Below are 57,671 nucleotides of genomic sequence, written 5' to 3'. Positions count from 1 at the left end.
GTGCAACGGAATCTGATAACTTAGCGATTAAAGGTGCGGCACACTTTTATAACAAAAAAGGTAAGCACATTATTACCTGTAAAACTGAACATAAAGCGGTTCTTGACCCATGTCGTCAGCTAGAGCGTGAAGGTTTTGAGGTAACGTACCTTGAGCCTGAATCTAACGGTTTGATTGATTTCGCTAAGCTACGCGATGCTATGCGTGAAGACACAGTTCTAGTTTCAATCATGCACGTGAACAATGAAATTGGTGTGGTTCAAGATATTGCAGCAATCGGTGAACTTTGCCGTGAAAACAAAACAGTTTTTCATGTCGATGCAGCACAGTCAGCAGGTAAATTACCGATTGATGTACAAGCAATGAAAGTTGATTTAATCTCTTTCTCAGCGCATAAAATTTATGGCCCTAAAGGTATTGGCGCACTATATGTTCGTCGTAAGCCTCGTATTCGCCTAGAAGCGCAAATGCATGGTGGTGGTCATGAGCGCGGCTTCCGTTCTGGTACATTACCAACGCATCAAATCGTAGGTATGGGTGAAGCATTCCGTATCGCGAAAGAGGAAATGGATCAAGATTATCAACACGCGGTTAAATTACGCGATCGTTTGTTAATGCGTTTAGAAGGCATTGAAGAAATGTCTATTAACGGTGACTTAGAGCAACGCGTACCCCAAAACTTAAACATTAGCTTTGCTTTTGTGGAAGGCGAATCACTGTTAATGGCATTAAAAGATCTTGCTGTATCATCAGGTTCAGCGTGTACCTCTGCAAGTTTAGAACCTTCTTATGTACTTCGTGCATTAGGTCTTAATGATGAACTAGCACATAGCTCTATTCGTTTCTCATTTGGTCGTTTTACGACGGAAGAAGAAATTGATTATGCAGCAGCCCAAATTAAAGGTGCCGTAGATAAACTACGCGAAATGTCGCCACTTTGGGATATGCATAAAGAAGGTATTGATTTAAACACAGTTGAGTGGGCGCACCACTAATCTGCGGCTAGACTGTTTTCGAGGAAATTTATCATGGCATATAGTGAAAAAGTCATCGATCATTATGAAAATCCGCGTAACGTGGGTTCATTTGACAAAGATGATCAAAATGTAGGTAGCGGCATGGTGGGTGCACCAGCATGTGGCGATGTAATGAAACTTCAGATCAAAGTAACTGAAGAAGGCATTATCGAAGATGCAAAATTCAAAACCTACGGTTGTGGTTCTGCAATTGCTTCTAGCTCACTAATCACTGAGTGGGTTAAAGGCAAAACATTAGATGAAGCCGCATCAATCAAGAACTCTGCAATTGCTGAAGAACTTGAGTTACCGCCGGTTAAAGTTCACTGTTCAATTCTTGCAGAAGATGCAATTAAAGCGGCAGTTAGCGATTATAAAAAGAAACACGAGCAAAAATAACTTTCTGAGGTTTGTTGTATGGCCATTACTATCACTGAAGCGGCAGCAAGTCGCGTATCGACTTTTTTAGCCAATCGTGGCAAAGGCCTTGGTTTACGACTAGGTGTTCGCACTTCAGGATGTTCTGGAATGGCTTATATCCTTGAGTTTGTAGATGAACTCGATGAAGGGGATCAGGTCTTCGATGAAAAAGGCGTTAAAATTATCGTTGATGCAAAAAGTTTAGTTTACCTTGATGGAACTGAACTAGATTTTGCCAAAGAAGGCCTAAATGAAGGTTTTCAGTTTAACAACCCTAACGTGTCTAGCGAATGTGGTTGTGGCGAAAGCTTCAACGTATAAACGTTTTTAGTGTTTCAGTTGAACCTGACTGCTAATCGTCTTTGGCGAGTTAGTCGTCAGGTTTAATTTTTATTAATGGTCATAATATGAATCATTTCGAATTATTCGGGGTACCTTTTCAGTTTGAATTGGATAACAGCCTTCTTGCCAGTCAGTTTCGAGAATTACAGCGTCGCTTTCATCCTGATAATTATGCGACAGCGTCCGAACGTGATCGTTTGTTGTCAGTTCAAAAAGCTGCACAAATTAACGATGCATTTCAAACCTTAAAAAATCCGGTATCACGTGCCGAATACATGTTGGCTGAGCGTGATGAAGATATTCGTGGTGAACAAAAAACCTTGCAAGATATGGCTTTTTTAATGCAGCAAATGGAACTGCGCGAAGCATTAGAAGCGATTCCTGATTCATCCGATCCTGAAAGTGCGTTATTTGATTTTGAGCAGCAAGCTTCTGCGATGTATAAAGAACAATTGGCGCAACTTGCTGAGTTATTGAATAATGAACAATGGCTCGAAGCGGCTGATGGCGTACGAAAATTAAAGTTTATTGTAAAATTGCGTGATGAAGTTGAGCGCCTTGAAGAGTCGCTATTCGATTAATCATCCACATGCGTTATTTAGATAGGAATGACAATGGCACTGTTACAGATTGCTGAACCGGGTCAAAGTGCTGCACCGCATCAACACAAGTTGGCGGTGGGTATAGATCTAGGTACAACTAATTCACTTGTTGCTGCAGTACGCAGTGGCGTTGCAGAAACATTAAATGATGCAGAGGGACGTGCGATTTTACCTTCTGTTGTTCATTTCGGTGACAATGAAGTCCTAACCGGTGATGCAGCCCGCGCTTTCGCTCAACAAGATCCAACCAATACTATTTTATCAGTTAAACGTCTAATGGGACGTTCACTGGCTGATATTGAGCAACGTTACCCGCAATTACCATACCAATTTGAAGCATCGGATAATGGATTACCTCAGCTTATTACGCGTAGTGGCAATGTAAACCCTGTTCAGGTATCTGCTGAAATTCTTAAATCATTAAGTCAACGTGCGGTTGATACGCTGGGTGGTGATCTTGAAGGTGTGGTGATTACGGTCCCTGCTTATTTTGATGATGCGCAACGTGCAGGCACAAAAGATGCAGCGAAATTAGCTAACCTTAATGTGCTTCGTTTACTTAATGAGCCAACAGCTGCCGCGATTGCCTATGGCTTAGATTCAGGTCAAGAAGGTGTGATTGCTGTCTACGATTTAGGTGGTGGTACGTTTGATATTTCTATTTTACGTCTTTCTAAAGGTGTATTTGAGGTATTAGCGACGGGCGGTGATTCGGCATTAGGTGGTGATGACTTTGATCACTTGTTAGCAACGTGGATCTTAGAACAAGCGGGTTATACTGAGGTACTTACAGCGCAGCAACGTCGTGCGCTACAAGACACGGCACAAGCGGCAAAAGTGGCGTTGACTGATGCTGATAGCGTTGATCTTGATGTCTTAGGTTGGCAAGGTCAGATTAGCCGTGAGCAGTTCGATGCACTTATTCAACCATTAGTGAAAAAAACACTGATGGCGTGTCGCCGTGCATTAAAAGATGCTGATATAACCACTGATGAAGTCATTGAAACAGTGATGGTTGGTGGTTCAACACGCGTACCATTGGTTCGAAATATGGTCGGCGACTACTTCGGTAAAACACCGTTAACCTCTATCGATCCTGATAAAGTTGTTGCGATTGGTGCTGCTATTCAAGCTGACATTTTGGTGGGCAATAAGCCTGATTCTGATATGTTATTGCTTGATGTGATCCCACTGTCACTAGGTATTGAAACGATGGGAGGCATGATTGAGAAAATTATTCCTCGTAATACGACGATTCCTGTTGCTCGTGCACAAGAGTTTACCACGTTTAAAGATGGTCAAACGGCAATGTCCGTTCACGTTGTACAAGGTGAGCGTGAAATGGTCAGTGATTGTCGTTCACTAGCACGATTTACCCTACGTGGTATTCCTGCGATGGCTGCGGGTGCTGCTCATATTCGTGTCACTTACCAAGTTGATGCTGATGGTTTATTGTCAGTAACAGCAATGGAAAAGAGTAGTGGCGTACAGTCTTCTATCCAAGTTAAACCATCGTATGGCTTATCTGAAGATGAAATTGCGACTATGCTTCGTGATTCAATGACCTATGCACAAGATGATAAAGATGCACGTGCATTGGCAGAACAGCAAGTGGAAGCAGATCGTGTTTTAGAAGGGTTAATCGCAGCACTTGCCGCTGATGGTGATACCTTATTGAGCACACAAGAGCGTGCCGAATTAGAAACAGTAATGATGGAACTAGTTCAATTGCGTCAGGGATCAGATTCTCGCGCTATTGAAGCTGGAATTAAGAAAACAGATAAAGCGAGCCAAGAATTTGCTTCTCGTCGAATGGATAAGTCTATTCGTCAAGCATTGGCTGGCCAATCTATTGATGAGGTTTAAGCATGCCTAAGATTGTTGTACTTCCCCACGAAGAGCTATGCCCTGAAGGTGCAGTATTAGAAGCTGAGTCAGGTGAGACAGTGCTTGATGTTGCACTACGTAATGGTATTGGAATTGAACATGCGTGTGAAAAGTCTTGTGCATGTACTACGTGTCACGTTGTGATTCGTGAAGGTTTTGATTCATTAAATGAAAGTGATGAACTAGAAGATGACATGCTTGATAAAGCATGGGGGCTAGAGCCTGAATCACGTCTAGGTTGTCAGGCTCGAGTCGCTGATGAAGATTTAGTGGTTGAAATTCCACGCTATACGCTAAATCTTGCCTCTGAGGCTGCGCACTAATTATAAAAAAGGTTACCATTAGGTAGCCTTTTTTTTCATCTCAGCGTTGTTATTATTATATCTGTCAATATATAAGAGGGTATTTCGATGAGCTTGAAATGGATTGATTCGCTCGATATTGCTATTGAGCTATGTGAACAGCACCCTGATGTTGAACCCAAAACAATTCGCTTTACTGATCTTAGTGAATGGGTGCAAGCATTGGATGATTTTGATGATGATCCTAACCACTGCAGTGAAAGAGTGTTAGAAGCCATTCAAATGTGTTGGATTGAAGAAGCAGACGAATAAACGGTTGTAATAGAGTAAGCATCTAATTGATTGTCGAAATAATTGAATTAGGTGCTTTTTTTGTTTTTATTCGTAGATAAATATTTTAAATCTAATTGCAATCCGCGGACTTTACCCCCATAACTATTTATCTATAACGCATGTATTTGTTTAACACTGCGCAGTTGCTACATTCAAGGAGTTTTTAATGTCGACTATCATGGCTGTTTCTCTCACCCAACAAGCAGCGAATGCACAATGGGGTGCCAATGCCTTACTTAGCTTTAGTGCTGAAGGTGCTGTTATTCATTTAATGGAAAATGAGCAACTTGCTAATATCCAACGCGCAGCCCGTCGTTTAGATACCCAGGGTATCAAACAGGTAGAACTTTCAGGTGAAGGCTGGGATTTAGATCGAACGTGGGCATTTATCCAAGGACATCGTACATCTAAGCCTGGTAACAGTGTGGTTTGGTCGGCGTTAAATGAGACAGATGAAGCGGAATTACAAGCACGAATCAAAGCGACTGAGTGGGTACGTGAAATTATTAACCAGCCAGCAGATGTAGTGCGCCCGTCACAGTTAGCGACACGTGCTGGTGAATTTATTAAATCGTTAGCACCAGAACATGTAACTTATAAGATCATCAAAGGCAATGATTTATTGGATGAAGGTTGGAACGGTATCCATGCTGTAGGTCGTGGCTCTGAGCATCGTCCAGCCATGCTTCGCCTAGATTATAATCCAACAGGTGATGCTAATGCGCCAGTGTTTGCATGTTTAGTTGGTAAAGGGATCACATTTGATTCAGGTGGCTACAGTATAAAACCCTCAGCGGGTATGACGGCGATGAAAGCCGATATGGGGGGGGCAGCATTAGCGACCGGTGGTTTAGCATTAGCGATGGCGCGCGGTTTAAACAAGCGTATTAAGCTGGTGCTATGCTGTGCTGAAAATATGATCTCAGGTCGTGCATTAAAACTTGGCGATATCATTAAATATAAAAACGGTACGACAGTCGAGATTTTAAACACGGATGCCGAAGGACGTTTAGTCTTGGCTGATGGTTTAATTTACGCGAACAGTCAAAACCCTGAATTAGTGATTGATTGTGCAACATTAACAGGTGCAGCCAAAATGGCGCTTGGTAATGATTACCATGCGTTACTAAGCTTTGATGCGGAATTGTCTCATACTGCATTAACAGCAGCGGCAGAAGAAAATGAAGGTATGTGGCCGTTACCACTTGCCGATCTTCACCGTAACATGTTGCCATCAAATTATGCCGATCTTGCCAATATCTCAAGTGGTGATTTTATGCCTGGTGCAAGTACTGCAGCAGCATTCCTTTCTTACTTCGTTGATGATTATAAAAAAGGCTGGATGCACATTGATGCCAGCGGTACCTTCCGTAAAAGTGCTAATGATCAGTGGTCAGCTGGTGCAACAGGTATGGGTGTAAGAACACTTGCAAACATCCTAACTAAATAAGTTCCGTTTCAAAATTAAAAGCCTTCTTACGATAAGAAGGCTTTTTGCATTATCAGAATAAGAAAGGAAGACTTCATTATGCTCAATGTTTATTTATCAACTGAAGAGTCCAACGGTCCTTGGGGATTAAATTCGCTACTAAGCTATCAATCAGATAGCGCGACGGTTCATTATCGCAGTGATTTTCCATTACGTCGTATTCAGCAGGCTGGTCGTCAAATTCAATCACAAGGTGCACAAGCTGTACGTTTAGTGGGTGACGGTTGGAATTATGAGCGTCAATGGGCGTTTTACTGTGGTTTTGCAGCAACGATTACACCAGTAGAAATTCAATGGGCCTCCATTGATGAAGATGAATTAGAGCTGTTAAATGCTCGTCGTCATTGCTCTGACTGGCTACGTAAAACAGTTAACGCGACACCTGAAGAGATGTCACCTGAGAAGTTAGCCCATGAAGCAACTTGTTTTCTAAAAAAAATCGGTGGTGACAATATTCATGCACAACAAATTGTGGGCGATGAACTATTAGCTGATGGTTGGGTAGGAATATACAATGTTGGTCGCGGTAGTGTGCGACCACCTGTAATGCTTGAAGTGGATTACAATCCTACTGGCGATCCTGAAGCGCCAGTATCGGCTTGTTTAGTCGGTAAAGGGATCACCTTTGATTCTGGTGGCTACAGTTTAAAACCTAGCGCAGGCATGGTTGCGATGAAGTGCGATATGGGTGGGGCTGCAACGGTTACTGCGGCATTAGGTTATGCGATAGAGCAAGGGCTAGGTCAACGTGTGAAGTTGATCCTATGCTGTGCTGAAAACCTCGTATCAGGTAACGCTTATAAGCTTGGTGATGTGCTAAGTTATAAAAATGGTGTTACGGTGGAAATAGTTAACACTGATGCTGAAGGGCGCTTAGTGTTAGCTGATGGTTTAATTGCAGCTTCTGCGACAGGCGCACCACTGATTATTGATGCTGCGACGTTAACAGGCGCAGCAATGGTTGCAGTAGGTAGCGACTATAATGCAATTTTTGGTTTAGATAAGCCATTATTACAACAAGCACAGCAGTTATCCGAGCTAGTAAATGAGCCCGCATGGCCATTACCATTAGAAAAATGGCATCAGGAATATTGCCCGTCACCTTATGCTGACACCGCGAATAGCCGTGTACAAAAAGGTGGTGGTATGGGAGGCGCATCCAATGCCGCAGCGTTTTTGTCCCGCTTTGTTGACACTGAAAATAGTCGTTGGATCCATTTTGATTTAGCGGCATGTTTCCGTGATGGCGGAGATCCGCGTTGGGCTGCTGGCGCGACAGGGTTAGGTCTTGCTAATATTGCAGGTTTGTTGCTGTAACTTAAATTCATGAATTTGTTTTTGGCTCGCAGAAAGCAATAAGACTCAAAAGGAAAATATAATAATGACAATCGAAAGAACTTTCTCAATTGTAAAACCAGATGCGGTTAAACGTAATTTGATTGGTGCAATCTATCAGCGTTTTGAAAATGCAGGTTTGAATATTGTTGCGGCTAAAATGTTGCATTTAGACAGTGCGAAAGCGCAAGGTTTTTATGCAGAGCATGAAGGTAAACCTTTCTTTGATGATTTAGTGGCATTTATGACATCAGGTCCTGTCATGGTTCAAGTACTTGAAGGTGAAAATGCGATTACACGTTACCGTGAGTTGATGGGTAAAACTAACCCTGAAGAAGCGGCTTGTGGCACTATCCGTAGTGACTTTGCATTAAGTATGCGTCATAACTCAGTACATGGTTCAGATAGTCCTGAATCTGCTGCGCGTGAAATTGCATACTTCTTTGCAGAAGATGAAATTTGCCCACGAGGTGAATAAAGGTTTTAATTCTATGAGTATTCAGTGAGTGGTACTAATGCGAAGCACTGAAAAAATAGATTAATCATATTATTAACGGGAAGTATTGACTTCCCGTTGTTGTATCTAGCGTTTTGAAATTGGCAACACTAAAATAACCATAGAGTCTAGGTGTGGAAACCATGCCATAAAGTCTGTACAATTTCGCGCCTTAAACCCGAGATAACGAAGCCACCGATAGAGCTTGGTTATTAAGGCGCAGCAATAGTCATTTTTAGTGAGGCACCAACCGATGACAACTGTCAAAATCAATCTGCTGGATTTCGATCGCAAAGGTCTGCGTAAATACTTTGCCGAAGAACTTAATGAGAAGCCATTCCGTGCAGATCAGATCATGAAATGGATTTATCATTTCGGTTGTGATGACTTCGATCAAATGACCAATATTAATAAAAAATTACGTGAAAAATTAAAACGTGTCGCTGAAATTCGTGCGCCGCATGTATCTGAAGCTCAGTACTCAACGGATGGTACGATTAAATGGGCGATGCGTGTTGGCGATCAAGATGTTGAAACCGTTTATATTCCTGATGAAGATCGCGCGACTTTATGTGTTTCTTCACAAGTTGGCTGTGCATTAGAATGTAAGTTCTGTTCAACAGCACAACAAGGCTTCAACCGTAACTTACGTGTATCAGAAATTATTGGTCAGGTATGGCGTGCTGCAAAAGAAGTCGGTATTCAAAAAGACACCGGTCGTCGTCCAATCACCAACATCGTAATGATGGGAATGGGTGAGCCATTATTGAACATGAAAAACCTGATCCCTGCATTAGAAATCATGCTTGATGATTTAGGTTTTGGTTTATCTAAGCGTCGCGTTACAGTTTCAACCTCGGGTGTTGTATCAGGCCTTGAGCAAATGATTGATACAATTGATGTTGCTTTAGCTATTTCATTGCATGCACCAACGGATGAGCTGCGTTCTCAAATCATGCCAATCAATGATCGTTGGAATATTGAAACATTTTTAGATGTTGTTCGTCGTTATGTGAATTCAACGAATGCGAACCGTGGTCGAGTAACGGTAGAATACGTACTGTTAGATCGTGTTAATGATGACATGGAGCATGCTCGTCAATTAGCGAAAGTATTAAAAGATACGCCAGCAAAAATTAACTTAATTCCGTTTAACCCGTACCCTGGCTCACCATATAAAAAGCCAAGTAATTCTCGTATTGATCGTTTTATGAAAACACTGATGGAATACGATTTCACAGTAACGGTTCGTAAGACACGTGGTGATGATATTGATGCGGCTTGTGGTCAGTTAGTCGGGGATGTTATTGACCGTACTAAGCGTACCCAAGCAAAATTGAATACGGGTGAACAAATTGCAGTAAAAGCGGTCTAAAATCAGGCTACTATAAATAACTGCGCAATTTCACATGGATGTTGAGGTGAGCGAAAATGGTACGATGGAGCGTGTATCCACTGTTGTCATGCCTATTATTTACAGGCTGTGCCACAGTTGATGTGGTCGATAATGGTAAAGAATTTGATGCCAAAGCAGCCTCAGAAGCGAGATTGAACCTAGGGCTAAATTATTTAAAAGATGGTCAGTGGGAGCGTGCACGAGAAAATTTGGAAATAGCATTAAGGTATGATCCTAATTACTACCGTGCACAAATTTCAATGGCTTATTATTATCAAAAAGTTGGTGAAAAAGACGCTGCAGAGAAAATGTACCGAAAAGCATTAAAACATTCGCCTAAAAATGGCGATGTTTTGAATAACTATGGTGTATTCTTGTGTAGTGAAGGACGCTATGATGAAGCCATTGCCGCTTTTGTTAAAGCGATTGAACAACCTTATTATTATCTGATTTCGGCAAGTTATGAAAATGCAGGCTTATGTAGTCGTAAACAAGGTAATTTAGAAGCAGCGACGGGTTATTTTGAAAATGCGCTTTCCCATGACCCGTACCGACCGAGATCTATGTTGCAACTGGCGCAAGTTGAAATTGAATCTAACAATTTTAAAGATGCTCGCGTACAGTTATTCAAATTTAATAAGAGATATGGGTACACAGCAGACAGTTTGTGGTTGCTCATTCAGTTGGAAAGACAAGCTGGACGTTTAACGCAGTCAAAAAAATACGCTATTTTGCTGAAAGAGAAATACCCAGATTCTCTGCAATATCAGAATTATTTGGCCAATGAATACTGAAAATAATGAAGAACAAAAAATAACAGAAGGAACACAGCTTCCAGGTGACGTACTCCGTCAAGCTAGAGAGCAACTAGGCTATTCACAAAAGGATATTGCGAACCGTTTGAGGTTGCGACTTTCTGTTATTGATAACATAGAAAATAATCGATTTGACCAAGCCCAATTAGCCACGTTTACACGTGGCTATGTGCGTTCATATGCAAAATATGTCGGTTTGGAAGAAGAAGCTGTATTAGCCTTGCTTGACAAATGTGGACACACCAAGCCAAAAGCGCAAGAAATGCAAAGCTTTTCACGTCGAACGAAACGTGAAGCACATGATAGTCGCATTATGGGATTAACATGGATTCTTGCTGCTGTTTTTGTTGGTGTAACCGCTGTTTGGTGGTGGCAAAATATTCATTTAGAACAAGCGCCAGTTGCTACAACAACTACAGCAGATCAAACCGCGGCTCATGAAAAGCAAGAGCAGGGTTCTGATGAAACGATAGTAACGACATTAAATGGTGATGATGCATCAATTAGTGCGACTCAACCAGCAACAGTCGATACCGATGTGGATCACTCAGCATCAACTAGTACAGAACAAAAAAACGCCGCATCGACAACATCTGCTGATGCTGTGACAGATTCATCTCCAACAACCGCATCGACGGCTGCAACGGGTACTACAGCGGAAGTGTCAACAACGCCTGCTGAGAATGCTGAAACAGCCGCAACATCAGTATCAACAGCCACTGATACAACTGCTAATGCTGAAACAATAGCGAATGTAACACCTGTCGTTGATGCAACTGCACCACAGTTACAGTTAAAGTTTTCAGCTGATTGTTGGATAGATGTGCGTGATGCAACGGGTAAACAATTAGAGTCTGGTATCAAGAAAGCTGGTCAAGTATTAGATTTAGAAGGTAAAGCACCATTTCGTGTTCGACTTGGTGCACCTGGTGCCGTTAAAATTAATATTAAAGGTCAACCTTTTGATTTAAGTCGTTACTCCGCGTCTAAGCCAGTAACACTTAAGCTACCGCAGTAATGTAGAGAAAGAGCAATGCATAACGAATCACCAATTATACGCCGTCAATCGAGCCGAATTTATGTCGGTAATGTTCCTATTGGCGATGGTGCACCTATCGCCGTTCAGTCGATGACCAATACTCGTACAACAGATATCGAAGCGACTGTTGCACAGATCAAGGCATTAGAAAAAGTTGGTGCTGATATTGTACGTGTCTCTGTACCAACGATGGATGCCGCGGAAGCTTTTAAATTGATCAAGCAACAAGTGAATATTCCGCTGGTTGCTGATATTCATTTTGATTACCGCATTGCACTTAAAGTGGCAGAATACGGTGTGGATTGTTTACGTATTAACCCTGGTAATATTGGTCGTGAAGATCGTATTCGATCTGTGGTTGAATGTGCTCGTGATAAAAACATTCCTATCCGTATTGGCGTAAATGGAGGTTCTCTTGAAAAAGAAATCCAGCAAAAATACGGTGAACCGACACCAGAAGCTTTGGTCGAGTCAGCAATGCGTCATGTGGAAATATTAGACCGTTTGAACTTTGACCAATTTAAAGTCAGCGTAAAAGCGTCAGATGTTTTCCTTGCTGTTGAGTCATACCGTCAGCTTGCGAAGCAAATTATTCAACCCCTTCACCTTGGTATTACCGAAGCTGGTGGTGCTCGTGCTGGCTCGGTTAAATCAGCCGTAGGTTTAGGCATGCTTCTATCAGAAGGTATTGGTGATACGTTACGTATCTCGCTTGCAGCTGATCCTGTTGAAGAAATCAAAGTTGGTTTTGATATATTAAAATCATTACGCATTCGTTCTCGTGGCATCAACTTTATTGCTTGTCCAACATGTTCACGTCAAGAGTTCGATGTTATCGGTACGGTAAACGAGTTAGAACAACGTTTAGAAGATATCGTTGTTCCAATGGATGTTTCAGTGATTGGTTGTGTGGTTAATGGCCCTGGTGAAGCAGAAGCGTCTCACTTAGGCATTGCTGGCGGTAACCGTAAGAGTGCTTTTTATGAAGACGGTATTCGTCAAAAAGAGCGATTTGATAACGACAATGTGATTGATCAGCTTGAGAGTAAAATTCGAGCAAAGGCATCAATGTTAGATCAAAACAACCGCATTGATGTAAAACAACAAGATATATAATCAAAAAACCATGCTCATATCGGTGAGCATGGTTCACTATTTCAAAAAGAAATTATATATTCGATTCTAATACCCAGCGGTTAACGAGAATAAACGTGGCGAAACAAATTCAAGCAATTCGAGGCATGAACGATTGCCTTCCAACACAATCTCCACTTTGGCAGAAAGTCGAAGGTACAGTTAAACAAGTGATCAGTGCATACGGTTACAATGAAGTTCGTATGCCGATTGTTGAATCAACACATTTGTTTAAACGTGCTATCGGTGAAGTGACCGACGTTGTTGAAAAGGAAATGTACACTTTTGAAGACCGTAACGGTGATAGCTTAACGCTACGTCCTGAAGGGACTGCGGGATGTGTACGTGCTGGTATTCAAAATGGTTTACTATATAACCAAGAACAGCGTCTTTGGTACATTGGTCCCATGTTCCGTCATGAGCGCCCTCAAAAAGGCCGTTACCGTCAATTCCACCAAGTCGGTGTAGAAGTCTTTGGTCTTAATGGCCCTGATATTGACGCTGAATTGATCATGATGACATCACGTCTATGGCGTGAACTTGGTATTAATGAGCACGTACGTTTAGAGTTAAACTCAATAGGTTCACTCGAAGCGCGTGCAGAATACCGTAAAGCTTTAATCGCATTTTTAGAGCAACACTTAGATGTGCTTGATGAAGATGCAAAACGCCGTATGTACACCAATCCATTACGCGTTTTAGATACTAAGAATGCAGCAATTCAAGAAATTCTAGAAGATGCACCTAAACTTTCAGAGTACTTAGATCTAGAGTCTAAAGAACACTTTGCTGGTTTATGTGAACTATTAGACGCTGCTGGCATCAAATATCAAGTAAATGAACGTCTTGTACGTGGTTTAGATTATTATAACCGTACTGTATTTGAATGGATCACAGAGAGCCTTGGTTCACAAGGCACTGTTTGTGGTGGTGGTCGTTATGATGGTCTAGTTGAACAACTAGGCGGTAAAGCGACACCTTCAGTTGGTTTTGCGATGGGGCTTGAGCGTCTAGTATTACTAATGGAAGCATTAGAAAAAGATGAGGTTCGTCGTTCTGTAGATGTATACATGGTTACAGCTGGTGAAGGCACATTAGCTGCGGGTATGAAGTTAGCTGAAAAACTACGTACTGAAGTACCAGGTTTACGAGTGATGACTAACTTTGGTGGTGGTAACTTCAAGAAGCAATTTAAGCGTGCTGACAACGTTGGTGCCGCGGTTGCATTAGTTCTTGGAGAAAATGAAATAGCTGAAAACTCCGTAGTAGTAAAAGATTTACACGGCGGTGAGCAGACGACCATGGCACAGGATGAGGTTGCCGCGAAGCTGGCAGCATTGATTTAAGAGAGGACAGGAAGTGAACGACTACGCCACAGAAGAACAACAGGTTGAAGCGATTAAATCGTGGTGGCAAGAAAACGGCAAAGCCGTTGTTCTAGGTGCCGTGATTGGTTTAGGTGGTCTTTGGGGCTGGCGTTACTACCAGTCTGAAGTACATGTTGCAAAACACGTTGCATCTGACACCTATACACAAGTTGTTTCTGCGCTTGATGAAAACAGCAAAGACGCAGTCGCTGAAGCAAAAACGTTTATTGATGCGAATAAAGATAGTCAATATGCGGTACTGACAGCACTACAGCTAGCGAAAGTTCAGGTAGATAATAAAGATCTGGACGGTGCGGTTGAGCAACTTCAGTGGGTGATTAATCACACTAAAGATGACGCTATTTTGCCATTGGCAACAACACGTTTAGCTCGTATTTATGCTGAGCAACAAAAATTTGATGAAGCATTAGCTGAGCTTAAAAAAGTAACAGTGCCAAGCTGGAAGTCAAACGTTGCTGAACTGCGTGGTGATATCCTGTTACAAAAAGGTGATATCACTGGTGCACGTGAAGCATATGTAGAAGCTCAGCAGGAAGGTTCGTCACCTGCGCTGCAAATGAAACTTGATGATTTAGCGCAATAAGGCAGATGATGATGCATAAGGTGTTAAAACGTGTTTTGGCCGTTGCTGTTGCAGTAAGCGTGCTATCGGGTTGTGCAAGTGAAGTCGATTCAATTCAAATGGCACCATTGCCAAAGGTTGATAATACTTTCACACCAAAAACAGATTGGAGCCGTAGCGTAGGTAACGGTGTTTCTGGTTATTACTCAAAACTCACCCCCGTTGTTGGGCTAGATAAAGTGTACGTTGCAGATCGTAATGGTTTGATCGAAGCACTGAATCCAGCAAATGGTAAAGTTGAATGGAAAACTGATCTAGAAAAAGACAGCAGCGCGTTGTTGACTGGTGGACTTGTTTTAGGTGATGGTAAACTGTTCGTCGGTACAGCCAATGCAAAAGTCATTGCACTTGATGCAGAGACGGGTAAGGAAGTATGGCGTACCACTGTCGCTGGTGAAGTTCTGTCAAAACCACTTGTTTCTGATGGCTTAGTTGTTGTTAATACCAGCTTGGGTGTGCTGCAAGCACTTGATGCTGAAACGGGCGTTTCTAAATGGCAAGTCAGCAATGAAGTTCCAACCTTGACATTACGAGGTGATAGTTCACCGGTTGCTGTTTCTGGTGGTGTGTTCTGGGGCTTAGCGAATGGACGTATAGCTGGCGCATTAATGTCTGATGGACGTATGTTGTGGCAACAATTGATTGCGTCACCAAAAGGTTCAACAGAAATTGATCGTTTAGTTGACGTTGATGCGTCACCAGTTATTGATGGCGATCGTTTATATGCTGTTGGTTATAATGGCACATTAGTATCGATCGATCTTCGTTCTGGTCAGATCGCATGGAAACGTAACTATTCGTCAGCAACTGACTTTGTTATTGATGGTAGTGAGCTATTCTTAGTAACAGCGAAAGATCATATTGTTGCTGTTGATGCGCGTAGTGGTACAGAGCTATGGCAGAACACTGATTTACAATATCGCCAGCTAAGTGCGCCTGCTGTGATTGATGGTTATTTAGTTGTGGGTGATGCTGAAGGTTACTTACACTGGCTTGATACCCAAAGTGGCGAGTTTGTTTCTCAAGAATCAGTCGACGGTAGTGGTATTGCTGTACCGCCTGTTGCACTAGACGATAATGGCTTTATTGTTGTAACCCGAGATGGTGAAATCAACAAAATGCAAATACCGCAATAAAACGGTATAATGTCGCTAGATTAATTTGTCGGCTCCAGCTGCGATACGTAGTTGGAGCCGTTGTTGTTATATCCGTTGAATATATTATTGTCGGATGAAGGTTCTCAGAAATGTGAACTGGAGGCAAGAATGAACGGTAAAAATGTCAATAAGACTATGAAAAGTAAGAGGTAGTTATGATTCCTGTTGTTGCCCTAGTCGGGCGCCCGAACGTGGGTAAATCGACGCTATTTAATCGTCTTACTCGCACAAGGGATGCACTTGTTGCTGACTTTCCTGGCTTAACTAGGGATCGTAAATACGGTAGAGCAGAGCTAGAAGAGCATGAATTCATTGTTATCGATACCGGTGGTATTGATGGTACTGAGGAAGGCGTTGAAACAAAAATGGCTGAACAGTCATTAGCAGCGATCGAAGAAGCTGATGTTGTTCTGTTCCTAGTAGATGGTCGTGCTGGTTTAACTGCCGCAGACGAAGCAATTGCTAAGCACTTACGTAGCCGTCAAAAACCAACGTTCCTTGTGGTAAACAAGGTAGATGGTATTGATGCAGATAGTGCTTGTGCTGAATTCTGGCGTTTAGGCGTTGATGCAATGTACCAAATTGCAGCAACTCAAAACCGTGGTGTTACTGCATTGATGGAGCGCGCATTAGCACCGTTCTCTGACAAACTGAATGCAGAGCTTGCAGAAGAAGGTGAAGAGCAAGAACTTCAACTTGAAGATCTCACATCGGTTGAAGATATTGAGAAAGCAAACCTTTCTGAAGCGGATGCGGAAGCTGCCTATAAGCGTCTTCAAGAGCAGCCAATTAAGCTTGCAATTATTGGTCGTCCAAACGTAGGTAAATCAACACTAACAAACCGTATTTTAGGTGAAGAACGTGTTGTTGTTTACGATATGCCAGGAACAACGCGTGACTCTATTTACATTCCAATGGAACGTGATGGTCAAGAGTACGTATTGATCGATACTGCGGGTATCCGTCGTCGTAAGAACATGCACCAAGCGGTTGAGAAATTCTCAGTTATTCAAACGTTAAAAGCGGTTGAAGATGCTAACGTTGTATTGTTGATTATCGATGCTCGTGAAAACATTTCAGATCAAGATCTAAGCTTATTAGGTTTTGCGCTAAATGCAGGCCGTTCATTAGTGATTGCTGTGAACAAGTGGGATGGTTTAGATAACGAAGTGAAAGAGCGTGTTAAGTCTGAACTTGACCGTCGTTTAGGCTTCGTTGACTTTGCGCGTATTCACTTTATTTCAGCACTTCACGGTACCGGTGTTGGTCACTTGTATGAGTCAGTGATTGAAGCATACCAGTCTGCAACTAAGCGTATTAGTACTTCGCTACTAACGCGTATTATGCAAATGGCACAAGATGATCACCAGCCACCAATGATCCGTGGTCGTCGTGTGAAGCTTAAGTATGCGCACGCCGGTGGTTATAACCCACCGATCATTGTCGTTCACGGTAACCAAGTTAATGATCTTCCGGGTTCATATAAGCGTTACCTAATGAACTACTACCGTAAGTCATTAGAAATGATGGGGACACCGATTCGCATTCAATTCCAGAATAGCGAAAACCCATTTGAGACTAAAAAGCAGAAGCTAACTGTTTCTCAAGAACGCCAACGTAAACGTCTAACGAATGTACTGCGCGATCGTAAGAAGTAATATTTTACGATAAATAAATACGAAAAAGCCCGATACGTGAACTCTTAGAGTTAAAAGCGTATCGGGCTTTTTGCTATTTATACTTTATCGAATTAATACATCAAAGAGTAAAGCTGACGGCGGTAAGAGGCTGCAATTGGATTGCCTTGACCTAATGCTGCAAGAATATCCATCATGGTTTTCTTTGCATTACCATCTGAGAAGTTCATGTCTTTACGTAAAATTGCAATCAATAACTCTAGCGCTTCTTCATTACGGTTTACTTGGCTGTATTGCACGGCGAGTTCATAACGTAATTCAACATTGTCAGGTTCGGACGCTAGTTTCTGTTCTAGTTGTTGGATCTCTGGCGAGTTACCCGCTTGCTTGTGTAATTCTAATTTAGCGACCAAGCCTTTGTATTGTGCATCCTGATCTTGCATTGGGATTGTCGCAAGAATCGGCTCGGCCTCATCAAATAAAGCGGTTTCAATCAGGCACTCTGCAATAGCGAGTTTTACTAAGCTATCGTTAGGAAGTTGTGCTGACAGTTGACGCAGTAGCGGTAGAGCTTGAGCGTATTCTTTATTATCAACTAATACCAATGCCTGTTTTAATGCCAGCTCTTCTTGGCTTGGTAGATGACGAGTTAGCATTTCACGTAATGTTTGCTCTGTTTGTGGCCCTGCAGAGCCATCAGCAGGTTGACCATCTTTAAACAGAGCAACAGTAGGTAAACCACGGACACCGAACTGAGAAGCGACCATTTGTTGGGTTTCACAGTTTAGTGAAGCAAGAATAAATTGTCCTTGGTATTCACGAGCCAGTTTTTCTAGCGTTGCATTCACTTCTAGCGTTTCAGGCATCGATGGCGCCCAAAAACTGATCACAACAGGTGTTTGCATCGATTGCTCGATAACCTGTTGCAGATTTTGTTCATTAATTTCTAGCGCAGTATTTTGGTACATGTAATTCGATCCGTTGACTATTTGAAAGGCTATACCAAATATATGGGGATGAATCGATGTGGATCAAGTTGAGATAATGAAACAGAAATTAGTAAGTGTTTAAAAAACGAGAAAGAACAGTATTAATTACCGAATACCAGCAAAAGCACTAACGTGATACACGCGCATAGTAAGTTAATTTGGCGCAATGTCATATATACACCTTAAACGTAATGAAGAAAGAGCTAAGTTTGATAATTAGCTTAAGTTATGGGATCACATTACATTTGTTATATGACAATAATATTACGTTTTATAGAAAATGTAATATTGGGTGGTATTCTTAACTGGAGTAAGTGTTTTTTTATGTTTAGTGGTTATAAATCAGCATATTAATCATCATTGATTTTATAAATGTTGTTTTTATCACCACTTTTATAAGGTGAGAAAACTGCCTAAAAGCGATGGGTTTTAAGCAGGTTTCTTCTTTATTAATTGCTTTTTATCAGTAACTTATCAAGAAATCTTGTTGGTAGGATACGACGTAAAAAACCAAAAATATAAGTCGGTTGTGTCACGTAATAGCGTGATTTTGGGCGAGAGCTATTAATGATGTCCAATAGTGGTCGTAATACTGCATCAGGGTTTAAAGTAAATTTGTTGGTCACCTTTTCTTTACCAAGGCGAGAGAGGGTGTCTTGGTAGTTGTCATAATGGCGAGAGTTGTTCATATCAATATGACGTTCAAACATGCGTTTTGCGTTAGCGCGAAATTGGCTTTCAATTGGTCCTGGCTCGATCAAAGAAATACTAATCGGCGTATTGTCTAACTCTAAACGTAAGGTATCGGTATAGCCTTCAATTGCAAATTTACTGGCGTTATATGCGCCGCGATATTTCATGGCGACTAATCCCAGTACTGAGCTGTTTTGTACAATTTTACCGTGACCTTGGGTAAGCATCAGTGGGATGACTTGCTTGGTTAGCTCGTGCCAGCCAAAGAAATTCGCTTCAAATTGTTCACGTAGAGCTGAGGTCGGTAAATCTTCTAATGCGCCGGGTTGTCCGTAAGCGGCATTATTAAATAACACATCTAATTTTCCGCCAGTGATGGCTAGTGCTTGGCTTAAACCTTCTGTGATGGATGACTCTGAAGTGATATCCAATTGAACGCAACGAATACCTTCTTGATTGAGCCTTTCTACATCCTCTGATTTTCGACAACTAGCAACAACGTTAAGGCCTTGCTCGGTCAGTGTTTTTGCGCAGTAATAGCCAATACCAGAGCTACACCCTGTCATTAAAATAGATTGTGTCACTGTGAGCTTTCCTTGTTGAGATAAGGTTGAAGATGCTTTGCCATAAATTGAGCGATCAGCGGCTGTGCTTGTGCGGTTGGGTGAAGGCCATCTTTCATCATTAATTCTGGCTTTACAATAATATCGATAAGAAAAAACGGCAATAAAGGCACATTGGTGTCTTCACTTAATGATGGGTAAGTATTACGAAACAGTTCGTTATAACGTTTCCCATAATTGGGTGGGACTTCAATTTGCATTAATAGTGGCTGTGATCCCACTTTTTGGATCTCATTGATCATTTGGCTAAGGTTATTACGTAATATTTTAGGATGAAACCCACGTAAGCCATCATTCGCACCTAATTCGATTAAAACAAAATCAGGCTTATGTTGTTCCAATAATGCTGGTAATCGTGCCAACCCATTACCACTGGTATCGCCAGAGATACTCGCATTCACAATGGTCGTTGGTTGTTTTTGCTGTTCTAACAGTGGCGGCAGTAGTGCAGGCCAGCTTTTCTCTGCTGGCATCTGATAACCAGCACTGAGGCTATCGCCAAGAACTAACAGTGTTTGACTCAATGCGGTGGATGAAAACACCAGCATCAACAATGAAAGGATTCGTATCATGTCTGTCTCCGTAATTAAGGCACACTCTGTTTCAAAACAAGTCACGACTACCTTGTCGCCTATGACTATTTTGCAGGATGTTTCGCTTGAGGTCGAGCAAGGAGAGTCTATTGCCCTTGTCGGTGTCTCTGGCGCGGGTAAATCAACCTTGATGACATTACTGGCGGGGCTCGATGTACCAACACAAGGTGAAATAGAGTTACTTGGTCATAACCTTTCTACGTTAGATGATGAACAACGTGCTCAATTACGTAGTGAATCTATTGGTTTCGTGTTTCAAAATTTCCTGTTACTACCAACCTTAAATGCACTCGAGAACGTCACGTTACCGTGTTTGATCCAAGATAATGAGGTGGATGTTGAGCGAGCAAAAGAATTGCTTGCTGTTGTTGGTTTGAAAGGGCGAGAAACCCACTTACCGAGTCAGTTATCCGGTGGTGAACAGCAACGCGTCGCGCTAGCCCGTGCATTTATGATCAAACCTAAAATCTTGTTTGCTGATGAGCCAACAGGAAACCTCGATCAGCATACCGCAGCCATGGTTATTGAGCTGTTGTTTGAGCTTAATAAAAACAGTGGCACAACACTGGTGCTTGTCACCCATGACGATACATTAGCGGCTCGTTGCGATCGAATTATGCGATTAGATAACGGCAAACTCGCGAGGGATGAACGTCATGCAGAGTGATTCACTTTCGATGAAAAAACGTCCGTTCTTTTTACGTTGGGCGTGGCGTGAAATACGACAAGGTCAGTTGTGGCTAGTTACCTTGGCACTGAGTTTAATCATTGCTTGTGTGTTTGCGTTATCGGCATTGGTAAGCCGTGTTGAAGGGATCATAGTTTCGCAAGGTCGCTCTGCGTTAGCGGCAGATATGGTATTGAAGTCATCGCAAGCGGTAGATTTACAACCGTTATCAACCAATAAGATCACCACTTCACAGCAAACTCGCTTTGGTACCATGGCATTTAGCGATAACGGTATGCAGTTAGTCAGCGTTAAAGCGGTTGATGCGAAATTTCCATTGCGTGGCGATTTACGATTACAAGCGGCTGATAAGTCTGTGCACCATCATGTGAGCCCCGGTGAGTTGTGGTTATCAGAACGCTTATTTTCGCTGCTGGATGTCAAAGAGGGCGATACACTCATGCTGGGGGATGGGGAGCTAACCATTAGTGGGAGAATCTTAGAAGATCCTGAGCTGTCTTTTAACCCTTTTAGCCAAATGCCAGCAGTATTGATCAACAATAAAGACATTGCTGACATTGGTGGAATTCAAGAAGGTAGCAGGATCAGCTATCGCTACTATTTTTCCGGCTCCGATCCTGATCTTGCTGATATTCGTGAAACGATGAAGTTAACCCCAAGCCAACGCTGGTTAACTGAAAACGATGCAGGGCGCAGTGGTGATTTTATTGAACGAGCAAGGCAATACCTATCACTGACTTTAGTGCTGGTAGTACTCATGGCATCAGCAACCTTAGTACTTACATGTCAGCACTATGCATCGACGCGGATCACGTCAGTCGCAATGATGAAGAGCCTTGGCGCCAGTCGTCGTTTTTTATGGCGATGGTTATTACAACAAATAGCGGTTGTGTTCTCAGTCGCGATTGGTGTTGGTTTGCTATTGGGTTTTGGGCTCGAATGGTTACTGCGCTATCCACTGCAACAGTTGTTACCTGATGAATTACCGGCTATTGGGTTTGCGCCATTAGTGATCAGCTTACTGCTTGCTCTTTTCATTTCATTGCCAGCGTTGGGTATTCCGCTTTCTCGTTTAGTGAATGCTTCTGCAATGAATACGGTGCAAGCAACCCAGACTCCGACGTCTAAGTTCTCAGCTATATGGTTGTTGTTGATCTTCCCTGTTTTTTCAGCAGTATGGTGGATTGGTAGCAATGTATTTGTTTGGCTGACCTTATTGGGCATGGTGGCATTGTTAGTGTTACTGGCTTTAGTTGGCCTTGCTGCCATCGCTTTACTGAAGAAGATTAAGCTTGGCTCTGCTTATGCATTGGCGTTAAGCCGTGTCAATCGTAGTAAAGCGAAGACCGCGACGCAATTGGCGGCATTGACGTGTTCGTTAATGCTATTAGCTGTGATTGGATTATTACGTAACGAGCTACTCGCGGATTGGAAAAATACCTTACCTGCTGATGCGCCTAATGTGTTTGCAATTAATATTGCGCCAGATCAACAACAAGCCTATTTAGATTATTTAGATGCGAATCAATTAGCCCGTTCTGAAGGTTATCCTGTGACCCGTGGAAGATTGGTCGCGATTAATGAGCAACGCTTTTATTCAACGGAAGATGAAAGCCAAAGTGGCGTAGCTGCAGAGATTACTTCCGACAATAGTCCAGAACGCGATCCTGCATTAAGACGAGAGCTTAACTTCACATGGGCGGAAAGCTTACCGAGTCATAATGAGGTGATTGCAGGTAAATGGGGAAGTAGCTCAGGTGTTTCAGTGGAATCTGGCATTGCGAAACGCTTAAACATTGCATTGGGTGACAAGCTGGCTTTTACCATTGGTGGGCTAGAGTTTAACGCCACAGTAAACAGCATTCGTGATGTGGAATGGCGTAATATGAAGCCGAACTTCTACTTCATTTTCACCCCAGATGTATTGCAGTCGTTTCCTGCTACATGGTTAGTGAGTTTTAGAGTGAATGATCAGCAAAGCGATTTACTTAATACCTTAGCCAGTAATTATCCAACGGTGAGTGTGCTTGATTTACGTATGATGGCAACACGCATTCAAGCTTTATTAGCCCAAGTGAGTTGGTCACTTACGGTATTAGCTGGCTTAGGTGTTTTGAGTGGATTACTACTCATTATGACTTTGTTACGCTTGAGTATTTCAGAGCGTCAAACCGAAATTCAGCTTTATCGCACACTCGGTGCCAGCCGTAAACGCATCGCTGCTACCTTGTGGTTTGAATACGGCATTATTGCGTTATTGGCTGGCATTATCGCAGCGATTGGCGCTGAATTTGTTGTTGGTTTGCTGGTGGTGAAAGGCTTTGAACTGCCGTTTACCTTGCATCCATTAATGTGGATAGGCTTACCTGTGCTGGCAATAGGGTTGGTGTATTTAGTGTCACGATCGCAGATCAAGAAGCTGCTGTTGCCGTTAAGGTGATGGAGTGTAGACTTTAAATTAAGAAATGTTCTTCTAAGTTTAAAGAAGGAAGGTAAGTGATGATTGAGACTGTAAACTTCCTGAAGAAAAATGCTGACCATCTTTCATTAGATGAGACATTGATAATTACCAAGAATGAGAAACATTCTTATGCTGTGATTTATTATGGAGAATATGAACGACGTGAGCAAGCAATAGCTATAATGAAGATGTTAAGTTTTGCTGAATCTGACATCAAAAAAGGTCGTATATCGTCAATGCCACCATTAAAGGAAAGATTAGTTAAACGTGAAATAGGTTAGGTTTTATAGTTGAAACTGAATTGTTTGATATCAATATAGAGAGATTTTGAATTAGCTTTGATTTAAAAAAGCCACACTACTTATGATTTGGTGGCTTTTCGTAGTTAAGAATAGATGTATTTATTTAGTTTTAATTTTTTCTTTGATTGTTTTATAGCAAGTTATCCCTGTTGCTGTAAGAACTCCGAGAATAGTACATTTTATGTCAGCTGCTAATGTTGCAAATACTGCTGCATTGGATAACCAGCTATTATCAGTAGTTGAAAAATTACCTTTTCTATTAATTATTTCTGAGACTATTTCATTTATTTGTTCTTCAGTTAGAGCCTCAATTGGCAAACCTAGTTTTGATAGTTCATTTAAGCCTGCCTCATTCTTTTCTAAGTGAATACGTGGGCAGTTTCTAGCTTTAATAAATTGATTTGAAGTAGTTTTGTTATCAATTAAAACCGCATCTTCACAGTCTTCTAAATCAAACATTGGTCTAGTCATATTAAGCCTCATTCATATGGGGAGTAATTAAATATATTTAAGTACAAAAGGGTATACGAAAAGTAATATTGATAGCATTCTTTGAGAGAACTATTAAAAGGTGTTTCATTTCTTGTATGTGTACAGTTTTGTGCTTTTAAGTACCTTAATTTTTTTCCTCGTAAACCTATATCACATTTTTCAAAGTTTACCCCTTGAAGTAGAAGGTTATCTGAATTTTCAGCGTCAATACCAACACTAAAGCCAACGATTCCTACATTAATGATGGAGCAATTACTGCCATTATTTATTTTTATTGCGCAAGACATTTTAATTTCCATAAAACCTAACCATATATACATATGGTGGCTTATATGGTTTTAAACAAGAAGCTTGAAATAATTCGTTACAGTATGAGTGTATATAAACAAAAACAGGGCCCTTCAGCCCTGTTTTTGTTTCTCTTAATCACACAAAGTCTGCTTCAATGCTTGCTCAATACAAGGGAAGCTAAAGTTAAACCCTTCTTGCTGTAATTTATTTGGCAGTGCACGTTGGCTATCAAGCAATAGTTGCGCTGATTCCCCAAGCCCTAGTTTTAGAACCCAAGCAGGGGTGAATAAAATGTGTGGGCGCTTTAAAGTTGCGGCTAAGGTTTGGCTAAACACTTTATTCGTCACCGGTGTTGGCGCTGTAAAGTTAAATGCGCCATGGGCTTCTGGGTGATTAAGTAAGAATAGAATGCCTTTGATCATGTCTTGCATATGGATCCAAGGAAAGTATTGTTTACCATCACCCATTTTTCCGCCTAATCCTAGTTGATAAGGCAGTAACATGCGCGCCAATGCACCGCCTTGTTTGCCAAGTACGATACCTGTGCGGATCAAGCACACACGGGTTTGTTCTGATTGGGCTTCAAGAGCAATTTGCTCCCAGCGGTAACAGACGTTCTGGGCAAAGTCGTTATCGTTAATATCAAGCGGGATGGATTCATCAATGGTTTTATCTTGGTTATCACCATAAATGCCCACCGCAGAACCACTAAGAAAAGTATGCGGAGGATGACGACTGGCTTTAATTTTATCAACGAGTTGCTGGGTAATATCCCAACGACTTTGACAGATTTTCTCTTTTTGTTTGTCACTCCAACGCTTATTGATGATCGGCTCACCCGCAAGGTTGATAACAGCATCAAATTGGTCGAAATTGTCGAAGCTATCTAGGCTATCAACGGCGAGGATATGATGACCGAGTTGATTGTAAGCACGAGTCGGGTTACGTGTAAGTATGGTGACGTGATCATGATTGAAATGAGGAATCAGTGCTCGTCCGATAAAACCTGTTGCGCCTGTCATTAAAATATTCATGTCGTTATTCCATTATCAGTCATCATCTAAGCTTTGATGTGTTGCTTATTTCTATTATATATCAGCATTCTATATCAGTTAAATTATCAGTATAACGAGAGACTTAAAATCCATTATCTTAATATTGTGACGTAAGAGAATTATCACGAATATTATGCACGCATAAGCACTTGGTTGCATTTTGTGGTGAGATATCAGTATCGCTAACATGGAAATTTGATAAGACTACGAGTAGACTTCGAATCTGGATTAATGACAGGTTTTTGATTATGAAATTATTTTTTGCCTCTGATATTCATGGCTCTTTAGCGAGTGCTGAAAAGATGATTGCTGCTTTTGAACAAAGTGGTGCAGAGCACTTAATTCTGTTGGGTGATATTTTAAATCATGGCCCGCGTAATCCATTACCTGAAGGGTACAATCCTATCAAGGTATCTGAGCTGTTAAATCGCTATGGCGAATGTATTACGGCGGTACGCGGTAACTGCGACAGCGAAGTCGACCAAATGCTACTTGAGTTCCCTATTATGGCAGATTACAACCTTGTGTTATTGCCAACAGGACAGCGTCTTTTTTTAACGCATGGTCACGTGTATAACGCCAATAAACATCCTCGTTTACGTGCTGGTGATGTGATTGTATCGGGACATACTCATATTCCTGTTGCAGAAGCAAAAGATGAGCTATTTGTGTTTAACCCAGGCTCTGTCGCGATTCCTCGTAATGGGTTACCTGCAAGTTATGGCTTATTAGATGGTAATCAGCTATCTGTGATCAGCTTTGACGGTGAAGTACTGGTACACACCCAGATCTAATTTTTAATTGATAAAAGTAACGCCCTGAATGCAGCTCTCTGGTTTTAAGCGCAAAGCCACTTAATAGAGAAAGCACATTCAGGGCGTTATTGTATCTGAAACGAGGTATTATCGTTTATGGTTTACTATGGCGATCTACATGGCCTAAATCGCGCTCTGGGTCGATAACATCACGAATACGTTGCTTTAGTTGTTTCGCATCTGGAAAGCCACCATCGGCTTTACGTTCCCAAATAAGCTGACCATTACAGTGAACTTCAAAACGACCACCTGTGTCTGGATGAAGGCTAATGGTTTGGATTTCTTCACTGAAAGTATGCAGTAGCTCTTGGGTCATCCATGTAGAGCGTAGCATCCAATTGCATTGACGGCAGTAGTAGATATCAATGATCGCTTTATCCATGAAATACTCCTTAAATAACGTGGACTAGAAAGCTGAGAAAAGTAACTTAAAGCCAATAATAAAAGTCAGGGCTTCAAAGCAACGTTTAATGAGTTGATTACTTTTTTGATGAGCAAGGTGCGCCCCTAAGTAACCACCTAGTAATGAACCGAGTAATAGTAAGGGGATCCAAGGCCAGTAAATCGGTGCGCCTGCTTGGTAAATTGCGATAGCGCCAATTCCATTCCAAAATAGCCCAACGCTCACCAAGGTTAGTGCTACCGCTTGTTTGTAGTTAAAGCCAAACCAACGGATTAAAAATAAGGTAACAAATAGCCCTGTTCCGGCGGTAAGTGAGCCGTTTAATACCCCAATAATGGCTAAGCCTAGCCCACCAATGATCATCCCTTTTATGTCGCGATGAATAGCGTTTTCATTTTGTCCTAGCTCTTTTTTCATCATTGAATAAATACCAAGACTGAGTATTAACATACCGAGTGCAGCCTCAGCGATATTTTCAGGAAAAGAGAGGATCAGGTTTGCGCCAATAATCACACCTATTGCGCCTGTAAGGATCACATAGAGTGTAAATTTCAACGACAGTGTGCCTTGACGTAAATGTTTAATGGCTGCACCAACACCTAATGCCACACTCGCCACTTTGTGGGTCGCAAGAGCGATGCTAAAAGGTAAGCCAAGAAAGATAAGTAGAGGAAATTGAATTAAGCCTGCGCCGCCACCAGAGAGTGATGCGAGGGTATTGGAGATCAATGAGCCAATAAATAGCCCGAGAGAGTTGAGAAAATCCATGCTAACAGGTTGTCCTTAACCGTTAATTAGCTTGCCAGCATAAAGGGTTAAAACACCTTATTCCAGTAATAAAAAACGCCCCAATACACATTTCAATAAAAATTGAAGACATGTATTGGAGCGTTTTATCAGTCGATTAAATAAGTATTAAAACTTACTTAGCTGAAGCTTGTTCTGCCTGAATCGCAGTTAGTGCAACTGTGTAAACGATATCGTCTACGAGTGCGCCACGAGAAAGGTCGTTAACTGGCTTACGCATACCCTGAAGCATTGGACCGATAGATACTAGATCTGCTGAACGCTGTACCGCTTTGTATGTTGTGTTACCCGTGTTTAGGTCTGGGAATACAAATACAGTTGCTTTACCTGCTACTGGAGAGTTAGGTGCTTTAGAAGCAGCTACGTTTTCCATGATTGCAGCATCGTACTGAAGAGGACCATCGATCACTAGATCTGGACGTTTCTCTTGAGCGATCTTCGTTGCTTCACGTACTTTATCTACGTCTGCACCTTTACCAGATTCACCAGTAGAGTAAGAGATCATAGCAACACGTGGGTCGATACCAAATGCTTTTGCAGAATCTGCAGATTGGATAGCGATTTCAGCTAGTTGCTCAGCTGTTGGATCTGGGTTGATCGCACAGTCACCGTAAACCAATACTTGGTCTGGTAGTAGCATGAAGAATACAGAAGATACGATAGATGCATCTGGTGCAGTCTTGATGATTTGGAACGGAGGAACGATAGTGTTTGCTGTTGTGTGAACAGCACCAGACACTAGACCGTCAACTTCGTTGTTCTCAAGCATCATTGTGCCTAGGAATACTGAATCTTGTAGCTTCTCACGAGCAACAACGTCAGTCATACCTTTCGCGCCACGTAACTCAACTAAACGAGCCACGTAGTTTTCACGTACTTCGTCAGAGTTGATGATAGTTACGCCAGCACCAAGAACGACGCCTTGCTGCTCAGCAACGCGACGGATTTCATCTGGGTTACCTAGAAGCACACATTCCGCGATACCGCGCTCAGCACAGATAGCCGCAGCTTTAACTGTACGTGGCTCGTCACCTTCAGGAAGAACGATACGCTTAGCCGCTTTACGAGCTAGCTCAGTTAGCTGGTAACGGAATGCTGGTGGGCTTAGACGACGCTCACGGTTTGAACCTTCAGTTAGAGACTCAATCCAGTTACCGTCGATGTGGCTTGCCATGTACTCGTTAACTAGCTCTACACGCTCTTTATCGTCTGCAGGTACTTCTAGTGTGAAGCTCTGTAGATTTAGAGAAGTCTGCCAAGTGTTACCTTGAGCAGTCATGACTGGAAGACCAGTCGCGAATGCGCGCTCACATAGATCCATAACAGGTTTTGGTAGTTCGTAACCACCTGTTAGAAGTAGTGCACCTAGCTCTACGCCGTTCATTGCTGCAAGACATGCTGCAACGATTACGTCTGGACGGTCAGCTGAAGTGACGAGTAGTGAACCTGGACGGAAGTGCTCAACCATATTAGGGATAGAGCGTGCACAGAAAGTGATGCTCTTAATACGACGAGTTTCGATGTCACCTGCATTGATAATTTCAGCATTTAGGTGCTGAGCAATATCAGTTGCACGTGTAGCGATAAGCTCTGCGCTCCAAGGTGCACAACCTAGTACACGAATTGGGCTTGAGTTGAACACTTGCATGATTTCAACATTTGAAGGAACAGTACCTTCTACGTCATCAAAGATCTCAGAAAGATCTGGACGCGTACGGCCTTCAGCATCAACTGGTGCGTTAAGTTTGTTAACGATAACACCAGAGATTTGCTTGTTCTTGATACCACCGAAGTTAGAACATGCTACTTCAATACGCTCTTTAAGTTGAGCTGGGTTATCAGTACCTGGAGATACAACGAACACGATTTCAGCATCTAGCGTTTTTGCAATTTCAAAGTTGATTTGGTTTGCAAAAGGGTGCTTACGAGTAGCAACTAGACCTTCGATTAGCGTTACGTCAGCATCTGCTGTTGCCGCTTTAAAGCGTGCAACAATGTCTTCTAGAAGAACATCAGTTTTGTCGTTACGGATCAATTCTTCAGCGCTTGCCATTGAGAATGACTCAGCAATTTTCATATCGCTGTTAGCACTAATAATTGTTGTTGTTAGATCTGGCTGATCGCCACCTTTACGCGGTTGCGCAATAGGCTTAAAGAAAGAAACGCGAACGCCTTTGCGTTCCATTGCACGAAGTACACCAAGGCTAACACTTGTTAGACCAACGCCAGCGCCAACTGGAACAAGCATAATAGTACGGGACACTATGAATTCCTCAAACTATTGAATGATAAAGCACTGTTCAATAACAATTCATTTTAATTAGTAGAATAACTATAGAACAATACCACATGAGAACATGACGGGATGTCATGAAGAAACGGCTGACTTAAAGCCAGCCGTTAAGATAATCGTTAGATTAGATTTCAGCTAGAAGCGCTGTATCTTCTGCGATTACTAACTCTTCGTTAGTAGAAACAACCATTGCAGGGATGCGGCTGTTTGCAGAAGTGATAACACCTTCGTTACCGAAGCGTGCTTTAAGGTTTGCTTCGCTGTCTACTTCGATACCGAAGATAGATAGACGCTTAAGTACTTCTTCACGGATAGGAGCAGAGTTCTCACCGATGCCGCCTGTGAATACGATAGCGTCTAGACGACCATCCATGTTTGCAGCGTAGCTAGCTACGTACTTAGCAAGACGGTGACAGAATGCGTTCATTGCACGCGTTGCTTCTTCTTTAACGCCGTAGTTTTCTTCAACGAAACGACAGTCAGAAGTCACACCAGTTAGACCTAGTAGGCCAGACTCTTTAGTGAACATTGTGTTGATTTCAGCAACGCTCATGCCTAGACGATCGTGTAGGTGGAACATAACTGCTGGGTCAAGGTCACCACAACGTGTACCCATTACTAGACCTTCAAGAGGAGTTAGACCCATAGAGATATCTACAGATTTACCGCCTTTGATAGCACATACAGATGCGCCGTTACCTAGGTGACAGTTGATGATGTTTAGCTCATCAAGAGGCTTGTCTAGAAGTTTCGCTGTTTCACGAGCGATGAAACGGTGAGAAGTACCGTGTGCGCCGTAGCGACGGATACCGTTTTCTTTGTATAGGTTGTAAGGGATAGCGTATAGGAATGCTTCTTCAGGCATAGTCTGGTGGAAAGCCGTGTCGAATACCGCTACGTTCTTAAGATCAGCGAAGTTGTGTTTAGCAGCTTCGATACCAACAACGTGTGCAGGGTTGTGTAGTGGTGCGAAATCAGACGCATCTACGATACCTTGAAGAACAACATCGTCGATTAGAGCTGAAGCAGAGAACTGCTCGCCACCGTGTACGATACGGTGACCGATAGCGCCTAGGTTCTCTTTAAGCTCAGGCTTAGAAGCAAGGATAGTATCAACCATGAATGCTAGAGCTTCTTCGTGAGCCGCGCCTTCACCTAGTTGTGCTTCGTGCTTGCCATCAAGTTTCCACTTGATGCGTGCTTCAGGAAGACCTAGACATTCTGCTAGACCTGAAAGGTGTTCGTCACCTGATACAGGATCGATGATTGCGAACTTAAGAGATGAACTACCGCAGTTTAGAACTAAAACCAGCTTAGACATGAGAGTGACTACCTATAATCTGTCTGAAAGTTGATATTCATTTTTGAATAAAAAAGTACCCATAGAATAGACGATGATATATTTATCGGTCTAGTCAGGGTGAAATTCGTGCTCATTCTTGAGTATTTGAATTGAGTTACCTGCAATTCTGGTTCATCCTTGAGGGTGCCTAACTTGCAGTTAATACCATTAACAGCAACAATTACCTTTAGGCGTGCTTAGGATAGCGATTGTTAAGCAATATAACAAAAACATTTTTAGATAAATTTAATTTTAATCAAGTTTATTGCTTAAAAATTTTAAAGATTATATTTTTTTTTGATAAATGGTGCTTTATGACTCAACAAACAAAGTGGAAGTATTTCCAAGACGGTCAGCATTACATGAGCACATGGCCAATGCGTAAAGAGCTGGCTGCTGTTTTTCCTGAACATCGCTATATCAAAGCAACAAAGTTTGCCACTAAGGTGATGCCGGCCGTCGCTGCTATTAGTATTTTGACCCAAATGGTATTTCATAATTATGCAGGCATGCCGCAAGCTGTTGCCATTGCGTTATTGGCGTTATCGATGCCATTACAAGGTTTATGGTGGCTAGGTAAACGTAGCCAAACCGTACTCCCACCATCACTGGCGAAATGGTACAGCGAGATCTACCAGAAAATTGTCAGTGAAGGTTATGCGATGCAACCGAAAAAATCACAACCTCGCTACCAAGAACTTGCTGATGTACTCAGCCGCGCATTTAAGCAATTAGACCGTAGTGCATTAGAACGCTGGTTCTAATCAGAGATATGTAACGTACAAAAGCAGCCTAATGAGCTGCTTTTTTTTCGTTAAATATTTTACCGTTCGTTTTCTAAATATTTTGCCACTATTTAGCGTGAGCTCTCATCTTATATACCGAGGCCGCTTTTCTATGCGTATTACTTTTGTATTTACAGCGACAGTTAACAAAGACCGATATATTTATTTATCTTAATCTATGGGGATAAAATACAACGTTTAAATATGCCGCTTCTGAGTTGTTATTTTATTTAACCTATTGATTTCAAATGTTTTTGTTGGGTTTTTATATCATAGCAATATTAGTTTTCTATCGCTTTTTAAATATGTTTTAAATAAAAGGTTATTTAAATTTCATGATATTTGAAGGTTTGTTCTTTTTATAAAAAAGAGCCACCTTAGTGACTCTTTTATCGTAAAGGGTTTAACCTAAAACGTTATGTAATTATTCTTCGTCAAAATCAAAATCTGGACGTTGTGCGCGTGTTGCAGGCTTTGCCAGAATTTCTAAGTATAAGGATGGCAGTTCTAATTTTTCAGCTTCATCGATGTACTTGTTGATTTCTTTTACATGAATAACTTTGGCTTCTTGCTCGGTATGACCAAACTTACAATCAAAATCCCAAAAGTCAGCGCCAGCAGGAAGTGCTTTGTTACGCTCACGACGTAGGTATTTCTTAACTTCAAACTTCACTGCTTCAACAACGCGAGGAACAGCTTTTTTAGGGTGGGTTAAAGCAAATGTTTTTTTCATGGTTTTCCTAGTTTTCTTTGGCTCAAAATTGGGAGAGCTGTATTTTTTCTATTTTACTTTAATTTGGGATGGGTAGCGATGGCAGAGATAAGATTTCATGTGTTTTTCGTTCGGGGAAAGAAAGTGAAATGTGGTCTTAAAAAGTTTTCTCAAAAAAAATAACGAAAAAGTGCAACTAAATATCTACATAGCTGTCATAAAAAATACATAGAGGATTATTAGTATCTACACTGTTTTTCGCTATGGATGTTAATGAAAGTTATGTTGCCATTTACCTATCAAATGGGCGGAATGGATATGCCGTTCAGGTATTAGAAAGGTTGCTATGGCATTATAATATGGCTACTAAGAGATATAGCTGTTATCTCCCTTAAGAACCCCAACTGCTTGGCCGCCGATGGGGTTCTGCTCTATCTGGGCTATGGTAATTTACTGCTTTAAGTTATTTATAACACTTCAAATCCTTGTTTCTTTTCATCATATCCATCATTGCTTTGTTCTGTTTTTCTTTTTGTACGTAACGAACAGGAAGCGATGCCATAGTAACCTTATAATCTAGAGCATTATCAGAGAGTAGTTCTGAAGCTGTTATTGGGGTGACAAGTGCGACTTTTAAATTGGGATTACGCGCTTTAATGCGAGAAGCCGTACCCAGTCCTTCCATGGTATGAAAACGACCTGCGACATGAATGATTTGTTTATTTGGATGCGTGTTCAAATACGTGACCATACTTTCTGCCATAGTATCGTCCCACGCGGTTTGTGCGGCAAACATACGTAGGTTTTGCTCTTCATTGCCGTGATGCATTGAGTTTAAAAATTTGGTTTGATATGCATCTTTATTAAGAGTCAATGAGTGTGCAATCCATGAACGCTCTGATGGTGGCAGTTTATTTAAGTACTCAGGCCCATTTTTACTAATACAGCGTACAATACTTTTTGGCGCATTAGCGGCAATCACGTCTAAGTTATTCTGCTTGGCAAATTCAACCAGCGGACGGTAATCACTGTCGTAGTTTGGCCACGCATTACCTTCCGATACCAATGTTCGTTCACCAATCTTACCTGCAAGATATTGATCAACAACAGCTTGTTTATCTCGGGTGAATTGCTCCATTGATAAGGTTAATTGTGGATTTTGTTGGTATAACGCAGCGAATAATTGGCTTTGTAATAGGTGAGCTGCAGGATGGCTATGCCACTCACCAACTAAGATAATATCAGCATTCTTTAGCTCTGTTGCTAATTGATCGACTGTTAAGGTCTTTCCATTTGGTGATGTAATGCTGTAGTCGTATAGCGTGGTTAGGTTTGCTGAAGACGAAGATGTTATATCGGAGGTGTTAGATGCACAACCTGTTAAAAGTGTGGCAAAGCTAAAACTCAAAGCGAGCCATTTATTCATTATTGATATCCCTGAAAGTGAGCTTATTGATTAAAAATAAGCAAAATTCACAACAATAATAAATAATATAGTTAATACGAGTTATTATCAATTGCGTATGGTAATAACTCGCATTAATACAGTGTTACTGGCGGCGATATACGCGGATTGCGAAATCTGCCTCACAATGGAAATTATTGGCGTTAGCTAATTGCTGCCATACTTGCTCTGATGTTTTCCAAGCAAACGGCGTCATTTGCATCAATGCCGTGGCTTCTTCACCGCTTAATGTCATGTCGTAGTGTAGTTGCTCATCGGCAACCAGATCAAAGCCAGGAATCGTTTCAACGGGGACATCATGAAGGCGTACACCATCATAAATTAATGCTTTTAATTGATATAAGTGGCGGGGTGCAGGGGTCACAGCCACTAAAATTCCACCGGGTTTGATGGCGCGTTCTAACTCTTCACCTTTACATGGCGCATAAATACGGACTACACCATCAAATAATTGATCGGCAAAGGGTAAACGGTGACTTGATGCAACACAGAAATCACATTCAGGGTAACGCTTAGCGGCGTATTTCACTGCAACTTTTGAAATGTCTAAACCATGGACGGAAAGTGCAGGAAATTGTTGGCGTAGTTTTACAAATTCAGAGGTGTAGTAGCCTTCACCACAACCAATATCAAGTAGTTCAGTCGCACCATCAGGGAGAAGTGATGCAAGTTGTGCAATGACGGCATCACGCAGTGGTTGATAATGTTCTGTATTGAGAAATAGGCGACGAGCTTGCATCATCTCTTTATTGTCACCAGGATTTTTAGAGCTTTTATGGTGAGCAGGCATGAGATTCACATAGCCTTCTTTTGCCAAATCAAATTGGTGATTATTACAACAACGGTAGGTTTTAGGTTGTTCGCTATGAGCGTCAAGAAGAAGCGACTCATGGCATAGAGGACATTGATAGGACATAAGAGTAAACCAAAGCGGAAAAACAGCCGCTAAGTGTAATGCTTATTGTGGGTTGTCGCTAACGTATTTTTGTTCTGATAGTAAAAAGCCTTCGCGAGAGAAGGCTTCTATTCAAGGAGTATTGATGAGCAGACCTGCTTAATGGCTTGGTCTTACTTTATATTCGGCTTTATCAAGTCCATGCTTTTTCATTCTTAGATAAAGCTTTTTACGTGGGATTTGCAAATATGATGATACTTCATTAATACGTCCTGCAAACAGGTATAGCGCATCTTCAATGACTTGTTTTTCATAGCCATCAACTAAATCATCCAGTGGGCTACTCATTTGCTCAAGGGGTTTAGAACGCTCTTGTCCGGCTAATTTCACAATGCCAATGGCATATAACTCTGCAACGTTTTTAAGCTCTAAGACATTCCCTGGCCACTCATAGCGACAGAGTGTGTTGATGTAGGCTTTATCAATAGCAGGTAATGCTTTATTAAGTTTTTTACAACTCTGTTTTAAGTAGTGTTTAAAAATAAAGGTAATATCGCTACTACGTTGACGCAGTGTCGGCAGACTAAAACGTACTTGGCTTAAAAAATAAAATAGTTCAGGTAAAAACTGCTCACTTTCCACCGATGGTTCAGGTGAGCCTGTGAATAGAGCAAGTAAACGCACTTCTTTTTTACCTTGTCGCTCTTGTTCTAATAAGAAACGACATAACCATTGCTGGCTTTCGATTGGCATAATGTGTGGATTACTTAAACACAAACACCCGCTGCGAGCTGAAATCATGCTACGTTGAAGATCGGGGGTACAAGTAATACTTGAGCCATCAACCTCGATAAACGGGCCTTGATGAAGTGGGCTATTCTTATGCAGAATTTTAGCAACGGTATGACGCCCCGTGCCGTTTTCACCTTCAATTAAGGCATCCTTGGTTGAATTAACAACCAGTTTTAATTGTTCGCGTATTTTTACAATCAATGGACTCTCACCGAGAAGTAACTCGGTGGCGGTATTATGCAATGTTTTACGCTGTTCAATGATCTTTTTACGCTGAGGTAGATGCTTTTCTAATAGTTTTATCAGTTCGTTAGGCTGTAATGGCTTTTGTAAAAAATCAATCGCCCCTTTTTTAAGTGCGTCAACAGCCATTGGAATATCACCATGACCCGTTACGATAATGACAGGAATTTCGTTATCAAAATCTTGAACTTTTTCTAATAGTTCCATGCCATCTAAACCGGGCATGTACATATCTGTTACAATCACTCCAGACCAATTATGACTTAACATATTAATTACTTTGGTTGAGTCTTGAACAGTTGCTACATTGTAGCCTGACAACTCTAATAACTCTTGGTAGGCATCTAATACATCTTGATCGTCATCGACAATCAGTACATTTATTTCATCACTCATCATCTTTTTTTAACTCCAAAACAATCATCGCTCCACCTGTGAGACCAGAAGCGAGGAAGATGTTACCTTTTAACCTTGTCATAATTGAACCACAGATGCTTAATCCTAGACCAAGACCAACATCTTTTGTTGTCGTAAAAGGTATGAATAGTTTCTCAATAATGTCATGACTAAAGCCATTACCGCTATCTAAAACTGCAATCCTGATAGTTTTTTTTGTGCTTTCTAGCTGAAGAATTGTTATTTGGCGTTCTTCACAGCTAGCAACAGCATCACAGCTATTAACCAGTAGGTTTACCAGTACTTGTTCAAGTTGTACCTGATCGGCTTGTACAAAAAGCGGTGTGGTAATGGTGTTTGTTATGGTTGTCTTTTGTACTTTTGCGCGACTTTCAACGATGACGATAGCTTGCTTGATCGAGTCTTGAATATCAACTCGCGTTAACGGATTCGTTGCTGACTGTTTTTTTGCAAAATTACGTAAACTAGTGATCAGTTTACTCATACGCATCACTAAATCATCTATCTTTTCGATATTATCCGGTAATTTTTCATATTTTTTGTTATCAATTGCAAGTTTCGCACTAAATAGACGTGTCGAAATAGCAGAAAGAGGCTGGTTCAACTCATGAGCGAGTGATGTCATGGTTTGACCAACCGTGACCATTTTAGCCGCCTGGATTAATTCATCTTGAGTGGCGATTAAATCCCCTTCGATACGTTTGCGATCTTCTATTTCTGCTTTTAGTTGTTGGTTTCTTAATATCAATGATTGCGTTTTTTCCGTGACCTTACTTTCAAGCCAACGGGTGGTTTTTTCTTGTTCTGTAATATCAGTCATAGTGATTATGACTTTATCCTGATTACCTTGTTTGAATACGCGAAAATCGAGTCTGAGATAGAAGATGCTATTTTGGTCTGTACTAAAGGTAACCGTGAGTTTATAGGCACCTAATTGTCTTAATGGGCTTTTTTGATCAAAGAGTTGGATCAGTTTATGAGATACTGAGCTATCAAATAAATCCCATAATGTTTGGTGTTGGCTTATACGATCAAAGTTAAATTGCTTTAGCGCCTGTAAATTGACAGATTCAACTACACCTAGCATGTTACAAGTGATGATGCTCGCCTGAGTGTTATTGATTAGGTTAAGGGCATTGGTGGTTTGAATATCTTGCATTTGCTGACAGAAGTCACGCAGGTTTTCGCCAAGCATGCCTATCTCATCTTCGCCTGTTGTTGCAATTTTTACATTAAGATCGCCTTTTGCAACCGCGTATAAATCTTTACTTAATAAATTTAAGCGATTCACAATACCGTTACCGACAAGGTAAACCGAGAGAAAAATAGTGAGTATGATAGTAATAAAGACAACGCCAAATAACATGGTGTTACTCAGAAAAATAGCGCTATGTGTTTCATCATTTAGTTTTTTAAGAGAGTTATCTGCATGTTCAACCAATGTTTGGATCATTTCTTCTTGCTGATAGAGGCGCTGTTTAATATCCAGCTTAGCTCGGTCTATTTGCAACCCTAAAACGACATCCCGCTTTAGTTGTTGTTCGAGTTGACCACCTGGTTTTAAGATTGTGGTAAATCTCTCTAATAATTGGCGAAATGGAACGGCTGAAGGATAATTACTAATATTCTTACTAATAGCATTAAGCTCGGTAATTTTATGACCAATAAAATTAAAGGCGTTTTCAATGTCTCTATTTTTGCGTTGTTGAACGATCTCTTCGACTAATTGATGAAGCTCATTTTCTTTAATGGTGATCGATTGAATTAATGAGAATTCATTCATAACGTTGTTAACAACATCAAGTTGAACGGCGTCTTTTTTAATTCCGTGACGGTTCATGTTATTGAGTTTCCACTCAACTTCTTGGCGTAGTGGTGTCAGTTCATCAATAAGATCGTGATGGATCCATTTTAAGCTGTTTTCTGTCTGCTTTAAGGTAAACAAGCCACTATTTCTCTGTTGTAACAGTGTTGTGTAATTATCTATTTGTTTAACAAGGGTTTGTTGACCTGATTTTATTGCGGGGTAATAGTGTAGGTTAGCAATGTTATTAATGGCTAAGCTTATATTATCGAGAATATGTGTGATTTTGTTTTTAATGGTTTCATGCTTGAGCGGGTTGGTATTTTGGCCCAAGTTATTCAATGTTGCCTGTAGCTCAGCGGTGTTGCGTTCTAACTGATAACTTGCCTGTAAGGTTGGCATATTGTTATCTGTAATCGTTTCAATTTGTGTGCTGAGTTTTTCCCAGTTGATGACAGCAATAAGGCTGACTGTAATGGTGAGAAATGCCATCAAAATAATCGCCATAATAAGGCGACTACCAATGGTTTTCTTGTTGATATAGCGGATCATTGCAATGCCGGATTCCCGTTAATAATCTTTTGGCTTAATGCGATGGCTTGCTCAAGTTGTGCTGCCATTTTTCCCCGCCATTGCTGTCTAAAATAATCAACTTGCGGGTTATCTCTAAATAGCGGTAACTCATGATATATCTTATTTTTTAAATCATCTACGCCAATCGGTGAGGTAGAAGCTAAGTGTTTCGCATGAAGAAAATCAGCATGTTGTTGTTTTGTTAGTTTATTTGATGAAGCTTCAATCGAATGCAGCAATTGCCATACTTGGTTAAGTTGAGGAAGTTGACTACTAATCGTTTGTTCAAAAAGGTGCTTTACTAAGCCTGAACGTTGCTGAATGACATCGTAATCTAGCGATGCAACATTAAACGTCTTTTTAATAAACTCATCTCGGCCAATATCACCATTATTGGCGAGTTGCCCGTCAATTGTTAATTTGGTTTGGCATTCTTGTGAAAGTAATAAACTCACAAAATCTCTCGAAAATTGTGAATGGTGGCTGTTTTTTACCATGGCTACATAATGGGGTAATAAAGCGCTTTGTGGTTGATAGCTAAAATCAACAAATGAAAATTGTTTTTTATAAGTGTGTGCATATCTATCAACAACCGGCCCTATTCCAATTAAACCGCGAGAGATAGCCTCACTGAGTGAAAACGCACTGGTTTCCACTGACGCTAGGTTTCCTCCAATTTGATAGAGCAATCGCCAACCTTCAACCCAGCCATATTGCTGCAATATATTTTCAATCATTAAATGGGTGGTATCTGAACGATAAGGACTGCTAATACTAATGTGACGATAGTAATAAGGTTTTATCAAATCCTTTAATCGGCTAGGAATTGGTAACTTATTCTTATTTAAATAGTTATTGTTCCACAGTAATCCGAATCCTGTGTGGCCGAAGGAAAAAACATTACGTGAAAGTTGCTGAGGCGTTTTTCTAATTGTAGTTTCATGAAGCGGTAATAACTTTTGGCTATTGATTAGAGGCTGGAAGAAGGTTGGTGATGATGAAATGATAATATCAATATCATGGTTGTTCTGTTGCAATAACCGAAGCCCTGATTCTTCACGTCGTACAATGACTCTAACTTCGCTTTCTGGATACTGCTGTTTAAATTGTTTAACGATCGGGTTTAGTACAGATTCTGAAAATGTCGTTAGAACGATTAAATTCTGAGTCGGTTGGGCAAGTACTGGCGTGGCGAAAAAAAAGAGGAAGGAAAAGAAGCGTACCATGTTAATCCGTAATCCCTAGCGTATCTCGACTAAATTTTTATACTTTTAGATAATTAGGAATGTAGCTATACCATTTAGTAACAATTCATGCCTTATATCAATAGCAATTTACGGTATAGTTCACAAAAAAGAGGTGTATATGGTATGTTATGAGCGTTTTATAGCTATTAATCGGGACAAAGGTAAATATATCATGCCATAAAAAAACCGAGCATAGACTCGGTTTTTTAGGGCTGAATGAAAATTTACGCTGTGATTATTTGCTGAATTTCGTTGCAAGATAAATGGTATTGGCGTGGACAGTTGCGCCATACTTTTAGCATACGTTGGTATTTTTCTAGCATTGGGACTTGGCTATTGAAGCGATGTTCTGTTTTCTCAAATTGAGGATATAAACCTTCATCATCAACGAGGAAGCGGACGTAATGCACAAGCTGTGCTTCAGTGGCAGCATCAAAACCAAGGAATTGTAATCGGCGTTGATCAATATCTTTGGCACCATCGCAACGACAATCTTCAAGATTAAACGATTCTTGGAGAGCGTGGTACATCTCCATAAAATCGATAACTTGACGGCAATCATCTTCAGGTAAATCACCAAAGTCTTTATCTAGTTCACGCATTTGTAATGAATAGCCACGTTCAACAATGGTTTGAAGGCGACGATAATGTGCTGCGTTTTCAGGTGTCAGTTTTGACATCAAGTAGTACTGATTAGATAAAATTAAGCGTTGAGCGTGGGTCATTTCCATTTGAGTTAGCCTCATTAATATTTTATTTTCTGCCATTGAGAGTAGCAGGTTAGGTATAAAATAAATTGATCTGACACCATATGGGCATCTTTTTTTGTTACAGTATATTATTAAAAATGAAAAGCCATATTTATTTTAAGGTCTTTTTTTTTTGGTTATTGTCGAGTGATATCGTTAAAGTAATATAGCTATCTCTGTATTCGGGCAAGTATAAGATAGCGTCGTTTAACAGGTTGTTATTGAATACGTTAAGCAACAACAACCTTTTATTGTTAACCTTTAGCCGTTGTTAGCTTAAGCCGATAATATTGCCATTCTCATCGATATCAAGATTCATAAATGCGGGCTTTTCAGGTAACCCTGGCATTGTCATTACATTGCCGCATAAAGCATAAATAAATCCAGCTCCTGCACACAATTTTAATTCACGTACTGGGACGGTAAAGCCTTTTGGTGCCCCTTTAATACTAGGGTCGGTTGAAATAGATAGCGGTGTCTTTGCCATACAAATAGCCAGCTCATCAAACCCTAGAGCTTTAAATTTGACTAATTGTTGCTGAGCTACCTCTGATAACGCTACATGACTAGCCCCATATCCTACTTCAGCCACAGCCATTATTTTTTCTTCTAATGGCTGGTTTAGTTGATATAAAGGAGTGAAGTTTGCTTTATGTTGGCAGGCTTTTACCACACACTCTGCGAGTTTAATCGCCCCTTCACCGCCTTTACCAAAGGCTTCACTGATAGCAACGTCTACAAAAGTGTCAAAGCTCTCTGCTTTGATCATTGCTTGTAGTTGCGCTAATTCCTCATCTGTATCTTGTGGGAAACGGTTAATTGCGACAACAACGGGAACACCATAACGGGCGGCATTACTGATATGCCATTTCAGGTTTTCAAACCCTGCAACCAGCGCATCATTGTCTTTGGCAAAAATACCGTCAGGTAAAGCGTGTCCTGGACGTAAATCATAAAGACCAGAGTTGGCTTTTAAGCCACGCAATGTTGCCACAACAACGGCACAGTCAGGGCCTCTTTTTGCTTGCTGGGCTTTAATATTACAGGCTTTTTCAAATCCCATATCAGAGCCAAAGCCACCTTCAGTAATGGTGAAGTCACTGAGTTTTAATGCGATTTTGTCTGCAATAATAGATGAATTTCCGTGCGCGATATTGGCAAAAGGACCTGCGTGGATAAGAGTGGGTACGCCTTCTAACGTTTGCATTAGGGTGGGCTCAATGGCATCGCAGAGAGTGACAGTCATGGCTCCTGCTACTTGCAGATCTTCTGTAGTTACAGGGTTACCATCAAGATCATAAGCGACGACAATACGGCCAATGCGTTTACGCATATCATGGAGATCATCGGCAAGTGCTAAAATAGCCATGAGTTCAGAGGCGGCTGTGATATCAAAGCCGTCATGGCGCTCTAAACCATTAATGGTTTTATCTGGTTCATTTTGACCGATGGTGATCATTCTCAAAGCACGATCATTATGATCCATCACGCGTTTCCAAGTGATGTTATTAATGTCGATACGTAGCGCAGGTAATCCCGTTTTTTCACTGAATAGATCATAACCTAAACGTGATTCATGATATAAGCGAGCATCAATTGCAGCAGCTGCAAGGTTATGCGCTGCCGTAACCGCATGAATATCACCCGTAAGATGAAGGTTTAGCTTATCCATTGGTGCGACTTGGCTATAACCGCCGCCCGCTGCGCCACCTTTTACGCCAAAGACAGGTCCCATTGACGGCTGTCGAATACAAGCCATTACTGAGCGATCAATTTTTGCTAACCCTTGTGCTAAACCAATTGTTGTAACGGTTTTTCCTTCTCCTAGTGGGGTTGGTGTAATCGCAGTAACGACCACCAGTTTCCCTTCTGCTTGATCCGATAACCGATTCAAAATGGCAGGTTTTATTTTTGCTTTTAATGAACCTTGCGGTGTCAGTTCCTGTGGTTGAATACCCGCTTTTTTGGCAATGCCTTCAATCGGAGAGAGTAGGGTGTCACGGCAAATATCGATGTCGCTTTTCATATAGGCTATATCCTCACAGTGGAAATCATGCGTATCTGCGTGATATTGATGGTGTTGGTTTTAAATACTATAGATAAAGATGTATATAGTGACGCAATCGTTTGCTTTTCTTTTATACCATCATTTTATCATGGTTAATTTTATTTTTGTTGTTATAAATTGCTGCTGTTTTTGGTTGCGTTTTGTACCGTATATAAGATTTATTGAATGCGTTTTAGAGATAGGTAATAAAAGAATAAGAAAGTGGTTATTTAGTCACTAGAGCAGAAGCAGTATATCGATATATAGAGTAGAAGTATGAAGATGAATTTGGTGAATACTGTAAACTCTGGTTGCAATATTGGCTGTGTGTTTATTCATCATTACACTTTAAAATTTGATATATATCAAAATCATTAAAAATATTAAAGGAAGCTATCAATGAACGAGCCAGTGACTACGTTGAAACATACAGCCCCACTTTCAATTGGCATTATGTTATTTTTTATCACCTTTTTGACGATTATTTTGCCATTATCCCGTTAAGATAGTTACCGTTTAACGCGTATTAAAAAGCGAGCTAATGCTCGCTTTTTTGTATTTTTCGTTAAGTGGATTAGTACATCACTTTATGGCCATAACTAGAAAGGATTTCTTTAATCGCTTCCATGGTTTCTTTTTTCGGTGGTTTCACACCAGCTAACGGGTATTCAAAGCCCATAGCTTCCCACTTGTGCTCACCGAGTTGATGGTAAGGAAGTAGTTCGATCTTCTCGATATTGTCCATATCTTTTATGAACTCACCAAGTTGATGTGCAGAATGTTCGTCATCGGTGTAACCCGGAACAACAACATAACGGATCCAAGTTTTTTGACCGCGTTGGTGCAGGTAACGAGCAAAGTCGAGTACGCGTTTATTGGAAACACCAACCAGATTTTGGTGAACACCATCATCCATTTGCTTAAGATCTAGCATCACAAGATCCGTTGCGTCTAACACTTCATCAACCACATCAGTATGTTTGCGAATATAACCGTTGGTATCTAAGCAGGTATGGATCCCTTCAGCTTGCGCAGCACGGAAAAAGTCACGAACAAATTCAGGTTGAAGCATTGCTTCGCCACCAGAAGCAGTAACACCGCCGCCAGATGAATTCATAAAGTGACGGTATGATTTCGCTTCATGCATAAGTTCGTCTACCGTAGCTTCACGACCACCATGAGTATCCCATGTATCACGGTTATGACAGTACTGACAGCGCATTAAGCAACCTTGCAGAAAAACAATAAAACGGATACCAGGTCCATCGACGGTTCCGCAAGATTCAAATGAGTGAATACGACCTATTGCTGACATTGATTACTTCTCCGCATGCTGCGTTTATTTGAGTGTTATTTTATTACAAACCACTAGGGTATTGTAGCGAAATATCGGGATGGAAATTAGGGGTATTCTCTTATTTTGTGTCAATTTATCGCTAACTTATAAAAATTTGGAGAGATGACTTTATTGGTAATAGATATGTTGTAATTATTAAAAAATCTGCATTGAGTCGATAAACAATAGCGAGGCTTGTGGGGAAGATATGTAGACATAAAAAAACCGGCCATTAAGACCGGTTTTTATCAGGAAACAAGTTTCCTACATACTAAACTGTACGCTCTATATTATAGAGATGCAGTGAAAGTACGAGAGATAACGTCAGCTTGCTGCTCTGGCGTTAGAGAGTTAAAACGCACTGCGTAACCCGATACACGGATAGTTAGCTGTGGGTATTTCTCTGGGTTTTTAACTGCGTCTTCAAGCGTTTCGCGGTTAAGAACGTTAACGTTTAGGTGTTGACCACCTTCAATGCCAGACTCATGGTGGAAGTAACCATCCATTAGGCCTGCAAGGTTGTTTTCTTGAGTATCAAGATCTTTACCTAGCGCGTTTGGTACGATAGAGAATGTGTAAGAAATACCATCTTTAGCGTGAGCAAATGGTAGTTTACCTACAGATGTTAGAGATGCTACAGCACCTTTCTCATCACGACCGTGCATTGGGTTAGCACCTGGTGCGAAAGGAGCACCTGCACGACGACCGTCTGGTGTGTTACCCGTCTTCTTACCGTACACAACGTTAGATGTGATAGTTAGGATAGACTGAGTTGGGATCGCATCACGGTACATTTTGTGAGTACGGATCTTGTTCATGAAGCGCTCAACTAGGTCACAAGCGATGTCATCTACGCGAGCATCGTTGTTACCGAATTTAGGGTAGTCGCCTTCGATTTCGAAGTCGATTGCAATACCGTCTTCATCACGGATTGGTTTAACTTTTGCGTATTTGATAGCTGATAGTGAGTCAGCTGCAACAGAAAGACCAGCGATACCACAAGCCATTGTACGCTTGATGTCACGATCGTGTAGAGCCATTAGCGATGCTTCGTAGCTGTACTTGTCGTGGCTCCAATGGATAGCGTTAAGTGCTGCAACGTAAGTTGTTGCTAACCAATCCATGAAGTGATCTAGGCGATCCATAGTATCTGTGTAGTCAAGAACTTCAGCAGTTACTTTTTCAGTCTTAGGACCTACTTGAATCTTAAGCTTCTCATCTACACCGCCGTTGATTGCATAAAGCATAGTCTTAGCAAGGTTAGCACGAGCACCGAAGAACTGCATTTGCTTACCAACAACCATTGGAGATACACAACAAGCGATTGCGTAATCGTCAGAGTTCATGTCTGGACGCATTAGGTCATCATTTTCGTACTGGATAGAAGATGTATCGATAGATACCTTCGCACAGAACTTCTTGAAGCCTACAGGTAGTTTTTCAGACCAAAGAACAGTGATGTTTGGCTCTGGAGAAGGACCCATAGTGTATAGGCTGTTTAGGAAACGGAAGTTAGTACGTGTAACTAGTGTACGACCGTCAAGACCCATACCACCCATTGATTCTGTTGCCCAGATTGGGTCGCCAGAGAATAGCTCATCGTACTCAGGCGTACGTAGGAAACGAACCATACGTAGTTTCATTACGAAGTGGTCGATCATTTCTTGCGCTTGTGCTTCAGTGATCTTACCAGCGGCGATATCACGCTCGATGAAGATGTCTAGGAAAGTCGAAGTACGACCTAGAGACATTGCAGCACCGTTTTGTGATTTAACAGCAGCTAGGTAGCCGAAGTAAGTCCACTGGATAGCTTCTTGTGCAGTAACAGCTGGAAGTGAGATATCACAACCGTACTTAGCAGCCATCTCTTTGATTTGACCAAGTGCACGGTGCTGTTCGCAAATTTCTTCACGGCGTTGCATCGTCATCTGAAGGTCTTCACCATTCAAAAACTCTTCTTCTAGAGAAGCGAATTGAGCTAGTTTTTCCTTCATTAGGTAATCAATACCGTAAAGTGCTACGCGGCGGTAGTCACCAATGATACGACCACGGCCGTATGCATCAGGAAGACCAGTTAGAACACCAGACTTACGACACTTAAGGATTGAAGGCGTGTAAACATCGAAAACACCTTGGTTGTGTGTTTTACGTAGTTCAGAGTAAACCTTGTTAAGCATAGGGTCTAATTCACGACCGTATACTTTGCATGAATTTTCGATCATGCGGATACCACCGTTAGGGATCAAAGCACGCTTAAGAGGCGCGTCAGTTTGAAGACCAACAATAGTTTCTAGTTCTTTCTCAATGTAACCTGCATCATGTGCAGTGATAGTAGAGGCAACATCTGTATCAAAATCAACAGGTGCGTGAGTCGCGTTTTCCTGTTTGATGCCTTCCATTACAGCGTCCCAAAGTTTCGCTGTAGCTGGAGTTGCTTCTGTTTCAAGGAAAGAGCCGTCACCCTCGTAAGGAGTGTAGTTCTTTTGGATAAAGTCACGAACGTTTACTTCGTTCTGCCAATCACCAGCTGTAAAGCCTTCCCATCCAGCAAATTGCTCTGCCATTGTATACCTACCTATCTATCTATTTCAGTAGAAAAAAATACCTGTTACCGACGTTAGAACTTAGTGCTTTTTATTGCCGTTAAGTTCCGGACGACGATGAATAACCCAGTATGTGAGACCAACTAAGAAACCACCACCAATAATGTTACCTATAGTGACTGGAATTAAGTTGTTCATAATAAAATTGTTAACTGTTAAATCTGCGAACTGTGAAGGGGCTACGCCCGTCATTGTCCAAAATTCTGGCGATGCAAAGTTATGGATAACGATGCCCATTGGGATCATGAACATATTTGCAATACTGTGCTCAAAACCACAAGCAACAAACATAGCAACAGGTAATAGCATAACCATGATTTTATCTGTTGCGCTTCGGCAAGAGTATGTCATCCATACGGCTAGACACACCATTAAGTTACATAACATACCAAGTATTACGGCTTGACCGAAGGTATGGTGCAGTTTGTGCTGAGCTATTTTCATCGCGGTAATACCCCATTGGCCATTATCGCCAAGGTGTTGTTTTGCTAGCCAAATGCAAATTACGAAGAATGACGCGCCGATGAAGTTACCAACATAAACAACAACCCAATTTCGTAATAATTGACCAGTAGTAATTCGATTACTTGCGCGAGCAACAGTGATGAGAACAGAAGAAGTGAAAAGCTCGCCGCCGCAAATAACGACTAAAATAAGGCCAAGGCTGAATGCTAATGCACCAACGAATTTTGCCATACCCCATGGCATATCGCCTGCACCTGTAGTTACCGTTGTGTAGAACACAAATGCAATAGAGATGAATACACCAGCGGTAATCGCTAAGAAGAAAGATTGTAGTGGGTGCTTAGTTGCTTTGTAAACACCGACTTCTTCAGCTTTTTTTGCCATTGCTGGTGGCATTAACGAGTCGAAAGAATTATTTTCCATTTTCTCAGGTGCTCTTTAATTGAGTTGAAGTGAGATTTAATTCGCTGAGGAGATAATACCAAAGGTGACGCATCATATATTTGACCTAGATCATTGCTGTGAAAATTTATAACAAAATTAGACATTTTGTTATATCTCTCATGATTGTAAATTATTGAAAATTAACGATATAATTTTTTTGATAAAACTAAAGAAAATTTTAATGTAATTTTATTACATTTGGCTGATCTTTAAATACCAAAAAAGAATAGTTGTTATTTATCATGTGTTTGTTGTTTTTTTGGGTTTTATTTAACGTATGTGAGACATTAAATAAAACCAATATATTCAAAAATAATTTAATTGTTACTGAAAAATATGAATAGCCTCTTTTAATGTAACGCCATTTTGTTTTTATTGTTAAAGGTCACAAAAAAAAGGCGAGATAATTAATATGATGACTTACAAGGATATGCAAATTTGAGTCATTTTTATTCTTCAAACAAACATAGCAGAGTAATATTAGAATGCGAATTTTATGGCATTCTCGACCTTGTTAAAAAATACTATAAAGATATCCGCTATTTTTTCGTCAATGTTGAGTCAATAAAATAGACATAAAATAAAATATTGCTCAAATCTTACCAGTTAGTCTTTTGTCCTTCATTTATATCACCCAAAAAAGGCTGTTCTCCTGCTTATAAGAAAAATGAATATAAAAACAGAACTGAGTATTTATGCTATTTATGTGGGTATAATGGCAGGTTATGGTGCTGTTTGATATATGTTGGTTAGGTTAATGAAATGTTGCAATCATGAATTTCAGATGATACTTTCAAAAAAGATGATTTTTAATGAAATGTCGTGCTTTGCTATAGAATTGGCAAACGAGTAGTAGATGATTTCTAAAGGGACAGGAGTATGCGCACATGAAGGATGACGTGGCGCTAGAAATTAAGAACCTGCATAAATCTTTTGGTGACAATGAAGTATTAAAAGGTATTTCGCTGACGGCAAGAAGAGGAGATGTCGTTTCGATTATTGGCTCATCAGGCTCAGGAAAGAGTACTTTTTTACGTTGTGTCAATTTACTTGAAACCCCTACTCAAGGCGAAATTTGGGTTAATGGTGAATTGATTAAAATGCACAATAATCGTCGCGGTGAATATTTACCTGTTGATGATAAACAAGTTCAACGCATTCGTGCCCGTTTAGCCATGGTATTTCAAGGATTTAATCTGTGGTCTCATATGACAGTATTACAGAATGTGATTGAAGCGCCGATACATGTGCTCGGTGTCCCTAAAGCAGAAGCGATTGAAAAAGCGGAAGCCTTACTCAAAAAAGTGGGCTTATTTGAACGCCGTAATTATTATCCAGCCCATTTATCTGGTGGTCAGCAGCAGCGTGCAGCAATTGCGCGAGCCCTTGCTGTTGATCCTGAAGTGATGCTGTTTGATGAACCGACATCGGCCTTAGATCCTGAATTGGTGGGTGAGGTATTAGGTGTAATGCAAGATTTAGCGCAAGAAGGCCGTACCATGCTGGTAGTCACTCATGAAATGGCTTTTGCTCGCGATGTATCCAATCACGTGATGTTCTTACACCAAGGCCTTGTTGAAGAGCAAGGTCATCCCGATAAGCTATTTACCCAGCCTGAATCTGAAAGATTGCAGCAATTTATTTCGTCTATTTACTAAACTTAGGGTTATCGATTAAGACATAGAGGCTAACCCTCTGTGATTAGATAACCGTACAAATAGTACAAGGTTCACAGCATGGCTTGGTGTGAACAATTAAACGTAGCAGGAGAAGCGATATGAAAAAATGGATTTTAGCCGCAACATTAATTTCAGCGATGGGTTCATCAGCAGTACAAGCAAAAGAGTGGAAAGAAGTGCGTTTTGGTATTGAAGGCGCTTACCCTCCTTTTAGCTGGACTGAGCCAAACGGTGAGCTGAAAGGTTTTGATGTGGATATGGCAAACGCGCTTTGTACGCAAATGCAGGTCAAATGTAAAATTGTAGCCCAAGATTGGGATGGTATTATTCCATCACTGCTTGCTCGTAAATACGATGCAATCATCGCTGCAATGTCTATTACCGAAGAGCGTAAAAAGAAAATCGACTTTACTGGTAAGTATGCTCTTATCCCGAACAAGTTTGTTGCCAAAAAAGGTACCGAGCTCGACTTCACTAAAGAAGGGCTTAAAGGTGTGAAAATTGGTGTTCAACGTGCAACGACTCATGACAAATACTTAACGGATAATTTCGGAGAGTCTGTTGAAATCGTTCGTTATGGCTCATTTGACGAAGCTTACCTAGATTTAAAAGCCGGCCGTATTGCTAGCGTATTGGGTGATGCATCAGCATTAGAAGAAGGTTTGCTAAATAAAGACGGTGGTGAAGGTTTTGAATTTATCGGCCCATCATTAACAGATCCTAAATGGTTCGGTGAAGGTTTTGGTATTGCCGTGCGTAAACAAGACAAAGATCTAACCAAAAAACTGGATGAAGCAATTCTTGCACTGCGTGAAAACGGTCAATACAAGCAGATCGCTGATAAGTATTTCAAATATGATGTTTACGGTCAGTAAGTCATAAATGAATAAAGAGCACCTAGCTTCTAGTTTGGCGAGTTCGTCAAAGGGCTAAGCTAAGTGCTCTCTTATTCGAACAATGAAGGAGTATGACGTTGTTCGATTTATATGGATATGGATGGTCTTTAGCTCAAGGGGCGATGATAACAATACAAGTGGCACTGCTTTCTCTTTTATTAGCAGCAACACTGGGTATGTTAGGCGCTTTAGCGAAACTCTCACCTTACCGTTGGGCGCGTGCTATCGCCACACTTTACACCACGGTGATCCGTGGTATTCCTGATTTAGTATTGATGATGCTGATTTTCTTCGGCGGTCAAATGCTACTTAATGATAGCTTGTATAATATTAATGAATGGTTGAATAATTCTTTTACTCAATCTGATCCTAACCACGAATGGACAAGTTACCTTCCTGATTATATCGAGATCAGCCCCTTTGTTGCTGGTGTTCTGACAATAGGCTTTATTTTTGGTGCTTATATGGCAGAAACCTTTAGAGGCGCGATCTTAGCGGTAGATAAAGGTGAACTTGAAGCGGGTAAAGCCTATGGCATGAGTGCATTTTTATCCTTTCGTCGAATTTTACTGCCTCAAATGATCCGTCATGCTTTACCTGGCTTTGGTAATAACTGGTTAGTGTTATTAAAAACCACCGCACTGGTTTCTATCATTGGTTTAGATGACATGGTGCGTAAAGGGGCATTGGCTGCAGGAACCACTCAAAAACCGTTTACCTTCTATTTTACTATTGCGGTTGTATTTTTGATCTTCACCTCTATTTCCACCTTGGTACTGAATTGGGCCGAGCGTAAATACAGTATTCCGACGAGGTAGAGCCGATGGACTTTAGTATCTTTACAGAAAGCTGGGAAATCTATCTAGAAGGTTTTTACACTACAGTGTGGATGGTTACCGTTTCGCTAGTGATCGGTTTAATTTGCGCGATCCCCATAGGAATGATGCGAAATAGCAGTAATAAATTTATTGCGTTTCCAGCTTGGGCATATATTTATTTCTTTCGTGGTACGCCGCTATTGATTCAGCTTTATCTTATTTATTACGGATTAAGCCAAGTTATCAATGTTCAGGGCACAATGTGGCAAGAAGCATGGTTCTGTGCGTTAGTTGCTTTCATTTTAAATACTGCCGCATACACCGCTGAAATTATTCGAGGCTCTATTAATAGTATGCCGCAAGGTGAGATAGAGGCGGCGAAAGCTTATGGTATGGGCCCATTTCAAGCGTTTCGTCGTATTATTCTTCCTAGTGCATTACGACGAGCGTTACCTGCATACAGTAATGAAGTGATCTTCATGGTTCATGGCTCAGCCGTTGCCGGTATTGTGACGATTGTTGATTTAACAGGGGCCGCGAGAATTGTAAACTCTCGTTACTACGCGCCGTTTGAATCTTTCTTGTTTGCTGGGCTTTGTTACATGGTGCTGACGTTTGTCATAATCTGGGTATTTAAAAAACTTGAAGCGCGGTATTTACGCCATTTACAGCCATTAACTGAAATAACAGATTAATAAAGTTGAATAGAAAAAGCTCAGCATGCTAATGATAGATGCTGAGCTTTTTGTTTTATCAGCGCTTTTTTTACACCGCCACATCATCATAAAGTGGGACTGAAGTCAGTGCTGCGACTTCATCAATGTATTGACGTACGCGAGTTGGGTATTGGATCCCTTTCACGACAGTTAAATTACGTAGCATTGGAAATAGATGAATATCATCATAGCTAAGTTGGTTGCTTCGCTCAGAAGGCAATGTTACCCATTCTAATGTTTGCAGCGCTTTATTGGCCAGCTCAATGTAGTGCGAAGAGTCTTCAAAAGCTTGTTCAAAACTGACGGATAACATTGGCGTTTTTTTGTTGTAGAACCACGTTTTTGCTTCTTCAACCTGAAACTCTGGTAGATCTATTTTTAGCCAGCGTGGGTAGAGTAGGTAGGGTACACAATCTCGTGCTGCTTCAGCCCATTGTACTAATTCATCTTGATGTACTTCCGTCGCTAAAACAGGACTGCCATCGTTGTTGTCGATAAATTTGACGACATCTAGGCTCTCAGCCATATAGCTACCATCTGGCTTTTGTAAAATAGGTACCATGTTAGCGCCTACTTTTTCGATTCGTGCATCAATATCGTGGTTTTGTAGGTAAACCAATTCAATATCGGCTTTTTTTAAGCCCGCAATCATCATTGCTTTTACGCAGAAAGGGCAATGATCAAATACAAACAACTTCATAATTAGTCCCTTGTGGTGAAGTAGAGTGAAGATAAAAAAGGTGAGTAGAAACTCACCTTTTATTAATTATTTAAAGACTGACCAAATAGGTGCGTGATCAGAGGGTTTTTCGATACCACGTAATTCGTAGTCGATATCGGACTCAATGCAGCGCTCAGCCAGTGATGGTGTGGCAAGAATAACATCAATGCGTAGACCTCGGTTATCAACAAAGCCTTTCGAGCGGTAGTCAAACCATGAGTATTTATCATCGACGGTTGGGTGAAGTTGACGGAAAGTATCGACAAAACCCCAGTCTAGCAAGGTTTGTAACCACTCACGCTCAATTGGTTGGAATGAGCACTTACCTGTTTTTAGCCAGCGTTTAGCATTAGCAGGACCAATACCGATATCTAAATCCGTAGGGCTGATATTAATATCGCCCATCACGATCAATTCTTCATCGTTAGTGTGGGCCGTATTTAGGTAATTCATCAGATCAGCGTAGAATTTCTCTTTTGCAGGAAATTTTGTTTCGTGCTTAATATTATCGCCCTGTGGGAAATAACCGTTCATGACAGTGATGTTCTTGCCATTGTCTTGCTTAAAGGTGGCCATGATCATTCGACGTTGGGCATCTTCATCATCGGTTGGGAACCCTTTTTGTACGCTAATTGGCTCTTGCTTACATAGCATTGCAACACCGTAATGGGCTTTTTGACCATGGAAGTAAACTTTGTAGCCCATCGCTTCAACATCCGCTAAAGGGAAGGCTTCATCATGAACTTTGATTTCTTGTAAGCCGATCACATCCGGCTGATGCTTTTCAATTAAGGCTTGAAGTTGGTGAAGGCGAGCGCGTAGCCCATTGATATTGAAGGAGATAACTTTCATCATTTATTCCGATTTCTGTCAGTTTTTAATTACGGATAAGCAAAGATACTAACATAGATATTTAACGCTGGTAGAGCCTATTTCTTTTAAATAAACGATGAGGTTAATCGATATAAAGCGAAGGTAAGAGGAATAAATGAAGGCGACGAGAAAGATAAAGAGCCGCCTTCGGTAGGTGTTATTTATGATTATGCAACGATTTTAGGTTGACCGTCAGAAGCGGTAACACCACCATCTACAGGTAGGTTAACACCGTTTACAAAGCTGGCATCATCACTTGCTAAGAAGCTCATTACCGCTGCGACTTCTTCAGGCTCTGCTGCACGACCAAGCGGAATACGTTCGTTAAATTTATTACGAATATCTTCCGGCCAGCCATTAGTCATATTGGTTTTCACTAGGCTTGGGCATACAGAGTTAACACGCACACCTTGTAGGCCAAAATCCAGTGCAAGTACACGAGTTAAGTTAACAATAGCGCCTTTAGATACGCAGTAGTAAGCTGCGCCCCAGTCAGCACCTAAACCAGAAACAGAGGCATTATTAACAATGCAGCCTTTGCTTTTGATTAAGTGAGGTAATGCATATTTAGAGCAGTAAATAGCACCATTAATATTTACGCTAGAGATCTTCTCCCAATCTTGAATGCTACCGTCTAATATTGTGCCTGGAATATGTACGCCAGCATTATTGATTAAGATGTCAATCTTATTGAAATTATTAATGGTCTGATCAATAAGGTTTTTTACTTCAGCTTCATTTGAAACATCGGTTTTAACACACAGTGTTTTTTCTGAAATTAGCTCACTGTGTACTTTATCTAGTGCGTCCTGATAAAGATCTGCTAGAACGACAATTGCGCCTTCAGAGGCAAAACGGTGTGCCGCAGCTTTACCCATACCATTACCCGCACCTGTGATAATGACAACTTTTCCTTCAAATCTGTTCATATCTAGCTCTTACATCATACAAATAGTGTCATTATATTAAGTCTCTCACGGATACGCGTTTGTGATGAAGATCACTTATTTTTTTAGGTACCGAGAAGGGATGAATAGCTAAATATAATGTTGTTTTTTCTGAAATATATTTAAACAATCTGTTTACATACCCCTCGTGGTAAGTCTGTCAAATAAATAAATCAGTGTTTTATTGCTTTGAGGAAGAATTTAATATTAATGGGATGATGAAATATAGTTATTAAAAATCAATATATTAGATTGTTAATAACAGTCTATTTTTAGCTGGAAGTTTAGGTCATGATAAAAAGAGATAAAAAATGAGTACTTTACTTGTACTGAGTGAGTTATCAGGTCTATGCTGAATGAATACGAAATACTCAAACATGTTGTTTTAAAAAGTATTTTTATCAATATGGTGCAGTAATTACCTTGTTACTGCCACGGACGAAGGAAAATATCATGTCTATTATCACTTGGATTATTGTTGGCCTTATAGCAGGTGCACTCGCTAAATGGTTGATGCCTGGAAATGATGGTGGCGGTTGGATTGCAACATGTGGCTTAGGTATTGCTGGTTCTTTTGCTGGTGGTTTCCTTGGTTCACTGTTGGGTATAGGTGCGTCGGGTCTGCTTGGTACTATTATTATTTCCACCGTCGGTGCTTTAGTGCTGCTATTTATCTATAACCGATTTATTCGTTAATTGACGATTGAGTCATGCGAAAAAGCCTAACGTAGTATGTGTTCGTTTAGAAACTACTTAGGTTAGGCTTTTATTTTCCGTCGTTATTATATGACCTGTGGAGAGGATAATTTCGCTATTAAGGATTTTCTCCAATCCGCTAACGGTTGTGGTAACTCGATGGTTTTTAGTTGTTTTAAGCTTTTTTGAATATCAGAGTGATTGTAAGCCTTTTGATTGAGTAAACTTTCACAATAACCAAGCATTGCCTCACTACACTGTGGGTAATCATGTAAAATCGTTTGATATAGCGCACCAGCTCGTTTGGGATCTTGTATCAAATTAGCTTTTGCTGTTTCTAAATGGCTCACAAGTAAACGTACATTTTCAATGATGAGCTGTTTCTCTTTTAATTCATTTAAACGGTGCTGACTGTGTTCATCAAGTTCAGATCGTGTCATTAATACTTGGTATACCTCTCCAATTAAACGACTTTCACCATAACTGATAAGCATAGGAAGTGCTTCGATCATGACTATTGACGGAGCTTGAAGCATCACACCGAAAAATGGACTTAATCCTTTTAGTAAACGCCTTTTGGATTTTTGGATCTTTTTATCTATGTGGTAGATACGAGCCAGTGCAATATTGGCGAAGGCGTCTAAATGTTGCTTTTTTTCACCCTGTAATCTTAGCTGAGCTAAGTGATGGATATCTTTAATAGCAGTGTGTAGTCGATGGTTATGCTGGTTTGATAATTGGTTTGTGTAAATTTGCTCGAAAATAGCGGTATATTCAGCAAAGTGTACTAGCCATAACTTATCAATAATCGGTAGATGTGTTGCTAATGTTTTCCCTGCCTGCAGAAAGTTATCAATATCATTCATATCTGCAGATAATTGAGCAACAGTTAAAGCTCGATGCGGTATAGTTGGTGTTAAGGTGAGTACCTGCATGGCGACTTCTTGAGCTTTATCGACTTGGTTATTTTGTTGATAAAGGGACGCTAGTTCATCATAAGCAAAGACACAAAGAGGGACATGCTTAATTAACCGTTTTAGTCGGTTAATCGCTTCGAGGTGATAGCCTTTCTTTGTCGCAAGTTTTGCTTCAATCAATGATAACTTATGGTGTTGAGAGCGTTGCTTAAATAAAAGTAATAATTGCTCTGCTTGCTGCCATTGTTTTATTTCGATAAGTAGCTCTAGTAAAAGCGTTTCTATATGCAGATTATGGCCTTGCTCTCGGAGTAAATGCCGGCATAACTGTATTGCTTGTTGATGATCTTGCTTGTCTAAAGCTTGATATATTGGCTCTCTGTGTAAGCAAACTTTATAGACACTGATCACTCGTTGTTTTAAGGTGCCGACGTTAATGGGTTTGGTAAGAAAACAATCAGGCTCTATTCCCATTGTGGTTGAAATGACTTCAGGTGAGTGATCTCCAGAAAAAAAGATGATTCCACAATTTGAACGAATAAGGTTTTGCTGTCTGAGTAAAGACAGTAACTCACCACCATTAATATTTTGATTAAGATGGAAATCAAACAAAATAAGATCATAACGCTGGGTTTGGCATAACTGAATAGCGTGTTGGTAACAGGTCGCGATATCAATTGATTTGATCGCAATTTTATCTAAGACACTTTTAACGAGTTGAGCAGAAGAGAGCTGATCATCTACGATGAGTACTTTTATGGTGTTCCACTTTTCTTGTTCTAATTCCGTGAAACCCAAAGCCATATACTATCCATTTAATTGTTATTATTGATGTTTATGATATTTAATATGCATGTTGTTCATTATTAAATGTCATGAATAAAAGTAATCATATAATGAAATTATAGCAATTTTTTTACGTACAAATTTAGAACTTAGATGGGAAATATTTAAGAGGGAGTAAAGGTATAGATAGAAAAAAACCAGCAGCCTGAGCTACTGGTTTAAATGATGGTGGTGGGGGAAGGATTCGAACCTTCGAAGGCAGTGCCGGCAGATTTACAATCTGCTCCCTTTGGCCACTCGGGAACCCCACCACGGGGTATTGCTATATTTGGCTTTTGCCAGAAAAGACGTCAGTGACGACAACTTTTCAAATTAGATGGTGGTGGGGGAAGGATTCGAACCTTCGAAGGCAGTGCCGGCAGATTTACAATCTGCTCCCTTTGGCCACTCGGGAACCCCACCACGGGGTATTGCTTATTATTTGGCTTTCGCCAGAAAAGATGTCAGTGACGACAGCTTTTCAAATTAGATGGTGGTGGGGGAAGGATTCGAACCTTCGAAGGCAGTGCCGGCAGATTTACAATCTGCTCCCTTTGGCCACTCGGGAACCCCACCACGGGGTATTGCTATATTTGGCTTTCGCCAGAAAAGACGTCAGTGGCGACAACTTTTCAAATTAGATGGTGGTGGGGGAAGGATTCGAACCTTCGAAGGCAGTGCCGGCAGATTTACAATCTGCTCCCTTTGGCCACTCGGGAACCCCACCACGGGGTATTGCTTATTATTTG

The 57,671-nt window shown here is 40.9% G+C and carries 53 protein-coding genes and 4 tRNA genes (1 of these 57 running past the window's edge); 28 read left to right on the top strand and 29 right to left on the bottom strand.

The features are described 5' to 3' along the window. From C9J46_RS11185 to der, 18 genes are all read left to right on the top strand, one after another. Nucleotides 1–995: the 3' portion of an IscS subfamily cysteine desulfurase gene (locus C9J46_RS11185; protein ID WP_107290898.1), read on the top strand. 220 nt of this gene lie to the left of the window's left edge; the window shows 995 of its 1,215 coding nt (coding positions 221–1,215); the start codon falls outside the window, past its left edge; the stop codon is at nucleotides 993–995. Nucleotides 996–1,028: 33 nt separating this feature from the next. Further along, nucleotides 1,029–1,415 (top strand): Fe-S cluster assembly scaffold IscU, encoded by a 387-nt coding sequence (gene iscU, locus C9J46_RS11180; RefSeq protein ID WP_006646316.1) that lies wholly within the window; start codon nucleotides 1,029–1,031, stop codon nucleotides 1,413–1,415. An 18-nt stretch (nucleotides 1,416–1,433) separates the two neighbouring features. Further along, the gene (gene iscA, locus C9J46_RS11175) at nucleotides 1,434–1,757 is read left to right on the top strand and encodes an iron-sulfur cluster assembly protein IscA (RefSeq protein ID WP_005369297.1); all 324 of its coding nucleotides are present in this window, start codon (nucleotides 1,434–1,436) and stop codon (nucleotides 1,755–1,757) included. Between the two features lie 86 nt (nucleotides 1,758–1,843). After that, nucleotides 1,844–2,359: a co-chaperone HscB gene (gene hscB, locus C9J46_RS11170; RefSeq protein WP_107290897.1), complete on the top strand. Its 516-nt coding sequence runs from the start codon at nucleotides 1,844–1,846 to the stop codon at nucleotides 2,357–2,359. A 33-nt stretch (nucleotides 2,360–2,392) separates the two neighbouring features. Next, complete coding sequence (gene hscA / locus C9J46_RS11165; RefSeq protein ID WP_107290896.1) at nucleotides 2,393–4,246, top strand: Fe-S protein assembly chaperone HscA; 1,854 nt, start codon at nucleotides 2,393–2,395, stop codon at nucleotides 4,244–4,246. 2 nt (nucleotides 4,247–4,248) lie between these two features. Beyond that, a complete protein-coding gene (fdx, locus tag C9J46_RS11160; RefSeq protein WP_005369292.1) occupies nucleotides 4,249–4,590 on the top strand; it encodes an ISC system 2Fe-2S type ferredoxin in 342 nt (113 codons plus the stop codon). An 87-nt stretch (nucleotides 4,591–4,677) separates the two neighbouring features. Continuing rightward, nucleotides 4,678–4,881, top strand: coding sequence for a Fe-S cluster assembly protein IscX (iscX, locus tag C9J46_RS11155; protein WP_107290895.1), 204 nt, complete (start codon nucleotides 4,678–4,680; stop codon nucleotides 4,879–4,881). A gap of 187 nt (nucleotides 4,882–5,068) precedes the next feature. Then, entirely contained in the window at nucleotides 5,069–6,352 is a 1,284-nt protein-coding gene (gene pepB / locus C9J46_RS11150) for an aminopeptidase PepB (RefSeq protein ID WP_107205982.1), read from the top strand. A gap of 78 nt (nucleotides 6,353–6,430) precedes the next feature. Then, nucleotides 6,431–7,708, top strand: a complete 1,278-nt coding sequence (pepB, locus tag C9J46_RS11145) for an aminopeptidase PepB (RefSeq protein WP_107205983.1) — start codon at nucleotides 6,431–6,433, stop codon at nucleotides 7,706–7,708. 64 nt (nucleotides 7,709–7,772) lie between these two features. Beyond that, the gene (ndk, locus tag C9J46_RS11140; protein WP_005369284.1) at nucleotides 7,773–8,204 is read left to right on the top strand and encodes a nucleoside-diphosphate kinase; all 432 of its coding nucleotides are present in this window, start codon (nucleotides 7,773–7,775) and stop codon (nucleotides 8,202–8,204) included. Between the two features lie 271 nt (nucleotides 8,205–8,475). Then, nucleotides 8,476–9,597: a bifunctional tRNA (adenosine(37)-C2)-methyltransferase TrmG/ribosomal RNA large subunit methyltransferase RlmN gene (locus C9J46_RS11135; protein WP_107260026.1), complete on the top strand. Its 1,122-nt coding sequence runs from the start codon at nucleotides 8,476–8,478 to the stop codon at nucleotides 9,595–9,597. Between the two features lie 56 nt (nucleotides 9,598–9,653). Next, nucleotides 9,654–10,412, top strand: coding sequence for a type IV pilus biogenesis/stability protein PilW (pilW, locus tag C9J46_RS11130; protein WP_107205984.1), 759 nt, complete (start codon nucleotides 9,654–9,656; stop codon nucleotides 10,410–10,412). Beyond that, entirely contained in the window at nucleotides 10,402–11,451 is a 1,050-nt protein-coding gene (gene rodZ / locus C9J46_RS11125) for a cytoskeleton protein RodZ (protein ID WP_107205985.1), read from the top strand. The genes pilW and rodZ overlap by 11 nt, the downstream gene beginning before the upstream one ends. Before the next feature lie 15 nt (nucleotides 11,452–11,466). Beyond that, the gene (ispG, locus tag C9J46_RS11120; protein WP_107205986.1) at nucleotides 11,467–12,588 is read left to right on the top strand and encodes a flavodoxin-dependent (E)-4-hydroxy-3-methylbut-2-enyl-diphosphate synthase; all 1,122 of its coding nucleotides are present in this window, start codon (nucleotides 11,467–11,469) and stop codon (nucleotides 12,586–12,588) included. Nucleotides 12,589–12,683: 95 nt separating this feature from the next. After that, nucleotides 12,684–13,952, top strand: a complete 1,269-nt coding sequence (gene hisS / locus C9J46_RS11115) for a histidine--tRNA ligase (RefSeq protein ID WP_107205987.1) — start codon at nucleotides 12,684–12,686, stop codon at nucleotides 13,950–13,952. 13 nt (nucleotides 13,953–13,965) lie between these two features. Continuing rightward, nucleotides 13,966–14,577, top strand: a complete 612-nt coding sequence (locus tag C9J46_RS11110) for a YfgM family protein (RefSeq protein WP_107290894.1) — start codon at nucleotides 13,966–13,968, stop codon at nucleotides 14,575–14,577. An 11-nt stretch (nucleotides 14,578–14,588) separates the two neighbouring features. Continuing rightward, nucleotides 14,589–15,752 carry an outer membrane protein assembly factor BamB gene (gene bamB, locus C9J46_RS11105; protein WP_107205989.1) on the top strand — a complete coding sequence of 388 codons (1,164 nt, stop codon included), beginning with the start codon at nucleotides 14,589–14,591 and terminating at the stop codon, nucleotides 15,750–15,752. A gap of 176 nt (nucleotides 15,753–15,928) precedes the next feature. Beyond that, nucleotides 15,929–17,431, top strand: coding sequence for a ribosome biogenesis GTPase Der (gene der, locus C9J46_RS11100; RefSeq protein WP_107205990.1), 1,503 nt, complete (start codon nucleotides 15,929–15,931; stop codon nucleotides 17,429–17,431). Between the two features lie 92 nt (nucleotides 17,432–17,523). On the opposite strand, the gene C9J46_RS11095 is transcribed toward der, so the two are convergent. The 3 genes from C9J46_RS11095 to tesA form a co-directional block, all read right to left on the bottom strand. Beyond that, a complete protein-coding gene (locus C9J46_RS11095; RefSeq protein WP_107205991.1) occupies nucleotides 17,524–18,378 on the bottom strand; it encodes a co-chaperone YbbN in 855 nt (284 codons plus the stop codon). Nucleotides 18,379–18,848: 470 nt separating this feature from the next. Then, a complete protein-coding gene (locus C9J46_RS11090) occupies nucleotides 18,849–19,676 on the bottom strand; it encodes an SDR family oxidoreductase (RefSeq protein ID WP_107290893.1) in 828 nt (275 codons plus the stop codon). After that, nucleotides 19,673–20,287: a multifunctional acyl-CoA thioesterase I/protease I/lysophospholipase L1 gene (tesA, locus tag C9J46_RS11085; RefSeq protein ID WP_107205993.1), complete on the bottom strand. Its 615-nt coding sequence runs from the start codon at nucleotides 20,285–20,287 to the stop codon at nucleotides 19,673–19,675. Before tesA ends, C9J46_RS11090 begins: the two co-directional genes overlap by 4 nt. Here tesA and C9J46_RS11080 point away from each other — a divergent pair. From C9J46_RS11080 to C9J46_RS11070, 3 genes are read left to right on the top strand one after another with little or no spacing between them, the layout of a single operon-like run. Further along, nucleotides 20,286–20,975 carry an ABC transporter ATP-binding protein gene (locus C9J46_RS11080; protein WP_107247375.1) on the top strand — a complete coding sequence of 230 codons (690 nt, stop codon included), beginning with the start codon at nucleotides 20,286–20,288 and terminating at the stop codon, nucleotides 20,973–20,975. The two genes, tesA and C9J46_RS11080, sit on opposite strands and share 2 nt — an antisense overlap. Then, nucleotides 20,965–23,436 carry an ABC transporter permease gene (locus tag C9J46_RS11075; RefSeq protein WP_107290892.1) on the top strand — a complete coding sequence of 824 codons (2,472 nt, stop codon included), beginning with the start codon at nucleotides 20,965–20,967 and terminating at the stop codon, nucleotides 23,434–23,436. The genes C9J46_RS11080 and C9J46_RS11075 overlap by 11 nt, the downstream gene beginning before the upstream one ends. A gap of 59 nt (nucleotides 23,437–23,495) precedes the next feature. Further along, nucleotides 23,496–23,738: a prevent-host-death protein gene (locus tag C9J46_RS11070; RefSeq protein ID WP_107290891.1), complete on the top strand. Its 243-nt coding sequence runs from the start codon at nucleotides 23,496–23,498 to the stop codon at nucleotides 23,736–23,738. A gap of 120 nt (nucleotides 23,739–23,858) precedes the next feature. Here the strand turns inward: C9J46_RS11070 and C9J46_RS11065 are convergent, their stop codons facing one another. From C9J46_RS11065 to C9J46_RS11055, 3 genes are all read right to left on the bottom strand, one after another. Beyond that, nucleotides 23,859–24,230, bottom strand: a complete 372-nt coding sequence (locus C9J46_RS11065) for a hypothetical protein (RefSeq protein WP_107290890.1) — start codon at nucleotides 24,228–24,230, stop codon at nucleotides 23,859–23,861. Between the two features lie 8 nt (nucleotides 24,231–24,238). Continuing rightward, nucleotides 24,239–24,550 carry a hypothetical protein gene (locus C9J46_RS11060; protein WP_233217744.1) on the bottom strand — a complete coding sequence of 104 codons (312 nt, stop codon included), beginning with the start codon at nucleotides 24,548–24,550 and terminating at the stop codon, nucleotides 24,239–24,241. Between the two features lie 123 nt (nucleotides 24,551–24,673). Further along, entirely contained in the window at nucleotides 24,674–25,576 is a 903-nt protein-coding gene (locus C9J46_RS11055; RefSeq protein WP_107260042.1) for a TIGR01777 family oxidoreductase, read from the bottom strand. Between the two features lie 269 nt (nucleotides 25,577–25,845). On the opposite strand from C9J46_RS11055, the gene yfcE reads away from it, so the two are divergent. Further along, complete coding sequence (gene yfcE / locus C9J46_RS11050; RefSeq protein WP_107290889.1) at nucleotides 25,846–26,391, top strand: phosphodiesterase; 546 nt, start codon at nucleotides 25,846–25,848, stop codon at nucleotides 26,389–26,391. 115 nt (nucleotides 26,392–26,506) lie between these two features. Here the strand turns inward: yfcE and C9J46_RS11045 are convergent, their stop codons facing one another. The 4 genes from C9J46_RS11045 to C9J46_RS11030 all read right to left on the bottom strand — a co-directional run bounded on the left by C9J46_RS11045 (nucleotide 26,507) and on the right by C9J46_RS11030 (nucleotide 31,236). Continuing rightward, nucleotides 26,507–26,794, bottom strand: a complete 288-nt coding sequence (locus tag C9J46_RS11045) for a SelT/SelW/SelH family protein (RefSeq protein ID WP_107205999.1) — start codon at nucleotides 26,792–26,794, stop codon at nucleotides 26,507–26,509. A gap of 24 nt (nucleotides 26,795–26,818) precedes the next feature. After that, nucleotides 26,819–27,583: a sulfite exporter TauE/SafE family protein gene (locus C9J46_RS11040; RefSeq protein ID WP_107290888.1), complete on the bottom strand. Its 765-nt coding sequence runs from the start codon at nucleotides 27,581–27,583 to the stop codon at nucleotides 26,819–26,821. A gap of 154 nt (nucleotides 27,584–27,737) precedes the next feature. Beyond that, nucleotides 27,738–29,885, bottom strand: a complete 2,148-nt coding sequence (gene pta, locus C9J46_RS11035) for a phosphate acetyltransferase (RefSeq protein WP_199187094.1) — start codon at nucleotides 29,883–29,885, stop codon at nucleotides 27,738–27,740. 154 nt (nucleotides 29,886–30,039) lie between these two features. After that, a complete protein-coding gene (locus tag C9J46_RS11030) occupies nucleotides 30,040–31,236 on the bottom strand; it encodes an acetate kinase (RefSeq protein ID WP_105059633.1) in 1,197 nt (398 codons plus the stop codon). 335 nt (nucleotides 31,237–31,571) lie between these two features. Between C9J46_RS11030 and yfbV the strand changes: the two genes are divergently transcribed. Then, nucleotides 31,572–32,021, top strand: a complete 450-nt coding sequence (gene yfbV, locus C9J46_RS11025) for a terminus macrodomain insulation protein YfbV (protein WP_158259290.1) — start codon at nucleotides 31,572–31,574, stop codon at nucleotides 32,019–32,021. 445 nt (nucleotides 32,022–32,466) lie between these two features. On the opposite strand, the gene C9J46_RS11020 is transcribed toward yfbV, so the two are convergent. From C9J46_RS11020 to focA, 11 genes are all read right to left on the bottom strand, one after another. After that, nucleotides 32,467–32,775 carry a DUF6172 family protein gene (locus C9J46_RS11020; RefSeq protein WP_105059635.1) on the bottom strand — a complete coding sequence of 103 codons (309 nt, stop codon included), beginning with the start codon at nucleotides 32,773–32,775 and terminating at the stop codon, nucleotides 32,467–32,469. A 442-nt stretch (nucleotides 32,776–33,217) separates the two neighbouring features. Next, entirely contained in the window at nucleotides 33,218–34,180 is a 963-nt protein-coding gene (locus tag C9J46_RS11015) for a ChaN family lipoprotein (protein WP_107287711.1), read from the bottom strand. A 124-nt stretch (nucleotides 34,181–34,304) separates the two neighbouring features. Then, entirely contained in the window at nucleotides 34,305–35,135 is an 831-nt protein-coding gene (gene rlmA, locus C9J46_RS11010; RefSeq protein WP_107247382.1) for a 23S rRNA (guanine(745)-N(1))-methyltransferase, read from the bottom strand. A 138-nt stretch (nucleotides 35,136–35,273) separates the two neighbouring features. Beyond that, nucleotides 35,274–36,548 (bottom strand): sigma-54 dependent transcriptional regulator, encoded by a 1,275-nt coding sequence (locus C9J46_RS11005; RefSeq protein ID WP_107206006.1) that lies wholly within the window; start codon nucleotides 36,546–36,548, stop codon nucleotides 35,274–35,276. Further along, a complete protein-coding gene (locus tag C9J46_RS11000) occupies nucleotides 36,538–38,922 on the bottom strand; it encodes an ATP-binding protein (RefSeq protein WP_107206007.1) in 2,385 nt (794 codons plus the stop codon). The genes C9J46_RS11005 and C9J46_RS11000 overlap by 11 nt, the downstream gene beginning before the upstream one ends. Further along, nucleotides 38,919–40,169 (bottom strand): ABC transporter substrate-binding protein, encoded by a 1,251-nt coding sequence (locus C9J46_RS10995; RefSeq protein WP_107206008.1) that lies wholly within the window; start codon nucleotides 40,167–40,169, stop codon nucleotides 38,919–38,921. Before C9J46_RS10995 ends, C9J46_RS11000 begins: the two co-directional genes overlap by 4 nt. 245 nt (nucleotides 40,170–40,414) lie before the next feature. Then, complete coding sequence (locus tag C9J46_RS10990) at nucleotides 40,415–40,921, bottom strand: YfbU family protein (protein ID WP_107206009.1); 507 nt, start codon at nucleotides 40,919–40,921, stop codon at nucleotides 40,415–40,417. A gap of 289 nt (nucleotides 40,922–41,210) precedes the next feature. Beyond that, nucleotides 41,211–42,965 (bottom strand): formate--tetrahydrofolate ligase, encoded by a 1,755-nt coding sequence (locus C9J46_RS10985; protein ID WP_107290887.1) that lies wholly within the window; start codon nucleotides 42,963–42,965, stop codon nucleotides 41,211–41,213. 595 nt (nucleotides 42,966–43,560) lie between these two features. Further along, on the bottom strand, nucleotides 43,561–44,301 hold the full coding sequence (gene pflA / locus C9J46_RS10980) for a pyruvate formate lyase 1-activating protein (RefSeq protein WP_107206011.1): 741 nt from the start codon (nucleotides 44,299–44,301) through the stop codon (nucleotides 43,561–43,563). A 311-nt stretch (nucleotides 44,302–44,612) separates the two neighbouring features. Then, entirely contained in the window at nucleotides 44,613–46,886 is a 2,274-nt protein-coding gene (pflB, locus tag C9J46_RS10975) for a formate C-acetyltransferase (protein WP_105059643.1), read from the bottom strand. 60 nt (nucleotides 46,887–46,946) lie between these two features. Then, nucleotides 46,947–47,813 (bottom strand): formate transporter FocA, encoded by an 867-nt coding sequence (focA, locus tag C9J46_RS10970; protein ID WP_107206012.1) that lies wholly within the window; start codon nucleotides 47,811–47,813, stop codon nucleotides 46,947–46,949. A 908-nt stretch (nucleotides 47,814–48,721) separates the two neighbouring features. Here focA and C9J46_RS10965 point away from each other — a divergent pair. The 4 genes from C9J46_RS10965 (at nucleotide 48,722) to C9J46_RS10950 (ending at nucleotide 51,922) form a co-directional block, all read left to right on the top strand. Further along, nucleotides 48,722–49,492 (top strand): ABC transporter ATP-binding protein, encoded by a 771-nt coding sequence (locus tag C9J46_RS10965; RefSeq protein WP_107206013.1) that lies wholly within the window; start codon nucleotides 48,722–48,724, stop codon nucleotides 49,490–49,492. Between the two features lie 119 nt (nucleotides 49,493–49,611). Further along, complete coding sequence (locus C9J46_RS10960; RefSeq protein WP_107206014.1) at nucleotides 49,612–50,388, top strand: ABC transporter substrate-binding protein; 777 nt, start codon at nucleotides 49,612–49,614, stop codon at nucleotides 50,386–50,388. 98 nt (nucleotides 50,389–50,486) lie between these two features. After that, nucleotides 50,487–51,227 (top strand): ABC transporter permease, encoded by a 741-nt coding sequence (locus C9J46_RS10955; RefSeq protein ID WP_107206459.1) that lies wholly within the window; start codon nucleotides 50,487–50,489, stop codon nucleotides 51,225–51,227. A 5-nt stretch (nucleotides 51,228–51,232) separates the two neighbouring features. Further along, the gene (locus tag C9J46_RS10950; protein ID WP_107247385.1) at nucleotides 51,233–51,922 is read left to right on the top strand and encodes an ABC transporter permease; all 690 of its coding nucleotides are present in this window, start codon (nucleotides 51,233–51,235) and stop codon (nucleotides 51,920–51,922) included. Nucleotides 51,923–51,992: 70 nt separating this feature from the next. Here C9J46_RS10950 and grxB read toward each other — a convergent pair whose 3' ends face one another. The 3 genes from grxB to C9J46_RS10935 form a co-directional block, all read right to left on the bottom strand. After that, nucleotides 51,993–52,643 carry a glutaredoxin 2 gene (grxB, locus tag C9J46_RS10945; protein ID WP_107290886.1) on the bottom strand — a complete coding sequence of 217 codons (651 nt, stop codon included), beginning with the start codon at nucleotides 52,641–52,643 and terminating at the stop codon, nucleotides 51,993–51,995. A 66-nt stretch (nucleotides 52,644–52,709) separates the two neighbouring features. Continuing rightward, the gene (gene xthA / locus C9J46_RS10940) at nucleotides 52,710–53,516 is read right to left on the bottom strand and encodes an exodeoxyribonuclease III (protein WP_107206017.1); all 807 of its coding nucleotides are present in this window, start codon (nucleotides 53,514–53,516) and stop codon (nucleotides 52,710–52,712) included. A 188-nt stretch (nucleotides 53,517–53,704) separates the two neighbouring features. Continuing rightward, nucleotides 53,705–54,466, bottom strand: coding sequence for an SDR family NAD(P)-dependent oxidoreductase (locus C9J46_RS10935; protein WP_107290885.1), 762 nt, complete (start codon nucleotides 54,464–54,466; stop codon nucleotides 53,705–53,707). Nucleotides 54,467–54,937: 471 nt separating this feature from the next. Between C9J46_RS10935 and C9J46_RS10930 the strand changes: the two genes are divergently transcribed. Beyond that, nucleotides 54,938–55,180 carry a GlsB/YeaQ/YmgE family stress response membrane protein gene (locus tag C9J46_RS10930; RefSeq protein WP_107206019.1) on the top strand — a complete coding sequence of 81 codons (243 nt, stop codon included), beginning with the start codon at nucleotides 54,938–54,940 and terminating at the stop codon, nucleotides 55,178–55,180. Between the two features lie 86 nt (nucleotides 55,181–55,266). Here the strand turns inward: C9J46_RS10930 and C9J46_RS10925 are convergent, their stop codons facing one another. The 5 genes from C9J46_RS10925 to C9J46_RS10905 form a co-directional block, all read right to left on the bottom strand. After that, on the bottom strand, nucleotides 55,267–56,901 hold the full coding sequence (locus tag C9J46_RS10925) for a response regulator (RefSeq protein WP_107290884.1): 1,635 nt from the start codon (nucleotides 56,899–56,901) through the stop codon (nucleotides 55,267–55,269). A 208-nt stretch (nucleotides 56,902–57,109) separates the two neighbouring features. Then, a tRNA-Tyr gene (locus tag C9J46_RS10920) sits at nucleotides 57,110–57,194 on the bottom strand. Between the two features lie 66 nt (nucleotides 57,195–57,260). Beyond that, a tRNA-Tyr gene (locus C9J46_RS10915) sits at nucleotides 57,261–57,345 on the bottom strand. A 68-nt stretch (nucleotides 57,346–57,413) separates the two neighbouring features. Further along, nucleotides 57,414–57,498 (bottom strand) — tRNA-Tyr (locus tag C9J46_RS10910). Nucleotides 57,499–57,564: 66 nt separating this feature from the next. After that, a tRNA-Tyr gene (locus C9J46_RS10905) sits at nucleotides 57,565–57,649 on the bottom strand. Nucleotides 57,650–57,671 lie beyond the last annotated feature (22 nt).

Origin of the sequence: Photobacterium sp. GB-36 (genome assembly GCF_003026135.1) — a bacterium.
Taxonomy (GTDB): Bacteria; Pseudomonadota; Gammaproteobacteria; order Enterobacterales; family Vibrionaceae; genus Photobacterium.
Note: the sequence above shows the minus strand (reverse complement) of the source record. Positions and strands in the feature narration are given on the sequence as shown.

What these genes read in the sequence shown, in the direction of transcription:
- C9J46_RS11080 (WP_107247375.1), top strand. Translation starts at nt 20,286, where the DNA reads ATGTCTGTCTCCGTAATTAAGGCACACTCTGTTTCAAAACAAGTCACG.
- iscU (WP_006646316.1), top strand. Translation starts at nt 1,029, where the DNA reads ATGGCATATAGTGAAAAAGTCATCGATCATTATGAAAATCCGCGTAAC.
- C9J46_RS10950 (WP_107247385.1), top strand. Translation starts at nt 51,233, where the DNA reads ATGGACTTTAGTATCTTTACAGAAAGCTGGGAAATCTATCTAGAAGGT.
- focA (WP_107206012.1), bottom strand. Translation starts at nt 47,813, where the DNA reads ATGGAAAATAATTCTTTCGACTCGTTAATGCCACCAGCAATGGCAAAA.
- pflB (WP_105059643.1), bottom strand. Translation starts at nt 46,886, where the DNA reads ATGGCAGAGCAATTTGCTGGATGGGAAGGCTTTACAGCTGGTGATTGG.
- pflA (WP_107206011.1), bottom strand. Translation starts at nt 44,301, where the DNA reads ATGTCAGCAATAGGTCGTATTCACTCATTTGAATCTTGCGGAACCGTC.
- ndk (WP_005369284.1), top strand. Translation starts at nt 7,773, where the DNA reads ATGACAATCGAAAGAACTTTCTCAATTGTAAAACCAGATGCGGTTAAA.
- C9J46_RS11060 (WP_233217744.1), bottom strand. Translation starts at nt 24,550, where the DNA reads ATGGAAATTAAAATGTCTTGCGCAATAAAAATAAATAATGGCAGTAAT.
- C9J46_RS10995 (WP_107206008.1), bottom strand. Translation starts at nt 40,169, where the DNA reads ATGGTACGCTTCTTTTCCTTCCTCTTTTTTTTCGCCACGCCAGTACTT.
- C9J46_RS11015 (WP_107287711.1), bottom strand. Translation starts at nt 34,180, where the DNA reads ATGAATAAATGGCTCGCTTTGAGTTTTAGCTTTGCCACACTTTTAACA.
- C9J46_RS11005 (WP_107206006.1), bottom strand. Translation starts at nt 36,548, where the DNA reads ATGATGAGTGATGAAATAAATGTACTGATTGTCGATGACGATCAAGAT.
- C9J46_RS10925 (WP_107290884.1), bottom strand. Translation starts at nt 56,901, where the DNA reads ATGGCTTTGGGTTTCACGGAATTAGAACAAGAAAAGTGGAACACCATA.
- C9J46_RS10960 (WP_107206014.1), top strand. Translation starts at nt 49,612, where the DNA reads ATGAAAAAATGGATTTTAGCCGCAACATTAATTTCAGCGATGGGTTCA.
- fdx (WP_005369292.1), top strand. Translation starts at nt 4,249, where the DNA reads ATGCCTAAGATTGTTGTACTTCCCCACGAAGAGCTATGCCCTGAAGGT.
- C9J46_RS10930 (WP_107206019.1), top strand. Translation starts at nt 54,938, where the DNA reads ATGTCTATTATCACTTGGATTATTGTTGGCCTTATAGCAGGTGCACTC.
- ispG (WP_107205986.1), top strand. Translation starts at nt 11,467, where the DNA reads ATGCATAACGAATCACCAATTATACGCCGTCAATCGAGCCGAATTTAT.
- der (WP_107205990.1), top strand. Translation starts at nt 15,929, where the DNA reads ATGATTCCTGTTGTTGCCCTAGTCGGGCGCCCGAACGTGGGTAAATCG.
- iscA (WP_005369297.1), top strand. Translation starts at nt 1,434, where the DNA reads ATGGCCATTACTATCACTGAAGCGGCAGCAAGTCGCGTATCGACTTTT.
- C9J46_RS10965 (WP_107206013.1), top strand. Translation starts at nt 48,722, where the DNA reads ATGAAGGATGACGTGGCGCTAGAAATTAAGAACCTGCATAAATCTTTT.
- C9J46_RS11030 (WP_105059633.1), bottom strand. Translation starts at nt 31,236, where the DNA reads ATGTCTAAGCTGGTTTTAGTTCTAAACTGCGGTAGTTCATCTCTTAAG.
- bamB (WP_107205989.1), top strand. Translation starts at nt 14,589, where the DNA reads ATGCATAAGGTGTTAAAACGTGTTTTGGCCGTTGCTGTTGCAGTAAGC.
- rlmA (WP_107247382.1), bottom strand. Translation starts at nt 35,135, where the DNA reads ATGTCCTATCAATGTCCTCTATGCCATGAGTCGCTTCTTCTTGACGCT.
- C9J46_RS11055 (WP_107260042.1), bottom strand. Translation starts at nt 25,576, where the DNA reads ATGAATATTTTAATGACAGGCGCAACAGGTTTTATCGGACGAGCACTG.
- pepB (WP_107205983.1), top strand. Translation starts at nt 6,431, where the DNA reads ATGCTCAATGTTTATTTATCAACTGAAGAGTCCAACGGTCCTTGGGGA.
- C9J46_RS11065 (WP_107290890.1), bottom strand. Translation starts at nt 24,230, where the DNA reads ATGACTAGACCAATGTTTGATTTAGAAGACTGTGAAGATGCGGTTTTA.
- pilW (WP_107205984.1), top strand. Translation starts at nt 9,654, where the DNA reads ATGGTACGATGGAGCGTGTATCCACTGTTGTCATGCCTATTATTTACA.
- C9J46_RS11045 (WP_107205999.1), bottom strand. Translation starts at nt 26,794, where the DNA reads ATGGATAAAGCGATCATTGATATCTACTACTGCCGTCAATGCAATTGG.
- C9J46_RS10985 (WP_107290887.1), bottom strand. Translation starts at nt 42,965, where the DNA reads ATGAAAAGCGACATCGATATTTGCCGTGACACCCTACTCTCTCCGATT.
- yfbV (WP_158259290.1), top strand. Translation starts at nt 31,572, where the DNA reads ATGACTCAACAAACAAAGTGGAAGTATTTCCAAGACGGTCAGCATTAC.
- C9J46_RS11095 (WP_107205991.1), bottom strand. Translation starts at nt 18,378, where the DNA reads ATGTACCAAAATACTGCGCTAGAAATTAATGAACAAAATCTGCAACAG.
- C9J46_RS11075 (WP_107290892.1), top strand. Translation starts at nt 20,965, where the DNA reads ATGCAGAGTGATTCACTTTCGATGAAAAAACGTCCGTTCTTTTTACGT.
- C9J46_RS10990 (WP_107206009.1), bottom strand. Translation starts at nt 40,921, where the DNA reads ATGGAAATGACCCACGCTCAACGCTTAATTTTATCTAATCAGTACTAC.
- yfcE (WP_107290889.1), top strand. Translation starts at nt 25,846, where the DNA reads ATGAAATTATTTTTTGCCTCTGATATTCATGGCTCTTTAGCGAGTGCT.
- rodZ (WP_107205985.1), top strand. Translation starts at nt 10,402, where the DNA reads ATGAATACTGAAAATAATGAAGAACAAAAAATAACAGAAGGAACACAG.
- C9J46_RS10935 (WP_107290885.1), bottom strand. Translation starts at nt 54,466, where the DNA reads ATGAACAGATTTGAAGGAAAAGTTGTCATTATCACAGGTGCGGGTAAT.
- C9J46_RS11135 (WP_107260026.1), top strand. Translation starts at nt 8,476, where the DNA reads ATGACAACTGTCAAAATCAATCTGCTGGATTTCGATCGCAAAGGTCTG.
- pepB (WP_107205982.1), top strand. Translation starts at nt 5,069, where the DNA reads ATGTCGACTATCATGGCTGTTTCTCTCACCCAACAAGCAGCGAATGCA.
- hscA (WP_107290896.1), top strand. Translation starts at nt 2,393, where the DNA reads ATGGCACTGTTACAGATTGCTGAACCGGGTCAAAGTGCTGCACCGCAT.
- tesA (WP_107205993.1), bottom strand. Translation starts at nt 20,287, where the DNA reads ATGATACGAATCCTTTCATTGTTGATGCTGGTGTTTTCATCCACCGCA.
- xthA (WP_107206017.1), bottom strand. Translation starts at nt 53,516, where the DNA reads ATGAAAGTTATCTCCTTCAATATCAATGGGCTACGCGCTCGCCTTCAC.
- C9J46_RS11020 (WP_105059635.1), bottom strand. Translation starts at nt 32,775, where the DNA reads ATGAAAAAAACATTTGCTTTAACCCACCCTAAAAAAGCTGTTCCTCGC.
- C9J46_RS11070 (WP_107290891.1), top strand. Translation starts at nt 23,496, where the DNA reads ATGATTGAGACTGTAAACTTCCTGAAGAAAAATGCTGACCATCTTTCA.
- hscB (WP_107290897.1), top strand. Translation starts at nt 1,844, where the DNA reads ATGAATCATTTCGAATTATTCGGGGTACCTTTTCAGTTTGAATTGGAT.
- C9J46_RS11040 (WP_107290888.1), bottom strand. Translation starts at nt 27,583, where the DNA reads ATGGATTTTCTCAACTCTCTCGGGCTATTTATTGGCTCATTGATCTCC.
- iscX (WP_107290895.1), top strand. Translation starts at nt 4,678, where the DNA reads ATGAGCTTGAAATGGATTGATTCGCTCGATATTGCTATTGAGCTATGT.
- C9J46_RS11000 (WP_107206007.1), bottom strand. Translation starts at nt 38,922, where the DNA reads ATGATCCGCTATATCAACAAGAAAACCATTGGTAGTCGCCTTATTATG.
- grxB (WP_107290886.1), bottom strand. Translation starts at nt 52,643, where the DNA reads ATGAAGTTGTTTGTATTTGATCATTGCCCTTTCTGCGTAAAAGCAATG.